The organism is Pseudoxanthomonas sp. X-1 (assembly GCF_020042665.1).
Classification (GTDB): domain Bacteria; phylum Pseudomonadota; class Gammaproteobacteria; order Xanthomonadales; family Xanthomonadaceae; genus Pseudoxanthomonas_A; species Pseudoxanthomonas_A spadix_A.
In genome coordinates, this window is record NZ_CP083376.1 from 1,262,942 (window position 1) to 1,320,612 (window position 57,671).

A 57,671-nucleotide genomic window follows, 5' to 3' on the forward strand; every position below is an offset into this window, starting at 1 on the left:
TGCGGAAGTCGAAACGGAAGCGCTCATGCGGACTCGAAAGGAATGCGCCGCGGCGGGCGGACTTGCGTGGCGGCGGCGGGGAGGGCAGCATGCGACCTCAACCTTGGTTGAGGTCAAGCCATGCAGGAACTGACGGTCGGCGAGGTGGCCCAGCGCAGCGGCATGGCCGTCTCCGCGCTGCACTTCTACGAGAGGAAGGGATTGATCCGCAGCCTGCGCACCGCCGGCAACCAGCGCCGCTACGGGCGCGACGTGCTGCGGCGCCTGGCGGTGATCCGCGTGGCCCAGCGCGTGGGCGTGCCGCTGGAATCGGTGCGGCGCGCGTTCGACCTGCTGCCCGATGCGCGCACGCCGACGCGGGCCGAGTGGGCGCGCATGTCGGCCGCCTGGAAGCACGAGCTGGACCAGCGCATCCTCGCGCTGCACCAGCTGCGCGACCAGCTCACCGACTGCATCGGCTGCGGCTGCCTGTCGTTGCGGCGCTGCCGGCTGAGCAATCCGGGCGATGCGCTGGGCGCCCAGGGCGATGGCCCGCAGCGGTGGCAGGTGGAGTAGGGCCGCTTTCGAGGGCGCCTCAGAAGCTGCGTTCGAAGCGCAGCGGGCCGCCGCCGAGGTCGCTGGCCACGTCCAGTTCGAAGCGCAGCGTGTCGTGCGGGCTGATCTCCACGCTGCCGACCTGATCGACCGCATCGCCCGTGCGCACCGGTTTGAAGGTGATCTGCTGGCGGCGGCCGGACAGGTCCACCGCCACGCCGCGCACGCTGCCCTGGACCGGCACCTCGTCATCGCCCTGCCGCTGCCGCAACGCCACGATCACCAGCGCCCGGCCCGCGCCGCGGTCCAGCCCGTAGGCCTGCGCCGCCGATTCGGGCAGCGCCAGGCTGGGCAGCGCGTTGTAGCGCACCTGCAGCGCGCCCAGCGTCCGCACGCTGTCCACCGGCGCCACCGGCTGCACGCGCTGCGGCGCCTGCCCGCCCGAACAGGCCGCCAGTGCCAGCAGGCTCGCCAGCGGCAGAACCCAGCGCGAGGGCAGACGCACGGTCATCGCGGTCAGTCGTTGGCCGCCGACAGCTCGCCGCCGCGCCGTGCGGCCGCGGCGATGGCCTGCGCGGTCAGCGCCTCGAAGCCGCCGGCCTGGAAGGTCTCGATCGCGGCCTGGGTGGTGCCGTTGGGCGAGGTCACGCGCCGCCGCAGTTCGGCCGGCGGCTCGCCGGCCTCGGTCAGCATGCGCGCCGCGCCGAGGATCGTCTGCAGGGTCAGCGTGCGCGCGGCCTGGGCAGGCAGGCCTTGCGCGATGCCCGCCGCCTCCATCGCCTCGGCCAGCAGGAACACATAGGCCGGGCCGCTGCCGGAGACCGCGGTGACCGCATCCATCTGCGCCTCGGTGTCGATCCACACGGTCGGGCCAGCGCTGGAGAGCAGGGCATCGGTGCGCGCGCGTCCGGCTTCGTCGACCTGCTGCGTGGCGAACAGCCCCGTCACGCCCGCCCCCAGCATCGCCGGGGTGTTGGGCATGGCGCGCACCACCGCGGCCTCGCCACCCAGCCAGCGCGAGAGCTGCGCGGCGGTGATGCCGGCGGCGATCGAGACCACCAGCGGCCTGGCCGACTGCGCCGCACCGGCCAGGCCCTCACACACTCCGCGCATCACCTGCGGCTTGACCGCGAACAGCCACAGCGAGGCGCCCTGCACGGCCTCGCCGGCCTCCGCGAACACCTGCACGCCGAACTGCCGTGCCAGGCCCTCGCGCAGCTCGGCCACCGGCTCGGCCACGCGGATGCTGGCCGCTGCCGTCCCGCGCGCGATCAGTCCTCCGATCAGGCTGCGCGCCATGTTGCCGCCGCCAATGAAGGCAACCGTGTCGGCGGCCGGCGCAGCGGATTCGGAATTCGATACGGTCATGGAGGCCTGATGCTCGGTGCGGTAAGGGATCGCCCGGATTATCGCCGTTCCCGGCGCCCCCATGGGGACGCCGCCTGTTGGCGTCTGTTTCCCTTTCGAAGCCTCTTCCCCCTTCCTGTGGGAGCCGCCACGGCGGCGATGGGGCTTTCCCGGTAGAGCCTCTCGCCGCCATGGCCGCTCCCACCAGGCTTCAGGCCTTGGCCGGCCGCGCGCCGAACAGTGCAGTCCCCACCCGCACCATGGTCGCCCCCTCGGCCACGGCCAGCGCGCAGTCCTCGCTCATCCCCATCGACAGCGTATCCACGTCCGCATGGCGGGCCGCCAGCGCGACGAACAGCGCTTTCATCCGCACGAACGCCGCCCGGCGCAGCGCCGGATCCTCGTGCGGCGCCGGGATCGCCATCAGCCCGCGCAGCGCCAGCCGCGGCTGCGCGGCGACCGCCTCGGCCAGCGCCTCGACCGCCTCCGGCGCGCAGCCATGCTTGCTCGATTCATCGTCGATGTTGACCTGGATCAGCACATTGAGCGGCCCGCGCTGCGGGGCACGCGCCGCCGCCAGGGCCGCGACCAGCTTGGGACGGTCCACCGTCTGCACCCAGTCGAACAGTTCGGCCGCCAGCGCCGCCTTGTTCGACTGCAGATGGCCGATCAGATGCCACTCCAGTGCCAGCGTGGACAGCTCGGCCCGCTTGGCCTGCGCCTCCTGCACATAGTTCTCGCCGAACACGCGCTGGCCCGCGGCGGCCAGCTCGGCCACCGCCTGCGCCGGCTGGAACTTGGACACGGCCACCAGCGTGGGCATGGGCCGCTTGGCCGCGTCGGCCGCGTTCCGCAGCCTGTTCAGGGTGTCGCTCAGACGCTCGGAAAGCACGGTAGACCGGCCCGTTGGCAGTGTCGGGAAGGGCGCTATACTGCCTTTCGGGGATGTAGGGTTCCAGTTCGCGACACTTTTCACAGGGGCAAACCAGACGCATGGATATCGCCGAACTACTGGCCTTCTCGGTCAAGAACAAGGCCTCGGACCTGCATCTGTCCGCCGGGCTGCCGCCGATGATCCGCGTGGATGGCGACGTGCGTCGCATCAACATCCCCGCCCTGGACCACAAGCAGGTCCACGCGCTGGTCTACGACATCATGTCGGACAAGCAGCGCCGCGACTACGAGGAGTTCCTCGAGGTCGACTTCTCCTTCGAGATCCCCTCGCTGGCGCGCTTCCGCGTCAACGCCTTCAACCAGAACCGCGGCGCCGGCGCCGTGTTCCGCACCATCCCGTCCGAGGTGCTGACCCTGGAGGACCTGGCCTGCCCGCCGCTGTTCCGCGAGATGGTGCAGCAGCCGCAGGGCCTGATCCTGGTGACCGGGCCGACCGGCTCGGGCAAGTCGACCACGCTGGCGGCGATGATCGACTACATCAACAAGAGCGAATACGGCCACATCCTCACCGTCGAGGACCCGATCGAATTCGTCCACACCTCGCAGAAATGCCTGATCAACCAGCGCGAGGTGCACCGCGACACGCACGGCTTCAACGAAGCGCTGCGCTCGGCGCTGCGCGAAGACCCCGACTACATCCTGGTCGGCGAGTTGCGCGACCTGGAAACCATCCGCCTGGCGCTGACCGCCGCGGAGACCGGCCACCTGGTGTTCGGCACCCTGCACACCAGCTCGGCGGCCAAGACCATCGACCGCATCATCGACGTGTTCCCCGCCGGCGAGAAGCCGATGGTGCGCTCGATGCTGTCCGAATCGCTGCGCGCGGTGATCAGCCAGGCGCTGCTGAAGAAGGTCGGCGGCGGCCGCACCGCCGCCTGGGAAATCATGGTCGGCACCCCGGCCATCCGCAACCTGATCCGCGAGGACAAGGTCGCGCAGATGTATTCGGCCATCCAGACCGGCCAGCAGTACGGCATGATGACCCTGGACCAGCACCTCCAGGACCTGGTCAAGCGCAGCCAGATCACGCGCCACCAGGCCAAGGAATACGCCAAGGACAAGCGGTTGTTTGAGTAGTGGGGATTGGGGATTCGGGATTGGGGATTCGTAAAAAGCGCTCCTCTTCCCGATCCCGTCGTCCGCTCCTGCCAATCCCGAATCCCCAATCCCGAATCCCAGCTCCGAAGGAGCAAGCATGAGCGCCATCGACTTCACTTCGTTCCTCAAGCTGATGGCGCATCAGAAGGCGTCGGATCTGTTCATCACCTCGGGCATGCCGCCGTCGATCAAGGTCCACGGCAAGCTCACCCCGATCACGCAGACGCCGCTGACGCCGCAGCAGTCGCGCGACCTGGTGCTCAACGTCATGACCCCCGCCCAGCGCGAGGAGTTCGAGAAGACCCACGAGTGCAACTTCGCCATCGGCGTGGCCGGCGTGGGCCGCTTCCGCGTGAGCTGCTTCTATCAGCGCAACCAGGTGGGCATGGTGCTGCGCCGGATCGAGACCAAGATCCCCAGCGTCGATGAGCTCAACCTGCCGCCGGTCATCAAGACCCTGGCGATGACCAAGCGCGGCATCATCATTTTCGTCGGCGCCACCGGCACCGGCAAGTCGACCTCGCTGGCGGCGATGATCGGCTACCGCAACCAGAACTCGACCGGCCACATCATCACCATCGAGGACCCGATCGAATTCGTGCACAAGCACGAGGGCTGCATCATCACCCAGCGCGAGGTCGGCATCGACACCGACAGCTGGGAGAACGCGCTGAAGAACACCCTGCGCCAGGCGCCGGACGTGATCATGATCGGCGAGGTGCGCACCCGCGAGGGCATGGACCACGCCATCTCCTTCGCCGAGACCGGCCACCTGGTGCTGTGCACCCTGCATGCCAACAACGCCAACCAGGCGATGGACCGCATCATCAACTTCTTCCCCGAGGACCGCCGCAGCCAGCTGCTGATGGACCTCTCGCTCAACCTCAAGGGCGTGGTCGCCCAGCAGCTGGTGCCGACCCCGGACGGCAAGGCGCGCCGGGTGGCGATGGAGATCATGCTGGGCACGCCGCTGATCCAGGACTACATCCGCGAGGGCGAGATCCACAAGCTCAAGGAAGTGATGAAGGAGTCCACCAACCTGGGCATGAAGACCTTCGACCAGAGCCTGTTCGAGCTCTACCAGGCCGGCGAGATCTCCTACGAGGACGCCCTGCGCTACGCCGACTCGCAGAACGAGGTGCGCCTGCGCATCAAGCTGGCCCAGGGCGGCGACGCCCGCACCCTGGCCCAGGGGCTGGACGGCGTCGAGGTCGCCGAGGCGCGCTGAGCTATGATTACAGGGAGGTTTTCTGAAGATGGGCTTGAGGATTTTTCTCGGTATCTTGCTCTCGATTCAGTTGTTCGCGGCTAAGACGCAAACGGTCGAGTACATTCACACCGATGCATTGGGTACGCCCGTAGCCGTTACGGATGCGGGTGGCAATGTCGTTGAGCGTAGCGAATATGCGCCGTATGGTGGACTGCTGAACCGTCCAGCGCTCGATGGTCCGGGATTTACCGGGCATGTGCAGGATGCTGTGACTGGCTTGGTCTACATGCAGCAGCGCTACTACGACCCAACGCTGGGAAGAACGCTCAGTGTGGATCCGGTAACGGCGTACAGCAGCAACGACATGCGTCATTTCAATGCCTACGCTTACGCATACAATAATCCTTATCGCTTTATTGACCTGGACGGCCGCAGTGCATGTCCTGGAAGCAGTCGACTCAGTTGCATTCAATCTGACACTTACAATGCCGATAGGTCTACTGGGCAGACCGCTCAAGTGTCCGAACCAGTTGGCAGGACGATGGTTGAGCAAAAGAGTGCTGTTGCCGTCACCGGCGGAACAAAAGAAAAGATCGGCTTTGTAGTGCCAGCCGAGGGGGGTGGCCATATGGTCAAGGTGGCGCAAGACGCGATCACGGGAAGCACGTCGCGGACTGACACCGCGTCGGCCAAAATTCCTTTGGATGCCGAAGCAGTAATTCATGGGCACATCGATGGGCGATCAGATGGCGTTATTAGCCCGGCGGACGCTGCCCCTCTCAGACAGGGGCTTCCTAATGGTGTGGTTAGTGAAGGTCGAGTCGGTGTTACGGAAATTATCAGTGGACGACTTCAATTCCGCATGCTTGATGGGCGAATGACGCAACACGAGTCAAGCATGCTACAGAAGAGCCTGGATCGGCAGCAGCGGCAGCCTGAGTTCATGAAGCCTGAGGTCGTCACACCATGATGGTGAAATCGCTGTGCGTGATCGTGCTCTGTGCTGGGCTTTCGGCTTGCAACTCTCTCGGTGCGGCTGAGGGCGATACTCCGGTAGATGAAACCTTCCTCGAAGTGGCTCGAAACCCAGACAAGTTCGCTGGACAGGTCGTGACGTTGCGTGCCTGGATAAGCGTTCGTCATGAAGACAACAACCTGTGGGCCACGTTAAAGGACCACGAAAATTGGGAAACAAGGCGCTGTATATCTTTGGTGAATTACAGTTCGTTGGAAGGTATGGAGGCGGCCATGGATGGCCACTTTGTCCAGATCACGGGTACCGTGATCGATGATGCATCCAAAAGCGGAACCGTGCTTCGGCTCGGCTCTTGCAGGGATGTGGCCCTGGAAATAGCAGGACCGTCGTCGATTAAGTTGATCGCCCCCCAGTAACTGGAGCTTGGGCCGGATAGCCAAAGGGCATATTGCTTAACTTCGGGGACGTGGGCACGACTCCAAGAGCCCTTTGCGTAACGAAAGTCGCGGCCGGGCCGGTAGACTGCACTGACCCCCATCGCTCGCCGCTGCCGTGACGCCTGCCAAGCCGCCTTCCGACGCTTCTGCCCTCGATACGCTTGCGCAGGAGATCGGCCTGGACGATGGCGGCGCCGATCATTCGCCGCCGGGCGTGGTGGTCACCTCGGGGCCGCTGACGCCGCCGCCGGATTCGGAAGGCACGGTGGTCGATGATCGGGCGTTCCACCACTCGGTGGCCGAGGACGTGCAGGGGATGGTGCTGGCCACGCTGACCGCCTCGCTGGGGCTGGCGGTGTTCGCCAAGGGCGGGCTGATGATCGGCGGCATGGCGGGCGTGGCCTTCCTGGCGCACTACGCCTTCGGCTGGAACTTCGGCCTGCTGTTCGTGCTGGTGAACTTGCCGTTCTACTGGCTCTCGGTGCGGCGCATGGGCTGGGAGTTCACCCTCAAGACCTTCGTGGCGGTCGGCGCCTGCGGCGTGCTCACCGACCTGCTGCCGCACTGGGCGCCGTACGCGCGGATGACGCCGCTGTACTCGGCGCTGGTCGGTGGCGCGCTGGTCGGCATGGGCATCCTGTTCTTCATCCGCCACCACGCCAGCCTGGGCGGTGTGGGCATCCTGGCCGTCTACCTGCAGCGCACGCGCGGCATCAGCGCGGGCAAGGTACAGATGACCTTCGATGCGGTGCTGATGGGCGTCGCCTGCTTCACGCTGGCGCCGTCGAAGGTGCTGTACTCGGCGCTGGGCGCGGTGGTGCTGAGCCTGGTGCTGATGTTCAACCATCGGCCGCATCGGTACATGGGTGTGTGACGTCCCGCGGGCGCCGGGTAGCGGCCGACTGATCTGGTGGAAGGATCCCATTCGTGGGAGCGCCCGTGGGGCGAGGAACTTCGCGGGCATCCATCACGCACCCGCGAGCCCGCTCTTGAAAGCGTGATTGCGATCAGGCTTCGATCCGCCGACGCAGGGACTGCGCATCGAAAGGCGCATGGACCTTGGCGTCGTTGTCGAAGTAGCAGTAGACGTCGCGCGATGACCTGCGCGGAGGCGCCAGTGAAGCGAACTTGCGTGGATCGGCCGCTTCGCCGCCGTTCGCCCAGTGCCGGATCCGGGCCGCCCAGTGGTCGAGCGCGGCATCGCTGTAGCCGCTGGCATACAGCTCCGTGTCGCCGTGCAGGCGGATGTAGACGAAGTCGGCGGTGACATCCTCCGCATAGGGATGACGGCCGGCGGTGTCGGCCACCACCAACGCGACGTTGTGGCGTCGCAGGAGACGGACGAAACGCGGATCGGCGAAGCTGTCATGCCGCACTTCGACCGCGTGGCGCAGCCGGCGCAGCGGTTGCCGGGGAAGGGCGCAGCGGCCGTCCATCCGCGGCTCGCGGCGCCGGGCCAGCGCCAGCGCCGCGTCGGTGTCCCGCGGCAGCACGTCGAAGAACGCAGCGAACAGCGCCTCGTCGAATGCCAGATTCGGCGGGAATTGCCACAGCAGCGGCCCCAGCTTCGTACCCAGGCGCAGCAGGCCGGAGGCGAAGAAGTTCGCCAGCGGCCGGTCGATATCCCGCAGGCGCTTGATGTGGGTGACGAAGCGGGGGCCCTTGACCGCGAACACGAAGTCGTCCGGCGTCTGCTCCGCCCATTGCGCCCAGCTGGACGGAGACTGCAGCGAATAGAAGGAGCCGTTGAGCTCGATGCTGGGAAACGTTGCCGACGCATACTCAAGCTCGCGCCGTTGCACCAGCCCTTCGGGATAGAACCTGCCGCGCCATCCCGCATAGCGCCAGCCGGAAATGCCGATCCTGATCGTCATGCGTGCAGTGTTGCCTGCGCCGGGCGCGGATGAGGTGAAGGGGGGAGGCATCATGAAAAAGCGCAGCGGCGCGGCGAGGCTTTGCCAACAGCGCTTATCGTGGCGACGGGCCGCTCTTTCCACGAGCGGCTTCGCGGCGTAGGGCTTTCCCGGCAAGGGCACATCGCCGCTGAAGTGGCTCGGACCTGCAGGCGGCCTGACTCCTTTGGCCGTCATTTCCGCGTTCGCGGGAATGAAGCAACAGCGCAAACGATGAAGTGCTCGTGTTGGCCGGGATGATGCCTGGAGTGAACGACGAAGCGCTGGCGCTACTTTTTCGTTTTCGCGGACTTCAGCGGCTTGCTCGCCTGCATCCACGCAGGCTTGCGCTCGGCCGCGGCGGCGAACGCCGGGCAGCCTTCGTGGTGCGCGCCTGGCAGGTAGCCCAGGCTCATCAGGAATTCACCGGTGATCTCGCCGCCGGTGAAGCGGAAGGTGCGCTTGAACAGCTTCACCCAGTCCGCCTTCTCCAGCGGGTGGTGGGCGTCCAGCCAGGCGGCGAAGCTGCCGTGCGAGGCGCGCAGGGTCTGGATGACCTGGGCGTTGTGGATCGCGGCCAGCACCTTGAGGCGGTTGCGGATGATGCCGGCGTCGGCGAGCAGCCGCGCGATGTCGGCTTCGCCGTAGGCGGCCACCTGGTCCACGTCGAAGCCGCTGTAGGCGGCCCGGAACGCCGCGCGCTTGCGCAGGATGGTCTCCCAGCTCAGGCCGGCCTGGTTGATCTCCAGCAGCAGGCGTTCGAACAGCACCGACTCGGCGCGCTGCGGGAAGCCGTATTCGGTGTCGTGGTAGTGGCCGTGGATCGGGTGGCCGGGGGCGATGGCGCAGTAGCCGCTCATGCGGGCAGTCCGTGGTCGGGAAAGGGGGAGGGGCGCACGTCAGCCCGCCTCGCGGACCACGTCGATCAGCGCCGGGCCATAGCGGTCCAGCTTGCTGCCGCCTACGCCACCCACGCGCGCCAGGGCGCGCAGGTCGGTCGGGCGCTGCTGGGCGATGTTGCGCAGCGTGGCGTCGTGGAAGATGACGTAGGCCGGCACGTTCTGCTCCTTGGCCAGCTGTGCGCGCAGGCGGCGCAGGGCCTGGAACAGCGGCTGGTCGGTCTCGGGGACCTCGGCCGCGGCCGGGCTGGTGCCGCCGCTGCGCTGGCGCAGCTTGGGCGAGTCCTTGCGCAGCAGCAGGGTCTGCTGGCCCTGCAGGACCGGCTTGGCCGAGGCCGTCAGGCGCAGGCTGCCGTGGCCTTCTGCGTCGACCTCCAGCACGCTGGCGGCCACCAGCTGGCGGAACACGCCACGCCAGGTCGCCGCGTCGAGATCGCTGCCGATGCCATAGGTGGTGAGCTGGTCGTGGCCGAGCTGGCGGATGCGCTCGGTGTCGGCGCCGCGCAGCACGTCGATCAGATGCGCCGCGCCGAAGCGCTGGCCGGTGCGGTAGACGCAGCTCAGCGCCTTGCGCGCGGCCTCGGTGGCGTCCCAGGTCGCGGCCGGCGTCAGGCAGTTGTCGCAGTTGCCGCAGGGCTGCGGATAGGTCTCGCCGAAGCCGGCCAGCAGCACCTGGCGCCGGCACTGCATAGATTCGCAGTAGCCCAGCAGCTGGTCGAGCTTGCGCCGCTCCAGGCGCTTGCGCTCCTCGGCGGCCTCGCCCTGTTCGATCATCTGCTTGAGCAGCACAACATCGCCCAGGCCATAGGCCAGCCAGGCCTGGGCGGGCTCGCCGTCGCGGCCGGCGCGACCGGTTTCCTGGTAATAGCCTTCCAGCGACTTGGGCAGGTCGGTGTGGGCGACGAAGCGCACGTCCGGCTTGTCGATGCCCATGCCGAAGGCGATGGTCGCGCACATGACGATGCCGTCCTCGCGCAGGAAGCGGCGCTGGTTCTCGGCGCGCAGCCGCGCCTCCAGGCCGGCGTGGTAGGGCAGGGCGTCGAAACCCTTCTCGCGCAGGAACTCGGCGGTCTGCTCGACCTTCTTGCGCGACATGCAGTAGACGATGCCGGCCTGGCCCTTGTGGTCCTCCAGGAAGTCCAGCAGCTGGCGGCGGCCGTTGTCCTTCTGCACCACGGTGTAGCGGATGTTGGGCCGGTCGAAGGAGCTGACGAAGCGGCGCGCGTCCTCCAGCTGCAGGCGCTCGGCGATCTCGGCCTGGGTCGGCGGATCGGCCGTAGCGGTCAGCGCGATGCGCGGCACCTGCGGCCAGCGCTCGTGCAGCACGGTGAGCTGGCGGTATTCGGGGCGGAAGTCGTGGCCCCACTGCGACACGCAGTGCGCCTCGTCGATGGCGAACAGGCTCACCCGCGCGCGATCGAGCAGCGAGAGAAAGCGCGGGGTCAGCAGGCGCTCGGGCGCGACGTACAGCAGGTCCAGCTCGCCGGCCAGCAGGTCGCGCTCCACCTGCTGGGCCGCCTGCGCCTCGAGCGAGGAGTTGAGGAACTCGGCCCGCACGCCCAGCTGGCGCAGCGCCTCGACCTGGTCCTGCATCAGCGCGATCAGCGGCGAGACCACGATCGCCGTACCCTCGCGCAGCAGCGCCGGCACCTGGTAGCACAGCGACTTGCCGCCGCCGGTCGGCATCAGCACCAGGGCATCGTGGCCGCTGGCCAGGTGCTCGACGATGGCGGCCTGTTCGCCGCGGAAACCCGGGTGTCCGAACACCCGGTGGAGGATTTCTAGCGCACGTTCCTGCATGCGCACAGGATACCGGGCCGCCGTCTCATCCCCCAGATACGCAATGCCCGGCGCAGGGCCGGGCATCGACGACAAATCACGTAAGAAATCTCCGACGCCTCACCCGGACGCCGCCTTGCTTCAGTGCCCAGCCGACCCCCTGGTGGAGAGCCCCCTTGAGTCAAGGGGGCGCGCCGAAGGCGCGGGGATCTGGCAGACGAGTGAGCAGGGGCCCAAGGTTTCGCCAACGGCGAAACCTTGGGGTAAGCCCGCAGGGACGAAGTCCCGAAGGGATTACTGCAGCAGCGACCGCAGCATCCACGCATACTTCTCGTGGGTGTTCAGGCGCTGGGTCATCAGGTCCACGGTCGGGTCGTCGCTGCCGTTCTCGGCGGTCTTCAGCGTCTGGCGGGCGGTGCGGCAGACGGCCTCGTTGCCGACCACCAGCTGGCGCACCATCTCCTTCCAGTCGGCGCTGTCGGACAGGCCGGGCTCTTCGGGGATGGAGCTGAGCGCGACGAACTCGCGGTACGAACCCGGTGCGTTGTAGCCCAGGGCGCGGATGCGCTCGGCGACTTCGTCCAGCGCGCCCCACTGTTCGGTGTACTGGGTCTCGAACATCAGATGCAGCGAGTTGAACATCGGCCCGGTCACGTTCCAGTGGAAGTTGTGGGTCTTCAGGTACAGCGTGTAGGCATCGGCCAGGTAATGCGACAGGGCGGCGGCGATGTCCTTGCGATCGGCCGGGCTGATCCCGATATCCACACTGGGTGCGCTCGGCGCGGCGGCGGCCAGCGGCGTGCCCTTGTTCTTGGTGGCGGGCTTGGTCTTGGTCTTGGCCATGTGCAACTCCTCGTCAGTGGCGATGCGTCACAATAAACGCCGCAGATGAAGATTGGTAATCAAAAGATTCACGCAGAACGATTCATGGCTTCAATCGCACACCTTCCCACCCAGCCCGACGCCGCGCGGCGCGCCATCGATGGCGCGCTGAGCCGCGACCGTGGCCGCCTGCACGGCCTGTGGTCGCGCTGGAAGGCCGCGCCGGAGGATGCGCAGCTGCGCGCGCGCTTCGGCCAGGCGCTGGCCGAGTCGGTGGCCGCCTGCCAGGCGCGCGCGGCCAACCTGCCGGCGGTGACGCTGGACCAGGCGCTGCCGATCGCGCGCGAGGGCGAGCGGATCGTCGAGCTGATCCGCCAGCACCAGGTGGTGGTGATCGCCGGCGAGACCGGTTCGGGCAAGACCACGCAGCTGCCCAAGCTGTGCCTGGCGGCCGGGCGCGGCGTGGCCGGGATGATCGGCTGCACCCAGCCGCGCCGCATCGCCGCGCGCGCGGTGGCCCGGCGCGTGGCCGAGGAGCTGCAGGTGCCCATGGGCGGCGCGGTCGGCTACCAGGTGCGCTTCAACGACAACGTCGGCGACGACACGCGCATCAAGTTCATGACCGACGGCATCCTGCTGGCGGAGATCGCCAGCGACCGCTGGCTGTCGCACTACGACACGATCATCGTCGACGAGGCGCACGAGCGCAGCCTCAACATCGACTTCCTGCTGGGCTACCTGAAGCAGCTGCTGCGCAAGCGCCGCGACCTGAAGGTCATCGTCACCTCGGCGACCATCGACACGGCGCGCTTCGCCGCGCACTTCGACGATGCGCCGGTGGTCAGCGTGGAAGGCCGCACCTTCCCGGTGGAGGTGCGCTATCGACCGCTCGACGAGGCCGCGTCCGGCGGCGAGGACGAGGAGGCGAGCGAAGGCGGCACCGAGCGCAGCGTCAACGAGGCCATCGTGGCCGCCGTCGACGAGATCACCCGCGAGGTCGGCTCCGAAGGAGCCGGGCGCGGCGACGTGCTGGTCTTCCTGCCGGGCGAGCGCGAGATCCGCGATGCGCACCAGGCGCTGGAACGGCGCAAGTACCGCCACACCGAGGTGCTGCCGCTGTACGCGCGGCTGTCGGCCAAGGACCAGGACGCGGTGTTCAATCCCGGCCCGCAGCGCCGCATCGTGCTGGCCACCAACGTGGCCGAGACCTCGCTGACCGTGCCGCGCATCCGATACGTGGTCGATCCTGGCCTGGCGCGGGTCAAGCGCTACAGCCCGCGGCAGAAGCTGGACCGCCTGCACATCGAGCCGGTCAGCCAGGCCAGCGCCAACCAGCGCATGGGCCGCTGCGGCCGCGTGGCCGAAGGCATCTGCGTGCGTTTGTACGCGCAGGCCGATTTCGAGGCGCGCCCGCGTTACACCGACCCGGAGATCCGGCGCTCATCGCTGGCCGGGGTGATCCTGCGCATGCTGCAGCTGGGGCTGGGCAGGATCGAGGATTTCCCGTTCCTGGAGGCGCCGGACGAGCGCGCCATCGCCGACGGCTGGCAGCAGCTGGTCGAGCTGGGCGCGGTCACCGAGGCCGACCGCCACGGCCTGCGCAAGCTGACCGAGGTCGGCCGGCGCATGGCGCGCCTGCCGGTGGACGTGAAGCTGGCGCGCATGCTGGTCGCCGCGCAGGCGCACGGTTGCCTGCGGCCGATGCTGGTGATCGCCGCATTCTTAGGGCTCCAGGATCCGCGCGAACGCCCGCCCGAAGCGCGCGAGGCGGCCGACAACGCGCACGCGAAGTTCGCCGATGCGCGCTCGGAGTTCGTCGGCATCCTGCGGCTGTGGGACGGCTACGCGCAGGCGCACGAGGAGCTGACCCAGTCCAAGCTGCGCGACTGGTGCGGGCGCCACTTCCTGGGCTTCCTGCGCATGCGCGAGTGGCGCGAACTGCATCGCCAGTTGCGCGTGCTGTGCGAGGAGCTTGGTTGGACCGAGGAACCTGCCGCCGCCGCGATGGCGCCGCTGCTGGCCGGCTCGCCCGCCGCGCCGTTGGGGCAGGACGGCAAGCCCGCTTCGCGCCCCACCCGCGGCGAACTGCATCGCGCCGCGCGCCTGGCGCGCGAGGGCAAGGCCTCGCCGCCGAGCGCCGCGTCGGCCCAGGCCGCGCCTGCGCCCGCGGCCCAGGAAGGCAGCGCGCCGCGGATCAGCGAGCGCGAGCGCAGCGCGGCCTACCAGTCGCTGCATCGCGCGCTGATCGCCGGCCTGCCGACCCAGGTCGGGCATCGCACCGAGAAGGGCGATTTCCTGGCTCCGCGCCAGCGCCGGTTCCATCTGTTCCCCGGCTCGGCCCTGGCCAGGAAGCCGCCGGCCTGGGTGCTGACCGCCACGCTGCTGGACACCCAGCGCGTGTGGGGCCTGACCAATGCGGCGATCGAGCCGGACTGGGTGATCGCCGAGGTGCCGCAGCTGCTGGCGCGCAAGCATTTCGACCCGCACTGGTCGCGCGCGCAGGGGCAGGTGCTGGCCTCCGAGCAGATCAGCCTGTTCGGCCTGGTGCTGGCGCCGAAGAAGCCGGTGCACTACGGCCGCATCGCGCCACAGGAGGCGCATGAGCTGTTCGTGCGCCAGGGGCTGGTGCCGGGCGAGATCAACACCCGCGCCTCGTTCGTCGCCGACAACGGCAAGGTGCTGGCCGCCGCGCACGAGGAAGAGGCCAAGCTGCGCCGGGCCGGCATCGTGGCCGACGAGGACTGGCAGGCGCGCTGGTATCTGGACCGCATCCCGGGCGAGGTGCACTCGGCCGCCGGGCTGGACGCGTGGTGGAAGACGCTGGCCGACGACAAGCGCGGCGGCCTGCGCTGGTCGCTGGCCGACCTGCTGCCGGGCGAGGGCAGCGAGGCCGACCGCTATCCGAAGTATTTCGCGCTGGGCGACGCGCGCCTGCCGCTGCACTACACCTTCGAGCCGGGCGCCGAGGACGATGGCGTCACCCTCGAGGTGCCGCTGCACCTGCTCAATGCCCTGGATGCGGCGCGGCTGTCGTGGCTGGCGCCGGGCTTCGTCGCGGAGAAGGCCGCCGCGCTGATCCGCACGCTGCCCAAGGCGCTGCGGCGCAACTTCGTGCCGGCGCCGGACTTCGGCCGCGCGTTCTTCGAGGCGCATCGCAAGCCCTCCGGCGACGACCTGCCCGGCGAGCTGGCGCGCTTCCTGGCCAAGGCCACCGGTGTGGCGGTCAGCGCGCTGGACTTCGACGAGGCCGCGCTGGAGCCGCATCTGCGCATGCACCTGCGCCTGCGCGACGAGCAGGGCAAGGTGCTGGCGTCCTCGCGCGATCTGGAGGCGCTGCGCGAGCGCTTCGGCGCGCAGGCCGGCCATGCCTTCGCCGCGCGTGCCGGGCGTGCGCTGGCCAGCGAAGGCCTGCATGCCTTCCCGCACGACCCGATCCCGCTGCAGGTGCCCGGCGAAGCCGGCGTGCCGGCGTACCCGGCGCTGGTGGACGAGGGCGACAGCGCCGCGCTGCGCATCTTCGCCGATCGCGCGCAGGCGCTGGCCGCGCATCCCGGCGGCGTGCGGCGCCTGATGGAGCTGGTGCTGGCCGACAAGATCAAGCAGGCGCGCAAGCAGCTGCCGGTGTCGCCCAAGACCGGGCTGCTGTATGCGGCGATCGAATCCCAGGAGCGCCTGCGCGGCGATCTCGTCGACGCGGCGTTGAACGCGGTGCTGGCCGAGGGCCTGGGCGAGATCCGCGATCCGGGCAGCTTCGCCCAGCGCCGCGATGCGGCCGGCAAGGCGCTGTTCGGCGAGGCGATGGAGCGGCTCAAGCTGGCCGAGGCGATCCTGGCCGGCGTGGCCGAGCTCAAGCCCGAGCTGGAGGCGCCGCTGATGGGCTGGGCGCGCGGCAACCTGGACGATCTGACCGCGCAGCTGGCCGCGCTGGTGCATCCGGGCTTCCTGCGCGACACGCCGGCGCCGGCGCTGGCGCAGTTCCCGCGCTACCTCAAGGCGATGAAGCTGCGCGCCGAGCGCGCCAAGCGCGATCCCACCCGCGACCAGCAGCGCATGCTGGAGCTGGTGCCGTTCGTGCAGGCGCTGGAGGACGCCGCCGCGCTGGGCCGCGCCGGGTCCGACGACTGGCAGGCGCTGCGCTGGGACCTGGAGGAACTGCGCGTGTCGCTGTTCGCCCAGGAGCTGGGCGCCCGCAGCGGCGTCAGCCCGAAGAAGCTGGCCCAGCGCGTGGCTGCCCTCCAGGGGCGCTGACTCGCTCCCTCCCTTTCGCGTAGCGAAGGGGAGGGCTGGGGAGGGGTGCTGTTGCTTTGGCTTTTCAGGCGCTCCGCGAAAGGCACCCCCTCCCAGCCTCCCCCTGCCCGCTGCGCGGGCAAGGGGAGGGGCAGAGGCGCGTCAGCGCCCAGGGATCACTCATCTCCGCTGACGCGCTCGCCCATCAGCTCACGCTGCCGCTTCTCCAGTTCCTCGGCGTAGCGCTTGCGCACGAAGTTTTCCGACAGCACGCCGAGGACCTTGCGCTCGTCGTCGACCACGGCCAGTTCGTCGGCCTGGGTGGCGTCGAAGACCTTCATGATCGCCACGATGTCGGTGTCGGCGGTCAGCGGCGTGTCGCGATGCTGGGCGTACTGCGCCACGGTCGCGTCCTCGCGCACGCGGTCGGCGTAGACCGACGACAGGGGCACCAGCCCGGCGTAGTGGCCGCGCTCGTCCTCCAGCACCACGCGCTGGGTCGAACCCAGCGGGAAGCGGCGGCGGAACTCGGCCACGCTGGTGTCCTGCAGGGTGTGGTTGGCGTCCTTGCGCATCATCTTGCCGGCCGACAGGTTGCGCACCCAGCCCACGTCGCGCGCGCTGCGGATGCTTTCCCCGCGCAGGTGCAGGCGCCAGGTCGAGAACGAATAGCCGAAGGCCTGGCGCACCACCGTGTTGGCCACCAGCACCGCTACCATCACCGCGGTGGTCAGCACGAAATCGTGGGTGCCTTCCAGGATCAGCATGGCCATGGTCATTGGCGCGCCGACGATGGCCGCGGCCAGCGCCGCCATGCCCACCAGCGCGGCGCCGGTGACGTCCACCACCGAGGCCTGGACCAGCTGGTTCATGCCCACCGCGAAGAACGCGCCGACCAGCGAGCCCATGAACAGCGAGGCGAAGAACAGGCCGCCGCGGAAGCCGAAGCCCAGCGAGATGCCCGAGGCCAGGCACTTGAGCACCAGCAGCGTGGCCAGCAGCTGCAAGGTGTTGTCGCCGCCGATGTCCAGGTGCAGCGCGCCGTGGCCGGAGGACAGCACCTGGGGCGAGATCAGCGCCAGCGGAATCAGCAGCAGGCCGCCGATCACCGGCCGGCCCCAGACCGGCAGCTGGATCCTGCCGACGCCGCGTTCGATCCCGGCCACCAGCCGCATCACCGCGATGCCGATCAGCGCGCAGGTCAGCCCCAGGGCGATGTAGATCGCATAGTCGCGTGGTTCGAGTTGGTAGGCGGCGGCCGCCGGCAGCGTGTAGGCCGTCGCGCCCAGGGTGTCGGCCATGAACGCCCCGCCCAGCGCGGCGGCGGCCACCGGCGCCAGCGCCGAGGGCACGTAGGCACCGATGACGATCTCGAAGGCATAGAACGCCCCGGCCAGCGGCGCGCCGAAGGCCGCGGCGATCGCCCCGGCCGCGCCGGCGCCGACCAGGGTGCGCATGTCGGTGCGGCGCACGCGCAGGATGCGGCCCAGCTGCGAACCGGCGCCCGAGCCCATCTGGGTGTAGGTGGCCTCCAGCCCGACCGAGGCGCCGAAGCCGTTGGACAGCAGCGTCTGTGCGGCGACGATCAGGTTGTCGCGCATCGACATGCGCCCGCCGTGCAGGGCGTTGGCCTCGACCGAGTCGATCAGCGCGCGCTTGCGCCGCCGCGCGATGAGCGTCACCAGCCCGACCAGCAGGCCACCCAGCGGCAGCACCAGCAGCTGGTTGAGGCTGACATGGTCGAGCATGCTCAGGCGCTCATCCGGCGCCAGGCCGTACAGCCAGGCCTGCAGGCGATGGGCCATGCCGCTCTGCAGGACGGTCAGGGCCGCGGCGATCAGTCCGACCAGCGCGGCCAGGCCGATGAACCACAGGTCGCTGGCGCGGAACTGCCGGCGCAGCCAGTCCAGCGGCCGGTGCGCCTGCACCCCGCACCAGTGCGCGAACGACTGGACCTTACCGGCGAGGTCTTGCATCGGCACGGGCGCGAACGGTGGCCGCCATGCACGCACAGGCCGGCCCGACGCACGGATGCGCGGTGCGCCGGCGGCGGATCGCACGGTGTGTGCGTGGCATGGGTGTTCTTCGAGACGGGGCTGGCCGTTAGTGTAGTCGTACCCTCCGATGCCCACCGTGTCATGGTGCACGCCTGATGTCCGCTCCATCGCCGCAGCCGCTGTCCGCCTCCGACGCCGCCCTGTCCGTGCTGCCCGCCGGCCTGCGCGCCCAGGTCGAGCCCGCCCTGGCCCAGCCCGGCGCGCAGGACGGCATGCCCGATCCCTGGCCGGTGCTGGCCAACGCCCTGGCCACGCTGGCCGGCCTGTCTGCCGATGCAGAAGTGCTCGGCGCGGCCCTGCTGTTCGGCCTGCCCGGCCTGCAGCCGGCCCTGCTGGGGACCCTGCGCGCCACTCACCCCGGATTGCCGGCGCTGCTGGACGGCCAGGCCGCCGCCGCGCAGGTCTGGGCGCTGCACGCCGAACCGGCCTCGGCGCGCAACACCGAGGGCCTGCGCCGGCTGCTGCTGGCCATGGTCCACGACCTGCGCGTGGTGCCGATCCTGCTGGCGCGGCAGCTGGCGCGGATGCGCGCGGCCGCGGCGCTGCCCGCCGACCAGCGTCGCGAGCTGGCGCTGCTGACCCGCGATATCCACGCGCCGCTGGCCAACCGGCTGGGCATCTGGCAGCTGAAGTGGGAGCTGGAAGACCTCTCCTTCCGCTACCTGCAGCCGGACACCTACCGCTCCATCGCCGCGCAGCTGGACGACAAGCGCGGCGGGCGCGAGCGCTACATCGAGCAGGTCAAGGCGACCCTGCGCGACACCCTGGCCGCGCACCACATCGCCGCCGAGGTCAGCGGCCGGCCCAAGCACATCTACAGCATCTGGAAGAAGATGCAGCGCAAGCAGGTGGCGCTGGACGAGCTGTTCGACCTGCGCGCCGTGCGCATCGCCGTGAGCGACGTGGCCCAGTGCTACGCGGCCCTGGGCGTGGTGCACGCGCTGTGGACGCCGATCCCGTCGGAGTTCGACGACTACATCGCCCGGCCCAAGGCCAACGACTACCGCTCGCTGCACACCGCCGTGATCGGCCCGGAAGGGCGTGCGCTGGAGGTGCAGATCCGCACCCACGAGATGCACGCCCAGGCCGAGCTGGGCGTGGCCGCGCACTGGCGCTACAAGGAGGGCGGCGGCGATGCCGCCTTCGACCGCAAGATCGCCTGGATGCGGCGGCTGCTGGAGCATGCCGGCGATGGCGAAGGCGGCGATGCCAAGGCCGAGGCCGCGCTGGGCGGCGAGTTCGCCGCCGAGCTGGCCGAGGACCGCATCTACACGCTCACGCCGAAGGGCGAGGTGATCGACCTGCCGCGCGGCGGCACGGTGCTGGACTTCGCCTACCACGTGCACACCATGGTCGGGCACCGCACGCGCGGGGCCAAGGTCAACGGCCGCATCGTGCCGCTGGGCCACGTGCTGCGCAGCGGCGATCGCGTGGAGATCATGACCGCCAAGACCGGCGAGCCCAAGCGCGACTGGCTGCTGCCGGCCAACGGCTTCCTGGCCAGCGCGCGCTCGCGCGACAAGGTGCGCGCGTACTTCCACAAGCTCGACCGCGCCGGCAACATCGCCGCCGGCAAGGAGCTGCTGGAGCGCGAACTCAAGCGCCTGCACCTGCACCAGCTGGACCTGGCGCCGGCGCTGCGCAAGTTCCGCGCCGAGACCGCCGAGGAGCTGTACATCCAGGTGGCGCTGGGTGACACCGGCCCCAGCCAGGTCGCCCGCGCGCTGCAGGAAGAGCAGCGTGCGCAGGCCGGCGATGGCCCGCTGCCGCCGCAGAACCCGGTCCGCCGCCCCGTGCAGCGCGCCCCCGGCGCGGACAAGTCGCGCTTCACCGTGCAGGGCGTGGGCAACCTGCTGGTGCAACTGGCCAAGTGCTGCCAGCCGGTGGCCGGCGAGCCCATCGTCGGCTACCTCACCCGCGGCCGCGGCGTCACGGTGCACCGGCGCGACTGCGCCGCGCTGCGCCGGCTGGCCGCCCAGCATCCGCAGCGCGTGCTGCCGGTGGAGTGGGGCGTGGCCGGCGGCGGCTACGAGGTCGATGCGCTGATCAGCGCCATCGACCGCAAGTGGCTGCTCAAGGACATCACCACGCTGATCGCGCAGGAGGATGCGCACGTGCTGGATATCCACAGCGACAGCGCCGGCGGCGCCGGCAAGATCCGCTTCCGGCTGAGGCTGAAGGTCTCCGACTACGGCCAGCTGTCCACGCTGCTGGGCAAACTGGACGCGCTGCCTGGCGTGCAGGACGCGCGCCGCGCCGGCTGAGCGCGGCTTTCAAAGCGCGTTCCTGCCACACAGCGAGCGCGCCTTCGGTTGCCTGCGCAGCGCCGTCGCCCCCCCCCCCGTGGCTCTTGGCCCCCTCCCTTTCATGCGCAGCACGAGGGGGAGCTCGAAGTCGCGGCTAGCGACTGAAGGGGAGGGGCGTTGTTGCTTGGACGCTTCAGGCATGGCACAAGAAGCGCCCCATCTCAACCTCTCCCTGCCCGCCGCGCGGGCAAGGGGAGGGGCAGATGACGCTTCCCTTGCCCGCGAACGCGGGAACCCGGCGACTTGTGCATGCCATGCCACAGACGCTGGCCCGTCAGCATGCGTCTCCCAAGAAGCACCTCCCGCGTTCGCGAGAATGACGGTAAGTCGTAGTGCCCGGTCTCTCGCAGCCGGCCGTTCAGCATAGGGAACGGCTTGTCACGTTGGCTGGCGGATACTGCCGCGCGTGATGGAGCCGCAAGACCGATTGCCTGACGGCAGGATCGAACCGCGCATCGACTGGCAGGCCACGCCAGGCGAGCCGGAACGCGTGCGCCCGCTGCCGGTGCGGCGCCAGACGCGGCGCTGGCCCTGGGTCGCCGGCACGGTCGCGCTCGTGCTGCTGGCCACGGCGGTGGCGCTGCGCCAGCCGATCGCCGACTGGCTGTGGCAGGGCACGCGCGTGCAGGCCCTGCTCGATCAGGGCGAAGCCGCGCTGAAGCAGGGCCGGCTGAGCGCCGCCGACGGCAGTGGTGCGCGCCAGCGCTTCGAGGCGGCCCTGGCGCTGGACAACGACCGCACCGCGGCGCGCGACGGCCTGGCCCGCGTCGGTCGTGCGGCGGTCGAGCAGGCGCGCGCCGCGCTGGCCGCCGGCGACCTCGCGGGCGCAAGCGCCGCGCTGGACCTCGCCCGCCAGCTGCAGGTGCCGCGCGCCGATGCGGATGCCGTCGCCGCCGAGCTGCGCCAGCGCGAGGCCCGCGCCGCGGGCATCGGCACGCTGCTGGCGCAGGCCGTGGCCGCGCGCGGCGCCGGGCGCATCGTCGGTGGCGACGATGCCGCGCTGCCACTGTTCCAGCGCGTGCTGGCCCTGCAGCCGGACAACACCACCGCGCTGGAGGGCCGCGAGGACCTGCTGTCCGACCAGTTGCAGCAGGCGCGCCGCGCGCTTTCGGCCGGGGAACTGGCGAAAGGTGCGCAGCTGATCGAGCAGGTGAGGGGCTTCGACGCCGGCCACTTCGACCTGCCGGCCGCACGCGCGCAGCTGGCGCGGGCGCTGGACGATCAGCGCCGCCTGGCCGAGGCCGACCTGCGCCGTGGCCGGCTGGAGGCGGCGCTCGAACGCTACCGCGCCATCCTTGCCGCCGCGCCCGGCGATGCCGCCGCCGCGGGCGGTGTGCAGCAAGTGGCCCGGGCCTATGCGGAAGATGCGCAGCGGCGCGCGGCGGATTTCGATTTCGAACAGGCGCGCGCTGCGCTGGCCCAGGCCCGCGCGCTGGCGCCGCAGTCGGCCGCCGTGGCCGAGGCCACCCGTGCGATCGAGCGCGCCCAGCGCAGCCAGTCGCGCCTGGAGCAGGCCGCGCCGCCCTCGCCGCAGCGCCAGCGCCGGGTGATCGCCCTGCTGGAAGCGGCCGAGCGCGCCCAGACGCGCGGCGACTGGGTCGAGCCGCCGGGCGAAAGCGCCTACGACAAGCTGCGCGCCGCCCAGGCGCTGGCCCCGGACGATGCGGCCGTGCGCCGCGCCGCGCAGCGCCTGCTGCCCAACGTGCAGGGCTGCGTGAGCCGCGCGCTGGCCGCCAACCGCGTGCGCGCCGCGCAGACCTGCCTGGATGCTTGGCAGGCGATGGCGCCGGGCGACGCCAGCCTGACGGCGGCGCGCCGGCAGCTGGCGATGCGCTGGATCGATATCGGCAGCGAGCGCCTGGGCGCCGGCGAGCTCGGCGTCGCCAGCGAGGCCCTGCAGCGCGCGCGCGGCTTGGACCGCAGCGCGCCGGGGCTGGCCGACTTCGCCGCGCGCATCGCCCACGCCCGCGCCGGAGGCGGTTGAGCATGGCCCGCGCACAGCCGCTGGTCGGCGAACTCATCCCGGCGGGCCAGGCGGGCACGCTCGGCCCGCACGAGCTCGAACAGCTGCGCCAGGCCGTGCGCAGGCTGGAACACCCCAGCTTCGGCGCGCGCGTGGCCAATCTGGTCGGCGCACCGGTGGAGCGGCTGGTCGGCTTCCTGCCGCGCCGCGCCCATGCGCTGATCGCCGCGGCCACGCGCAAGGCCATCGGCGCGGCCCTGCGCCTGTCGTTGACCACGCTGGACACGCGCGTGCCGGCCGAAGGCGCGCGCAAGTCCTCGGACTGGTGGCATCTGGGCGCGACCTCGGCCACCGGCGCCTTCGGCGGCGCGTTCGGCCTGACCGCGCTGGCGATCGAACTGCCGCTGACCACCACGATCATGCTGCGCTCCATCGCCGACATCGCCCGCAGCGAGGGTGCCGACCTCAACGACCCGGCCGTGCGCCTGGAATGCGTGCGCGTGCTGGCGATGGGCGGGCCATCGTCGGCCGACGACGCGGCCGAGGTCGGCTATTACGCCGCGCGCGAGGCGATGAGCCGCATGGTCGCCGACGCGGCCACGCACGTGGCGCGCCACGGCCTGCAGAAGGAAGGCGCGCCGGTGCTGGTCGGGCTGGTCAAGGCCATCGCCGAGCGCTACTCGATCCAGGTCAGCGAGAAGGCCGCCGCGCAGTGGATGCCGGTGCTCGGCGCGCTGGGCGGGGCGACGGTCAATGCCGTGTTCACCGACCACTTCCAGAGCATGGCCCGCGGCCACTTCGTCGTCCGCCGCCTCGAACGCCTGCACGGCCCGGAGACGGTGCGCGTGGCGTATGAGGCGCTGGCGCGGCTGATGGAGGAGTAGGGGGAGCAAGGAGGGAGTTCAGAGGAACGAGGAAAAAGCGAAGGCGGTAGCGCCGGCTCTGTCAGCCACTCGTTCCCCGTTCCTCTTCACGCGTTCCCGCTTCAAAGAACAGTCGCCTTACCGTCGCGCGCGCCGCGTCCAGCGAGAAGTGCCGACGCACATTGTCCAGGCCGTTGCCGGACAGCTGGCGCCACAGCGCGGCGTCGCCGTCCAGGCGCAGCACGGCATCGGCGAAGGCCTGGGGCGTGTCGGCCACCAGCACGTCCAGCCCGTCGCGCAGGTGCATGCCTTCGACCGCGATCGAGGTCGCCACCACCGGCAGGCCGTGGGCCATGGCCTGGTTGACCTTGCCCTTGACCCCGGCGCCGAAACGCAGCGGCGCCAGCGCGATGCGGCTGGCGTCCAGCAGCGGCTGCAGGTCGGGCACGTGGCCGTGGACGATGAGATGGGCGCCGGCCAGGCGCCGCACCTGCGGCGGCGGGTCCATGCCCACCACGTGCAGGCGCAGGCGCGGGGCGCGGGCCAGGATCAGCGGCAGCACCTGCTCGCCGAACCACACCACCGCATCGACATTGGGCGGGTGGTGGAAGCCGCCGACGAACAGCAGGTCGGCGCGGTCCTCGAACGCACCGCCGGGCGTGGCCGGGCGATGCAGGTTGGACAGGATCTCCACGCGCACCTGCGGCGCCACGCGCGCCAGTTCCCCGGCCTCGACCGGGCTGACCACCACGGTGGTGTCGGCCGCCGCCATCACCGCCAGTTCGCGCGCCTGGGTGGCCTGCGCCTGGCGCAGCATGGCCGCATCGCCGCCGGTCTGTGCGCCGCGCTGTTCGCGCAGGTAGTGCAGGTCCACGGTGTCGAACACCACCCTGGCCTGCGGCGCATGCGTGCGCAGCAGCGGCACCACCGCGTCGGCCACGTAGTGGCGGCAGACCATCGCCGTGGCGAAGCGCGCGCCGTGCTGGCGCAGGAAACGCGGCAGGGCCGTGGCGAACGGTGCGTACCAGACCTCCACGCCCATGGCCTGCAGCGCCTCGGTGTAGCCGGGCACGTGCGCCAGGTCGGCGGCGACGAACACCACGTGCGCGCCTTCCTCCTGGAGCAGCGCGATCAGGTTGACCAGCCGCAGCGAGGCCGAGTCGCGGTCCGGCCGCGGCGTCATCGAGTCGATCAGCAGCACCTGGCGCTGGTGCGCATGCAGGCTGGCCGGCGAGGGTTCGCTGCGCTGGGTCGGATGGGCCTGCAGCGTGGCCTGCCACTTGTCGGCGAAGACGGCGGCATTGCGCACCTGGTAGGCCTTGATGCCGCTGCCGGTGTCGTTGCCGGCGGTGGCACCTTCACGGTGCACCACCACCGAGGCCGGCTGGTACAGCACGCGCTGGCCGGCCGCGCGCACGGCGAAGGCCAGGTCGGTGTCCTCGTAATAGGCCGGGGCGTAGCGGGTGTCGAAGCCGCCGACCTGTTCGAACAGCGCGCGCGGGATCGCCACCGCGGCGCCGGACAGGTAATCGGCCTCCCGAACATAGCCATAGCGCGGGTCGTCGGGCGAGTCGAAGCGGCCGTAGTTCCAGGCAGAGCCATCGGCGAACACCACGCCGCCGGCCTCCTGCAGGCGGCCGTCCGGATAGACCAGCTTCGCCCCGGCCAGCCCGGTGCCGGGGTGGGTGTCGAAGGTGCCCAGCAGCGCCTCCAGCCAGCCGGGCTGGGGCAGGGTGTCGTTGTTGAGGAACACCAGGTAGCGCCCGCGCGCCAGCGCCGCGCCATCGTTGCAGGCGGCGATGAAGCCGCCGTTGCGCGGGCGCAGGTGGTAGCGCAGGCCCTGCACCTGCGGCAGGCAGGCGGCGGTGGCGTCGGGCGAGCCGTCGTCGACCACGATGATCTCCACCGGCAGCGCCGGCGGCCGGGCGGCCAGCGCGCGCAGGCAGTCCACGGTCATCTGCAGCTGGCCGTAGACCGGGATGACCAGGCTGGCCAGCGGCGCCTCGGCGGCCGGCACGGCGAAGGGCGAGAACGGCTGCGAGGCCGGCAGCCACAGCGGCCGGGCGGGAGCGGGGCGGGTCAGGGCACCGGCCAGGCGCTGCCAGGCGCGGCGGGCGGTCGCGGCCAGGCCGCGGCTGCGCGCGCTGGCGATGACGCGCCGCAGGGTGGAGGACGCCCGCGTCCAGGCGAAGCGCGCCTCATCCCACAACATCCTCATCAGAACTCAACTCCGGCTGATCGGGCGGAAGGCCCCGCGGCCGGCCGCGTGCGGGGCTGCGCTAGACTCTCCTGTCCTTTTCATTGTCGCATCACCTGTGGCCCGCAACGATTACGACGCCGACGAGGCGTACGACGACGAGCACGACGAGGCCACAACGGCCCCCCCGGCCTGGCGCAACCGCCTGATCACCGCCGTGTTGGCGCTGCTGGGCTTGGGGCTGGGCTTCATGATTCCGTACGTGGCCTACCTGAACCACCAGGTCAGCCAGCGCTTCGGCGCGCTGCAGTGGCAGATCCCCACCCGCGTCTACGCCCGCCCGCTGCCGCTGGCCGAGGGCGAGGCGCTGGATGCGGCCACGCTGAAGACCGAGCTGGATGCGGCCTCCTACCAGGACGACGGCAAGGGCCAGCTGCCCGGCACCTACGCGCGCGACGGCAACCGCTTCACCATCGCCAGCCGCGGCTTCACCGACGTGGACTACATCATCCCGGCCACGCGCATCCAGGTGACCCTGGCGGCCGGCGAGGTGCAGGGCCTGCGCGACCTGGCCCGCGGCCGCAACATCCGCTCGGCGCGGCTGGACCCGGCGCGCATCGCCACCCTCTACGGGCAGCAGCAGGAAGAGCGCCGGCTGGTGCGGCTGGAGGACGTGCCCGAACTGCTGGTCACCGGCCTGCAGGCGGTGGAGGACCGCGACTTCGCCACCCACCACGGCATCGACCTGTCCGGCATCGCGCGCGCCGGCTGGGAGTTCGTCAGCAGCGGCGGCCAGGTGCGCCAGGGCGCCAGCACGCTGACCCAGCAGCTGGCCCGCAGCGGCCTGCTCGGGATCGGCCGCGAGCAGACCGTGGGCCGCAAGTTCAACGAGATCCTGTACGCGCTGATCCTGGAGGCGCGCTACGACAAGCGCACCATCCTGGAGGCCTACTTCAACCAGGTGTACTGGGGCCAGCGCGGCAGCCAGGCCATCCATGGCGTGTCGGCGGCGTCCGAGTTCTGGTTCGGCCGCGACCTGGACAGCCTGTCAACCGAGCAGATGGCGCTGCTGATCGGCATCGTCAAAGGCCCGTCCTACTACGATCCGCGCCGCCATCCCGAGCGCGCCCGCGAGCGCCGCGACCTGGCCCTGCGCCGGATGCTGGCGACCAGGCTGATCGACCAGAAGGAGTTCGACCGCGCGGTGAAGGCCCCGCTGGGCGTGACCGCCGACCCGGGCATCACCGCGGCCAACCGCTTCCCGGCCTACGTGGACCTGGTGCGCCGCCAGCTGGCCCACGACTACCCGGCCGATGCCCTGCAGGGCGCTGGCCTGACCGTGATGACCGGCATGTCGCCCTCGGCCCAGGCCTATGCCGAAGGCGCGGTCAAGCGCACCATCGACCAGCTGCAGAAGGGCAAGCGCCCGCCGCTGCAGGCCGGCCTGGTGCTGACCGACACCCACAACGGCGACGTGCTGGCGGTGATCGGCAACCGCGACGTGGCCGTGCCCGGCTTCAACCGCGCGGTCGAGGCCCAGCGCCAGGTCGGCTCGATCATCAAGCCCTTCGTCTACCTGCTGGCGCTGTCGCAGCCCGATACCTGGTCGCTGGCCAGCTGGGTGGACGATGAGCCGATCACCGTGCCCCTGGGCCGCGGCAGGAGCTGGAGCCCGTCCAACTCCGACAACCGCAGCCACGGCCGGGTGCGGGTGATCGACGCGCTGGCCCATTCCTACAACCAGGCCACGGTGCGGGTGGGCCTGAAGGTCGATCCGCAGCGCGTGGCCGACCTGCTCAAGGTGCTGGCCGGCGTCGAGGCCGAGGTCAATCCCTCGCTGATCCTGGGCGCGACCGAACAGAGCCCGTACGCGATGGCGCAGGCCTACCAGTTCCTGGCGTCGGGCGGGCAGATCCAGCCGCTGCACGCCGTGCGCGGGGTGATCGACGCGCAGGGCCGGGTGCTCAACCGCTACGACAAGACGCCGGCCAAGGCGCAGGAGGGCGATTCGATCGCCGCCCACCTGGTCACCGTGGCGCTGCAGGCGGTGGTCACCGACGGCACCGGCCGCCAGCTGCTCAGCGACGGCCTGGGACGGCTGTCCCCGGCCGGCAAGACCGGCACCAGCAACGACGGCCGCGACAGCTGGTTCGCCGGCTACACCGGCGATCATCTGGCCGTGGTGTGGATGGGCAACGACGAGAACCTGGAGACCGGCCTGTACGGCGCCACCGGCGCGATGAAGGTCTGGTCGGGCATCTTCTCGCGCCTGCCCAGCGCGCCGCTGCAGGTCTCTAGCCAGGGCCTGGACTGGCAGTGGGTCGCCGAGTCGGCCGCCACCGACGCCAGCTGCCCGGGCGCGCGCCGGTTCCCGTTCGTGGCCGGCCACGCGCCGCCGTACCAGCCCTGCCAGCAGTTCACCGCGCCCGAGGAGCAGTCCGGCGGCTGGCGTCGCTGGTTCGGCCTGCCGCCCAAGGACGAGCCGGAAGCCCCGGCCCGCGAACTGCCGACCCCGACCCCGCCGCCGCCGTCCACGAGCCCGCTATGACCCGCCCCTGCCGCCTTGCCCTGGCCTGCGCGCTGCTGCTGCCGCTGGCCGCCTGCGTGACCGAACCGCCGCCGCCGCCGGCCGCCCCGGCGCCGCCGCGCCTGACCCCGACCCAGGCGCTGAACGCCGTGCTGGCCGTGGCCAAGACCGACGACCGCGAACTGGACGTGCAGCCGATCCGCGACCCGCAGGTCGAGGACCTGCGCGAGGCCTCGGTGGCCGCCCAGCGCCGCCGCGATTGGCAGGCCTCGGCCGACGCTCTCAACCAGGCCCTGCTGATCAGCCCGGACGATCCGGCCGTGCTGCAGGAGCGGGCCGAGGTCGCCCTGGCCCTGGGCGACTGGGAGCGCGCCGAGACGCTGGCGCGCAAGGCGCTGTCGCTGGGCTCGAAGACCGGCCCGCTGTGCCGGCGCCACTGGTCGACCATCGAGCAGTCGCAGATCGCCCGCGGCGAGACGCAGAACGCGGCCTCGGCGCACGTCCAGATCGCGGCCTGCACTGTGGCCGGCTTCGACCGGATGTGAGCGGCGCCGGTCGCCGCCGCGCGGCGCGCTGATGGCGCAGCTGTCGCAGGCCAGCTGCGAGGCGCTGGGTGAGGGCGGCGCCCTGGCCCAGCGCCTGGAGAACTTCGTCCCGCGCCAGGCGCAGCTGGCCCTCACCGGGGCCATCGCTGATGCGCTGGATGCGCGCGAGACCCTGCTGGCCGAGGCCGGCACCGGCACCGGCAAGACCTACGCCTACCTGGTGCCGGTGCTGCTGTCCGGGCTGAAGGCGATCCTGTCCACCGGCACCCGCGCCCTGCAGGACCAGCTGTTCCACCGCGACCTGCCGCGCGTGCGCGCCGCGCTCGGCGTGGGCCACAGCGCCGCGCTGCTCAAGGGGCGGGCGAACTATCTGTGCCGCTACCGGTTGGCGCAGGCGCGCGGCGAGCCGCGCTTCGTCTCGCGCGAGCAGGCCGACCAGTTCCAGCGCATCGTGGTGTGGAGCGGGCGCACCCGCTACGGCGACATGGCCGAGCTCGACTCCCTGCCCGAGGACTCGCCGCTGCTGCCCATGGTCACCTCGACCGTGGACAACTGCCTGGGCACCGAATGCCCGTTCTGGGACGACTGCTTCGTGGTCCAGGCGCGCCAGCGCGCCCAGGCCGCCGACGTGGTGGTGGTCAACCATCACCTGCTGCTGGCCGACCTGGCGCTCAAGCAGGAGGGCTTCGGCGAGATCCTGCCGGGCGCGCAGGCGTTCGTGATCGACGAGGCGCACCAGCTGCCGGAGCTGGCGGCGAACTTCTTCGGCGAAGGCTTCGGCCTGCGCCCGCTGCAGGAGCTGCTGCGCGATGTCCTGGTCGAGGCGCGCCAGGCGCCCGGCGCGCTGGCGCCGCTGCAGCCGCCGGTGGCCGCGGCGGAGCAGACCCTGCGCGAACTGCGCGCGGCGATGGAGTTCCTGCCGCCGCGCGGCACGCGCGAGCGCGCGCTGGGCAGCGCGCCGGTGCGCGAGGGCTTCGACGCCTTGGTCGTGGCGCTGGAAGACCTGGCCCGCGCGCTGGCGCCGCTGGCCGACACCACGCCGGGCCTGGACGCCTGCAACGCGCGCTGCCGCGATATCACCGGCCGCCTGCTGCGCTGGCTGGGGGAGGACAGCGCGGAGGGGCCGCAGGCCCTGCTGCGCCATGCGGATGTGCCCCCGGCGGATCTCGACGACCTGCCGCTGGCGCCGGAAGGCGCGCCGCACGACGCCTCGACCGACGTCTTCTGGTACGAGCTGACCCCGCGCGGCTTCCGCTGCCAGCGCACCCCGCTGGATGTCTCCGGGCCGCTGCGCCAGCACCGGCAGGCCTCGCATGCGGCGTGGGTGTTCACCTCGGCCACGCTGACCGTGGGCGGTGGCTTCGACCACATCGCCCAGCGCCTGGGCCTGGACGACCCGCACACGCTGCTGCAGCCCAGCCCGTTCGACTGGCCGCGCCAGGCGCTGTGCTATCAGCCGCCGGGGCTGCCCGATCCCAATGCGCGCGGCTACGGCACGGCACTGGTCGCCGCGCTGTTGCCGGTGCTGCACGCCTCGGATGGGCGCGCGTTCCTGCTGTTCGCCTCGCACCGCGCACTGCGCGAGGCCGCCGAGGCGCTGCGCGACGCGCCCTGGCCGCTGTTCGTGCAGGGCCAGGCGCCGCGCGCCACGCTGCTGCAGCGCTTCCGCGAATCGGGCAACGGCGTGCTGCTGGGCTCGGCCAGTTTCCGCGAGGGCGTGGACGTGGTCGGCGAGGCGCTGAGCGTGGTGGCGATCGACAAGCTGCCCTTCGCCGCGCCGGACGACCCGGTGTTCGAGGCACGGCTGGAGGCGATCCGCAACGCCGGCGGCAACCCGTTCCGCGACGAACAGCTGCCGCAGGCGGTGATCGCGCTCAAGCAGGGCGTGGGCCGGCTGATCCGCAGCGAGACCGACCGCGGCGTGCTGGTGCTGTGCGACCCGCGCCTGTCGGGCAAGGCTTACGGCCGGGTGTTCATGCAGTCGCTGCCGCCGTTCGCGCGGACCCGCGAAGTGGCCGATGTGGCGGCGTTCTTCGGCAAGTGAGCGAAGCGCTGGTTGGGGAGCCGGTGCGGAAAGGGGAGGGCAGGACACTCGGGAAAGCCCCATCGCCGCCATGGCGGCTCCCACCCAGCCCGCTTCCTCCGCCTCTGCCTTTTGCCTTTGATTGGTGGGAGCCGGCATGCCGGCGAGAGGCTTGACCGACAAGGTCCGACTTCACCGACGGTCGCGCCCGGCGCGTCGTTCGCACAGGCCGAGCGGGCGCTTCTGAAATAATGCGCGGGTCTGTCCCGCATCGCATCAGGTGACCCATGTCCGCAACGCTTCGCATCGCCATGGCCCAGTTCGACTATCCGGTCGGCGACGTGGCGGGCAACACCCGGCGCATCATCGAACAGATCGCCCTGGCCCGGGACGAATACGGCGCCGACGTGGTGCTGTTCCCCGAGCTGGCGCTGAGCGGCTATCCGCCGGAGGACCTGCTGATGCGGCCCTCGTTCCTGGCCGACTGCCATCGCGCGCTGGCCCAGGTCGCCCAGGCCGCCACCGGCATCGTCGCGGTCGTGGGCTGGCCCGAGAGCGCCGGCAGCGTGCTCTACAACGCCGCCAGCGTGCTGCGCGACGGGCGCATCGAGGCGACGTACCGCAAGCGCGAGCTGCCCAACTACAACGTGTTCGACGAACGTCGCTACTTCCACGTCGATCCCGACGGCGGCAGCTGCGTGTTCCAGGTCAAGGGCGTGCCGGTCGGCGTGGTGATCTGCGAGGATCTGTGGTTCGCCGAACCGCTGGCCGACACCGCGCGCGCCGGCGCGCAGCTGGTGCTGGTGCCCAACGCCTCGCCGTTCGAACACGGCAAGCACGCCCAGCGCGATGCGCTGCTGGCCCAGCGCGTGGCCGAGACCGGCGTGGCGCTGGCCTATCTCAACGTGGTCGGGGGCCAGGACGCGCTGGTGTTCGACGGCGCCTCGGTGGTGGCCAGTGGCAACGGCGAGATCTCGCCGGCGGCGGTGGCCTTCGCCGAGCAGTGGCTGGTGGCGGACTACGACGCCGCCTCGCGCGTGTTCTCGCCGGTGCTGTGGCGCGACGAGGGCGACGAGAGCCGCGACGGACTGGCCTGGCGCGCGGTGGTGCGCGGCATCGCCGACTACTGCGGCAAGAACGGCTTCAGCAAGGTCTGGGTCGGCCTGTCCGGCGGCATCGACTCGGCGATGGTGCTGGCGCTGGCGGTCGATGCGCTGGGCGCCGACAACGTCACCGCCGTGCGCATGCCCTCGCGCTACACCGCCGGGCTGTCCAACTCGCTGGCCGAGGAGCAGTGCCGCGCGCTGGGCGTGCGCATGGAGACCGTGGCGATCGAGGCGCCGTTCAAGGGCTATCTGGAGGCGCTGGGGCCGCTGTTCGAGGGCCACCCGGTCGACACCGCCGAGGAGAACCTGCAGTCGCGCGCGCGCGGGGCGATCATGATGGCCCTGTCCAACAAGTTCGGCGGGCTGCTGCTGACCACCGGCAACAAGAGCGAGTACGCGGTCGGCTACGCCACCATCTACGGCGACATGTGCGGCGGCTACGCGCCGATCAAGGACCTGTACAAGACCGAGGTGTTTGCGCTGTCGCGCTGGCGCAATACCGTCGGCGGCGCGCCGGTGATCCCGCCGGCGGTGATCGACCGCCCGCCGTCGGCCGAACTGCGCGAGAACCAGCTCGACCAGGACTCGCTGCCACCCTACGACGTGCTCGACGCGATCCTGCAGCGCTACGTCGACCTGGAGCAGTCGCGCGAGGAGATCATCGCCGCCGGCTTCGACGCGGACGTGGTCCACCGCATGGTGCGCCTGGTGCGCGTCAACGAATGGAAGCGCCAGCAGGCCGCGCCCGGTCCTAAGGTCTCCCTGCGCGCCTTCGGCCGCGAGCGCCGCTACCCGATCAGCAACCGCTATCCGGCCTGAGCGGGCCGGCCCGGGAAGGGGGCGGGCCCTAGCCGTCCGCCGCCGGGATTGGCACCGCGCGGCCGCTGACCAGGATCGGACCCGCGTCGGGGACGTGCACCCGCAGCTGGCTCGGTCGGCCCATGTCCTCGCCCTGCACGATGCGGAGATCGGCCGGCGCCCGCACCGCGCCGAGCGCGCGCAGATAGGCGCCGAACGCCGCCGCCGCCGCGCCGGTGGCCGGATCCTCGACCACGCCGCCGATGGGGAAAGGATTGCGCGCGGCGAATTCGCGGTCCGACACGCGCCAGACCAGCGCCAGCGTGGTCAGGTCGTGGGCCTGCATCAGCGCCTTGAGCCCGGCGAAGTCGTAGTCCAGCCGCGCCAGCCGCTCGCGTGTGCCCGCGGCCAGGATGAGGTGGCGCGCGCCGGCGTAGGCGACGGCCGGCGGCAGCGCCGGGTCCAGCTCGTCGGCGTTCCAGCGTAGTCGGGCCAGGGCCTGGTCGAGCAGGCCCGGCGGCAGCGTCGGTAACACGTGCGGGGCGACGCTGGTCAGGGTCGCGCCGATGCCGGCGTCCTCGCGTGCGGTGGCTACTTCGACCAGGCCGGCGCGGGTGCGGAAGCGCAGCGTGCCCGGGCCATCGCGCTCGGCCAGCGCGACCGCGCCGGCGATGGTGGCGTGGCCGCAGAACGGCACCTCGTCCAGCGGACTGAAGTAGCGCACGTCGAACGTGCCCGCCTCGCCCGGCTGGACGAAGATCGATTCGGAATATCCAAGCCGCGTGGCCAGCGCCTGCATGTCCGCCGCCGACATGCCCGAGGCATCGAGCACGACACCGGCAGGATTGCCGCCCTCGGGCCGATCGGTGAACGCGCTGTAGTGCAGGACATCGGGTGAGGACATGCACGGACCTCGGGAGCAGGAGAGTCGCCCCAGCTTAGGGCGTGGCGCGCACGCGGCCCACCACCGCGACGCGATGCTGGATTCCACCCGCGGCCGTGGCTTCTGGCTACGAGCGCGCATCGTCGCTCCGCCAGAAACCTCCGATCGTCGTTCCCGCGAAGGCGGGAATCCGGTGGCTTTACCGCGGGGAACCAATATGCCGGGCTTTGCACCTCCGCGGTCGCCTTCGCCACTCGCCCCTGGCGCGCCCTATTGCCTCTTCCCGGCACGAAGCTCCTGAAGCTGCGTGGTCATCTGCGCCTGCCGCGGATCGGACCCCTGCGGCAGGGAAAAGAAGCGCTGCGCCGCCGCTTCGGCACCGGGATCATGCTGCTGGGTCAGGACCCATGCCCGCATGAAGTTCGCCATCGGGTCGTCCGGAAGAGCCGCGACCAGCTCCCGCGTACAGGCCAGCGCACCGGAGGGATTGTGTTCCCGACGCACGACGATGTCGCACAGGCAGGTCTGCGCCCACTGCCGGTGGCGTGGTTCCTGCAGCAGCACCGTGTAGGCCTGCTTCGCTGTGGCGTAGTCGCCAAGCTTTTCCGCGGAGACAGCCAGCTTGGTGTAGGTGCCCGGACTTGCCAGTCCGCGGTCGACGGTGTCCTGCAGGATGCGGACCGCCTGCGCGTGGTCGCCGTGCTTCTGGTACATCTCGCCGAGTTCATTGAGCACGGCGACGTTGCGCGGCTCAAAGCGGACCGCCTGAGTCATGTAGACCATGGCGTCATCAAACTGCCCGGCTTCCAGCAGGGCGCGTGCGGCACCGGCCAGCGCTGCGCCGTGCGGGGCGTCGGTGGCGACCGCGATCATCAGCGGCAAGGCCGCGGCGCGCTGCTTGTCGCGCTGTAACGCCATGCCTTGCTCCAGGAGCGTGGTATGGCGCATGTAGGCCAATGCCGGATTCTGTTGCGCCGGGGCTTCGATGAAGGCATCGAAGGAGGCCAGTGCCTGCCAGCTCCCGCCCCAGCGCGGCATAGCCGCCAGACGCATGGAGCTGAGATAACCCGGCAGGTAGGGCTCGGCCCGCGCGCAGCGTTCGACGGTGTCCTGCCCGAGCGGCGGGCCGCTGCCCATCCGCACGATATCCAACAGGCCCGCGCAGGCATAGCCCTGGCGGGGATCGGTCGCCACGGCCTCCTGCAGCACCGGACGTGCCCGGTCCAGCCAGCGTTGCATGGCGTTGAGCTGCTGCCGCGAGGTCTCGGAGACGAAGCCACCGCCCCGTTGCCTCCAGGCGTTGTTCAGATAGGCCAGGCCTACCGCCGTCATCGCGTAGACGCTCTGTGGCGACTGCGAAAGCCAGGCCTCCGCGGTCTTGCTGACATCGGGCAGGTCTCTTGACTCGTTCTCGAAGGCCTCGAAGGCGCGCTCCCACTCCGGATGCTGACGAGGCGCCTGTGCATAGGCGGCCTGTGCGCTGCTGAACGCCTGGTCGAGCTGTTTCCCGCCGTCCGGCTCGCTCAACAGCGCCTCGATGCGGTCAATGGGCCAGGGCCCCTCCAGAAGCGCGTCGCAGCGGGAGCGGGCGGCCCCGGATGGCCAGCGGTTGCCGGGCAGGTCAGGAGCGGCGATGCAGCGCGCGTGCGCATCCGGAATTGCGGCGACCTCAGTGATCTTTGCCAGATAGGCCGCCGCTTCATCCTTGGACCAAGGGGGAACCGACGCGGCGTTGGCTGTCTGAAGAGCGGGTGGGGTGGATCCGGCCTGGCAACCGCCCAACCCGGCGAACGCGGCCCACGACACCGCGGCCCACAGCAAAGACGGCAGCCGGCTTGCTTCCATGCGTCATCCCCGTTGAAAACGAAAAAGGAGCCTTGCGGCTCCTTTTACGCTTTTCCTCGCAGGAAAGTCAGTGCGCGTCTTCGCGCTCGTTGTCCAGCGCCGACTTCTCGCCGGCGAAGGGGTTTAGCTTGCGGATGGAGGTCGGGAAGTCCGGCCACTTGCCGGCCAGCCAGGGGTGCTGCGGGTCGTTCATCTGCAGCACGCGGCGGGCGTCGTCGGCCAGGGTCTTGTTGCCCAGGCGGGTGTAGGCCTCGCCGAGCAGGGCGACGGCGTCGTACTGGTACTCGCTCTGCGGCAGGGTCTCCAGGATGTACTTGGCGCGGCCCACGGCGGCGGTGTAGGCGCCGCGGTGCAGGTAGTACAGCGCGGCATCCATCTCGTGGCGGGCGAAGGTGTTGCGCAGCTGGACCATGCGCACGCGCGCGTCGGCGGCGTAGCGGCTGTTGGGGTAGCGCTCGGAGACGGTATTGAAGTCGCTGTAGCCCTGCATCGGGGTGGACAGGTCGCGGCGGCTGGAATCCAGGCGCCAGACCTTCTGCAGGAACACCGTGTCGCGGTTGGAATTGGCCAGGCCGCGCAGGTAGTACATGTAGGGCACGTTGCGCTGGGTCGGGTAGGTGCGCAGGAAGCGGTCGATGCTCGACACGGCCTCCTCCAGCTTGCCCGACTTGTACTGCGCATAGGCCAGTTCCATCTGCGCCTGCTCGGTGTACGGGCCGTACGGGTACTGGGCGATCAGCGACTGGAACTGCTTCTCCGCACCGGACCAGTTGCCGCGTGTCATGTCGGTGTGGGCTTCGGTGTAGATGGCCTCGACCGGGCGCGAATCGGTGGCCTTGTCCTTCTTGTTGCGGCCGCAGCCTGTGGCCGTGAGGGCCACCACCAGGAGCAGGAGCAGGACGCGGACGGTGGCGCGGGCGGACGGGGCTGCGAAACGCTGGGACATGGGCTGGCGGACAGGCCGCATCGGGGAAACGAGGGGGCGATGATAGCCTAGGCGGCTGCCGGGCCATGAATTCCGGCCAACTTCTTCACTGGAACCGCTTGCCCGGATGACTGCCGCAGCCGACGACGACGCCCCCCTGGACGCCCCCGACCCGCAGGGCCCGCGCAGCGCCCAGGTGCCCACGCACGCGGCCGGGCGCCGCTTCGACGCGGTGCTGGCCGAGCTGTTCCCCGAATTCTCCCGCTCGCGCCTGTCCGAATGGATCAAGTCCGGCGACGCGCGCCTGGATGGGGAGGTGGTGCGCCCGCGCGACCCGGTCACCCCCGGCCAGGTCGCCACGCTGGACGCCGTGCTGGACACCCAGACCCACGCCCAGCCCGAGGACATCCCCCTGCAGGTGCTGTACGAGGACAGCGAAGTCCTGGTGCTGGACAAGCCGGCCGGGCTGGTGGTCCACCCCGGTGCCGGCAACCCGACCGGCACCCTGGTCAACGCGCTGCTGTTCCGCGACCCGTCGCTGTCCGCGCTGCCGCGCGCCGGCATCGTCCACCGCCTGGACAAGGACACTTCCGGGGTCATGGTCGTGGCCAGGACCCTGCCGGCGCACACCTCGCTGGTGGCGCAGCTCTCCGCGCGGCAGGTGCATCGGCAGTACCTGGCGGTGGTGGTCGGCGCCATGGTGTCCGGCGCGACCGTCGATGCGCCGATCGACCGCCATCCGCGCGACCGGCTGAAGATGGCCGTGCGCGAGGACGGGCGCGATGCGGTCACCCACGTGCGCCTGCGCGAGCGTTTCCGCGGCCATACCGCGGTCGAGTGCCGGCTGGAAACCGGCCGCACCCACCAGATCCGCGTGCACATGGCGCACCTGCGCTTCCCCATCGTCGGCGATCCGCTCTACGGCGGCCCCCTGCGCCTGCCGCGCGGGGCGAGCGAGGAGCTCAACACCCAGCTGCGCGGCTTCCGCCGCCAGGCGCTGCACGCCGAGACGCTGGAGTTCAGTCATCCGACCACCGGCGAGCCGGTGCGCACCAGCGCGCCGGTCCCGGCCGACATGCTGGCGCTGATGGCGGCCCTGCGCGACGACGCGGCCGCGCACAAGGGCAGGTGAGCGCCCTGCTGCCCGCGCACTGGCCCGCGCCGCCCGGCGTGCGTGCGCTGGTGACGCTGCGCTTCGGCGCCGGCGGCTCGGCTGCGCCGTTTGACACCTTCAACCTGGGCAACCGCAGCGCCGCGGCGGGCGATGACCCCGCGCAGGTGGAGGCCAACCGCGCCGAGCTGGCCGCGCTGGCCGGGCTGCCGTCGCTGCCGCACTGGCTGCGCCAGGTGCACGGGACCGGCGTGGCGCGCTTCGAGACACCGCTCGGCGCGCCGCGCGCGCAGGGCGATGAACCGGAAGGCGACGCCGCCGTCACCGATGCCCCGGGCGTCGTACTGGCCATCCTCACCGCCGACTGCCTGCCGGTGGTGTTCGCCGCCGCCGACGGCAGCGAGGTGGCCGCCGCCCACGCCGGCTGGCGCGGGCTGGCCGACGGGGTGCTGGAGCGCACCGTCGCCGCGATGCGCACGCCGGCCGCGCACGTGCGCGCCTGGCTGGGCCCGGCGGCGGGACCGGACGCCTACGAGATCGGCCAGGACGTGTTCGACGCCTTCACCGCGAACGACCCCGGCGCCGCCGCGGCCTTCGTCGCGACCCGCCCCGGCCACTGGCGCGTGGACCTGTACGCGCTGGCGCGCCGGCGCTTGGCCGCGGTCGGCGTGACCGATGTGCACGGCGGCACGCTGTGCACGATCAGCGACCCGCAGCGCTTCTTCTCGCATCGCCGCGACCGCCGCAGCGGCCGCATGGCCACCCTGGTGTGGCGGGCGCCGACATGAGCGCCGCCGCGCCCTCCGGCGGCAATCCCGCCGCGGAGACGTGGGGCGCGGCGATCATCGTGTTCGACGGCGCATGCGCGATGTGCAACGGCTGGGTGCGCTTCCTGCTGCGCCACGACCGCGCCGCGCGCTATCGCTTCGCCGCCATGCAGGGCCGCACCGGCGCGGCCCTGCTGGCCGAGCACGGCCTCGACCCGCGCGATCCTTCCTCGTTCCTGCTGATCGACCGCGACGGCGCCCACGTCGAAACCGACGCCATCGGGCGTGTGCTGGCCGGCCTGGGCGGCGGCTGGCCGGTCCTGGCCACCGCCGCGCGCGCCGTACCGCGCGGCGCACGCGACCGCGTCTACCGCTGGGTCGCGCGCAACCGCCGGCGCTGGGCCGGCACCACCTGCACCGTGCCCAGCCCCGAGCAGCGCGACCGCTTCCTGGACTGAGGGCGGCTTCAGAAGGTGAAGCGCACCCGCCCGTAGTAGTACGCGCCGTTGCTGCCGATCGGCGAGAGCACGTCGTAGGGCAGGTTGCCGAAGTAGGCGATATCCGGGATCGAGCGATCCGGATACTGGTCGAGCAGGTTCTGCCCGCCCAGGGCGATGCTCCACTGCGGCGTGATGCGGTATTCGACTTCCGCGTCGAGCTGGTACTCGGCGCTGTAGGTCTGGCGCGGGACGAAGCCGTCGCCGAAGTCGAACACGCGCGTGGCCTTGCCGTAACGGCTCAGGCGCGAGGTCAGCGACCACGTGTCGTCGTTCCAGCTGGCTGCCAGGGCGGCGCGCGTGCGCGGCGTGGCCTCGGTCAGCGTGTTGCTCTCCTCCACGCCGAACAGCACGTAGTCGGGGTCCAGCGCGAGCAGCTGGCCCGGGGTGGCGACCAGGTGCTTCAACTCGGTCTTGGCGTAGCTCCAGGTGCCGGTCAGCAGCAGCTGGCCATCGCCGACGGACTGGCGCCAGTTGCTGACCAGTTCCGCGCCGCGGGTGCGGGTGTCGGCGGCGTTGACGAAGAAGCTGGCGCTCTGCACGCCGCCCACGCCGAAGCGGTCCTGCACGAAGTCGGTCAGCGCATCGCCGGTGATGTCCTCGGACAGCGCGACGCGGTCGTCGATGTCGATCTGGAAGAAGTCCAGCGACACGTCGAACTGGCTGCCGATGCGGCTGGTGAAGCCCAGGCTGACGTTGTGCGACTTCTCCGGCTTGAGCGGCTGGGCGCCCAGCGCCTGGGCGATGGGGTTGTTGACCGAAAGCAGCCGGCCCTGCACGAGGCGGCCGGAGGCGTCGTAGCCGGTGGAGGTGGCCTCGTAGCCGATCTGGCTCAGCGAGGGCGCGCGGAAGTTGTTGGACACCGCCGCGCGCACGGCGAAGGCGGGCACGAACTCGTAGCGCGCGGCCAGCTTGCCGGTCCACTGGCCGCCGAAGTCCTGGTAGTGCTCGTAGCGTCCGGCGATGTCGGTGGAGAAGTGCTCGCCGAACTGGCTGGACAGCGAGGCATAGGCGCTGGCGACGTTGCGCGACAGGTCGGCCACGTCCTGCGGGGTCAGGCCGCCGCCGGCCTGCGAGCCGGTCGGGCGGTCGGTGTAGGGGCCGGCCGCGTAGCTGGCCGGGTCGCCGGCGCCGGTCTCGTAGCGCTCGCGGCGGAACTCCACGCCCGTGCCGAGCGTATGCGTGGCCGTGCCGGCCTCGAACACCCGGCTCAGGTCCAGGTTGGCCACGGTCTGGTCGAAGGCGTAGTCGCCGGTCTTGAAGCGCGTGGGGCTGCCCGGGCCGAGCGAGGCGTTGAGCGAATCCTTCAGCCGGTAGGTGAAGTCGTTGTGCCCGTAGTCCAGGCTGGCATCGTAGGCCCATGCGCCCCACTGGCCGCGCGCGCCGGCCACGGCCTGCGCGTCGCGGTTCTCGCCCAGCGACACCGGCCGGTAGCCGCGCGGGTAGACCTGCTTCCAGTTGGCCACGCCGTCGGGATAGCGGAAGTAGTTGGCGCCCTGCGTGTCACGCTGGTTGAAGGTGCCGAAGGCGTAGAACTCCGAGGTGGCGCCGAACGGCACCGCCGCGTTGATCCAGGCGTTGAGGTCCTTGGACTTGCCGTCGCCCAGCACGTAGTTGCGCTTGCCGGCCAGGGCCAGGTTGTCCGGCGTCTGGTCCTCGAAGAAGGGAATCTGGTCGAAGCCGGCGCGGTTGGTGCCTTCGCGGTTCTTCAGCTCCACGCCCAGCTTGAAGAAGCCGTCCTCGCCGATGCGGTCGCCGACCTTGGCGCTGAAGAAGCTGGTCTGGCCGTCGGTGATCTCGCGGTGGATCGGTGCGACATCGGTGTGGTTGGCGCCGAAGCTGGCCTCGATCGCACCGGCGTCCGGATCATCGTCCAGGATCACGTTGATCACCCCGGCCACCGCGTCCGAGCCGTACTGCGCGCCGGCACCGTCGCGCAGCACCTCGATGCGCTTGATCGCGCTGATCGGGATGGCATTGAAATCCACCGGCGTGGTGCCCTTGCCGATCTTGCTGTCGGTGTTGACCAGGGCCGAGGTGTGGCGACGCTTGCCGTTGACCAGCACCAGCACCTGGTCGGGCGAGAGCCCGCGCAGCTGCGCGGCGCGCACGTGGTCGGCGCCGCCGGAGTTGGACTGGCGCGGGAAGTTGAAGGAGGGCAGCAGCGCCTGCAGTGCGCTGCCCAGCTCGCCATTGACCACGCCGGCCTTGCGGATGTCCTCGGCGGTGAGCACGTCCACCGGCGCGGTGGATTCGAGCACCGTGCGGTTGCTGGCGCGGGTGCCGGTGACGATCACCGTGTCCAGGTTGGTGGCGGTGGCCGGCGTGGCGTCCTGGGCGAAGGCGGGGGCCGCCAGGGCCAGGGCGATGGCCAGGCTCAGCGGCCTGACGAAGGGGGACGACATGGCGATTCTCTCCTGAAGCGATAACGGTCGCGACCGGCCGCGCCGGCCATGGCGGCGACCGAGGTCGGCAAGGGTTGCTGCATCCATCCGGATGAAGCGATATATTAACTTGACGTCAATGCGATGCGCGAGGCGTGCGTCGGTGCGGTCGGGCATGAGCTCATGCCCGCGGGTTATCCGGAACCGTGCCGCACCGGTCCAGGATCGTGTTCTCCTGTCGCGTTTCCTCCACTCCAATCGAGACCCTTGCCGATGTCGTTGCGCGCCCCGTTGATCGCCGTTCTCCTGACCTTGAGCGCCTGCGCCAGCGTCGCGCCCAAGGCGCCCAGCACACCGGCCGCGGTCAGCGCCACGCTGCAGGGCGATGCCGCGCGTCCGGCGCAGGCCAGTGGCTGGGTGCGCAGCGAGCTGTACTTCGGCGTGGGCGTGGAGGAAGGGCCGGGCGGTCGCCATGAGGACCAGCCGATCAGCGAGGCGCAGTGGCGTGCTTTTCTCGACAAGGAAGTCACCGCGCGCTTCCCGGATGGCCTGACCGTGCTCGACGGCTACGGCCAGTGGCTGTTCCGCGGCGCAGCGGCGCCGGAGCGGTTGAAGACCAAGGTGCTGGTGATCCTGCACGAGGACACGCCGCAGCGCCGCGCCGACATCGAGGCCATCCGTCTGGCGTGGAAGCAGGCCACCGGCCACCAGTCGGTGCTGTGGTCGCGCCAGCCGGTGGAGGTGTCGTTCTGAGTCCGGCTTGATGTTGCCGCGCCCGCCTCGGTGCCGTGCCGGCATTCGGCGCTTCGGCCACTAGCCTGCGTCGCGCACCGGGGCCGGACACGGAGCCGCCGCGCAGAGGCACAATCGGATGCTCCAGGGTTCGGGAGCATTCGGCCATCATGACCATCGCTGCTGCGCGTGACGTGGACGATCCGCCTCCCGGCCCGGTCACGCCGTTGCAACCCCGCTCACCGTCCGACGGACGACCGGACGCACCACGCACGCCGATGGGCCAAACGCAGCCGGTCACGGGACGCGAGCGCCTGCATCTGCTGGATGCGCTGCGCGGATTCGCGCTCGCGGGCGTGCTGCTGGCCAATCTGCGTGAGTTCAGCCTGTTCTCGCTGATCGACGACGCGCAGCGCCAGGCGCTGCCGACCGCGGCGGTGGATCGCTGGCTCGGCCCGTTGATCGAGGCGCTGGTGGGCGGCAAGGCGATGACGCTGTTCGCGCTGCTGTTCGGCGTGGGCTTCTCCCTGCAGCTGCAGCGCGGCGGCGGCGCCGAGGCGCAGGCGCGATTCGCGCGGCGCATGGGGGTGCTGCTGGCGATCGGCCTGCTGCACGCCTACCTGCTGTGGTGGGGCGACATCCTCAGGTACTACGCCGTGCTGGGGCTGCTGCTGCTCATCTGCCGGCGCTGGTCCGCGCGGCGCCTGATCCTCGCCGGCCTGTTCGTGACCCTGCTGGCCACGCCGCTGCTGCAGCCGCTGGTCGGCGGATGGCCGGCGCGCCTGGGCGATGGCGAGGCGCTGCGCGCGCGGGCCGTCGCGGCCTTTTCCGGAAGCGACTGGCCGGCGTTGCTGCGCGCGAACTTCGCCTATGACGTGCATCTGCACGTGACCGCCTGGTCGCTGGTGTTCTTCACGCTGGGGCGGCTGTTGCTGGGGGCCGGCTTCGGCCGCGGCGGCTGGCTGCTGCGGCCTGAGGCGCATCGTCGGCAGTGGTGGTGGTTGCTGGTCGCCTGCCTGCCGGCGGGCCTGCTGCTGACCGGGTTCTATCTGGCGCTGGATGAAGGGCTGATGCCGTTCTGGATGTTCGGCCTGGAAGGCATGCCGGCGCGGATGCTGTCGCGGTTCCTGCGCAACGCCGCCTACCTGCTGACCGGGCTCGGTTATCTGTCGGCCTTCGTGCTCGTCTGGCTGCGGCCGCGCTGGCAGCGCCGCCTCGCGATGCTCGCGCCCGTCGGGCGCATGGCGTTGACGCACTATGTCGCGCAGACCCTGGTGGGCGTCGCGCTGTTCTACGGCGTGGGGATGGGCCTGGGCCCGCGCTGGGGCATGCCGGGCATCCTGTTGGTGTTCGCGGTGCTCTACAGCCTGCAGGTCGTGGCCAGCCACTGGTGGCTGGCGCGCTACCGTTTCGGGCCGCTGGAATGGCTGTGGCGCTGCCTCACCTATGGCCGCCTGCAGCCGTGGCGGAAGGTGCCGGTGTGAGCGCCCCGGGGCCTGGCCGCACCGCTGGATGCGGAGCCGGGTTCGCGCTCAGGGCAAAGCCAGGCGGCCCTCACGCAGCCGGGACAATCGGAGGCAATGACGCGATGATGGGCGCTGACCCAACTCCCGCTCCACGCGCCCGACCGCCATGCCTTCCACCGCTGTCCCTGCTCGATTCGACCTGCGCGTCGACGATCTTTCCGGCGCGCAGATCCGCGCGCTGCTCGAGTACCACCTGCGGCAGATGCACGCCAACTCGCCGCCCGGCAGCGTGTTCGCGCTGGACCTGAGCGGGCTGCAGGCGCCGGGCATGACAGTGTGGAGCGCCTGGCGCGGCGAGACGCTGGTCGCCATCGGCGCACTCAAGGACTGGGGCGAGGGCACCGGCGAGCTCAAGTCCATGCGCACCCATCCGGACCATCTGCGCCAGGGCGCGGCGGCGGCCGTGCTGGACCACATCATCCAGGAGGCGCGCGCCCGCGGCCTGCGCCGCCTGAGTCTGGAGACCGGTTCGGGCGAGGCCTTCGAACCGGCGCTGGCGCTGTACCGCAAGCGCGGTTTCAGCAGTGGGCCGGCCTTCGGCGATTACGTCGCCAGCGACTTCAACCAGTTCCTGCACCTGCCGCTTTGAAGTGTCCGTGCAGGCGGGCGAGGGCATCGCCCACCTGCACGGGAACCCGATCAGAAGTCGTAGGACACCGACAGCCGGATCGAACGCGGTGGCTGGCGGATGGTGACGGTCTGGTACAGCGGGTTGTTGGGGCTGGCGTCGGAGCTCGGCGTGGTCTGGGCGAAGGCGTAGCGCTGCAGGGCCACCTGGCTGTCCAGCAGGTTGAACACGCTGCCGGTGAAGGCCAGGCGGTGATCGGCAAAATCCGGCGTCCAGGTCACGCCCATGTCGAGCTGGGTCATCCACGGCATGCGGCCCTGCTTGCCCGGAGGCGAGGGCTCGCCATTGCAGAAGTGGTAGACGCTGCCATAGCCCAGCGGATCGAGCTGCTGCTGACCGTAGAAGCTCAGGCAGTGGCGCGGTGTGCCCGACACGGCCGCGAAGTTGGCCGAGACCAGCCATTCCGGCGAGAAGGTGTAATAGCCGTAGAGCTTGAGCTGATGGGTGTGGTCGTTGTTCTGCGGCCCGTTGGCGTTCTCCATGATCGTCCAGTTGTCCCAGTCGTAGCTGGTGGACGTGCCGCCCTGGCTCGCATCCGAGCGCACCTGGCCCTCGGTGTTGCCGTAGCTGCGCGAGAAGACGTAGCTGGCCTTGCCGTACCAGTTGTCGGCGACCGGATGCTCGAGCACCGCTTCCAGGCCGTAGTACTTGCGGATCAGCTTCTGCTTGAAGCCCAGGTCCTGCATGCTCATCGGGAAGTCGAAGTACGAGCCGTCGCCATCGATCATGGTGAACACGTTGGTGCGGCCCGGGTTGATCAGGTAGCAGGTGTTGAAGTTGGCCACGTCATGCCCGGCGGCGTTGGCCGCGGCGGCCACCTGCGACATCGAACAGAAATCGTCGATCGCGTTGCGCAGGTTGCGGTAGGTGCCTTTCAGGCCCCAGACCCAGGCATCGCCCAGCGTGTGCTCGAAGCCGAGGATGTACTCATCCTGGTACTCCGGTTCCAGCGTGCGCGCGGTGGCGGTCTTGGGATCGGGCGCCTGGCCGAACTGGTTGAGCGCCGAGTACTCGCCGGAGATGTCGGTCAACCCGGTCGGCGAACCGTCGGCGGCGATGCCGGAGTAGGTGTACAGGTGGGTGGTGTTGTAGAAGCCGGCGGCGACGATCAGGCCGGGGTTGAGCGGCAGGCCCAGGTAGTAGCGTCCGGCGTTGGCGTAGACCTTGAAGCTGGAATCGCCATGCACGTCCCAGGCCGCGCCCAGGCGCGGCGCCCACTGCGGCTTGGTCTGGCGGATGTAGGGCACGCCGTCGGAGTTGAAGTTGGTGAACTGATCGTTGCGCAGGCCGATGCTCAGCAGCAGGTTGTCGGCCACCTGCCACTTGTCCTCCAGGTACTGGGCCTTCTGCGAGGAGCTGATGCTGGTGATGCCGCTCCAGGTGTTGCGCTGGACGTAGTAGCCGTCGGCGCCGTTGGGAAAGCCGGCCACCGGGCCGATGCCGTGCGAGGCGTCCAGCGGCAGGCTGGGATCGTCCGCGCGCTGGTAGGACCAGACATAGCCCGGGCCCGGCGCATGACCGCCCTGGTCGATCGCCTGCGAACGGATGTTGTCGATGCCGGCGCTCAGGGTGTGGTTGCCCAGGGTCCAGCTCAGGTCCACGCGCAGGTTGCTGGAGTGGTTGCCGCGGTCCGGTTCGCTGAGGTCGCCCTGCACCTGGTTGTTGTAGCGCGGGGTGCCGCCGTTGAGCGCCGGGTTCTGGTAGGTCCAGTTGTCCACGCGCACCAGCGTCGGGTCGTAGTTGGGCGGCTCGGCGCTGTACATCTTGGTGTCCATCTCGCCGTAGGTGGCCGAGAGGGTGAGCGTGTCCGTGAGATAGCCGGTGTAGCGGGCCACCCACATGTCGCCGCCGGTCTGGGTGTCGCCGTTGGCGTACAGGAAGCCGCTGCGCTCGAAGGCGCGGTAGTCGTAGGCGTAGACGTTGCTGGAGGAATCGAGCCGGTCGCGCACGCCGGTCAGCTCCAGCAGGTTGTCGTCGTTGATGTTCCAGTTGAGCTTGACGTAGGCGCGCGGCATCTTGCTGGTCTGGCTGATGTAGTTGCCGCCGCTGTCCAGCGTGTTGGTGGAATCGGTCCAGTCGCGCTGGAACTCGCCGGCGGCGAAGAAGAACAGCCGGTCGCGGATGATCGGGCCGCCGGCGTAGGCCGAGACGGTGTAGCTGTCGGTGCGGTTGGCGCCGTTGTAGTGGTACAGATCGCCGGCCAGCGGCGAATCCGGCAGGCCGTTGGCGTAGTGGGAGTTCTTGGCCCCGGCCCGGCCCCAGTCCGGCTGCCACAGCACCTGCGCGCCGTAGTGCCACTGGTTGGTGCCGTGCTTGCCCACCGCGTTGATCACGCCGCCGTCGGAGCGGCCGAACTGCGCGCTGTAGCCGCCGGTATAGATCTCCTGCTGGTCAATGGCGCCGTAGGGCAGGGTCAGGCCGCCCGCGGTGTTGAGCGGGTCGGTCGTGTTGAAGCCGTTGATGTAGTAAGCGTTCTCGGTCGGCGAGGAGCCGCCGAAGCTCACCAGCTCCTTGCCCGTATCGCTATGGAAACCGCCGCTGTTGGCGACCACGCCCGGCGCCAGCTTGGCGATGTCCTCGGCGTTGCGGGCCAGCGGCAGCCGCGCCAGCTGGCTGGCGGTGATGACCGTGCGCGAGTCCACCGCCGAGGCGTCGATGCTGGGCACCGCCGAGGCCGACACCTTGACCGCGCCCAGGTTGGTGGCGCCTGCCGACGCGGCGGCGGGTGCGGCGAAGGACACTTCCGAGGCCACCCCGACCTTCACCAGCACATGCGCGTCGGCGCCGACCGGCTGGCCGTCGTGGATCGCGCTGAGGGTGTACTCGCCCACTGGCAGGGCGGGGCTGCGGTACTGCCCATCGGCACCGACCTGGATCTCGCGGGTGGTGCCGGTGGCGCTCTGGATGCGGATGGTGCTGCCGGCCTCGGCCTGGCCGTACAGCGTGCCGGTGGTGGACTGGGCGAAGGCCGCCGGGCTGGCCGACAACGCCAGCCCGGCCGCAAGGGCGTGGAACAGCAGGGAACGGGAAAACGACATGGATCGGATCTCCGGGCATGGGGTGAGCGCGCCCGCACCGGTCCGGAAGGACCAATGACAATGCGGATCGCGGATGGCAAGGCACTGGACTGCGGCCACGGCAACGCGTCCTGTGCGGACGTGGCGGAACGGGCACTGCGACTACGAGGGATCCCCTGGCGGAGCGTGTCCGCCGAGCGTTTTTTACCATTCTGTAATCGGTTTCACAACTGCCTGACAAAACGGACAGAAGTCCCGCCCCGCCTACGTTTCAGCGCGAACTAAGGTGGTTGCGACCGAAACCTTTGGCGCGGTCTGCCGAAGCCGGTGTGCGCGGCGCGGTGGCGCGATATGCGCTGCATCAGACGGTGCTGCCGGAAGGTGGGTCGCGCGTGCTGGCCTGTCGCTTCTGCGCAGGGCTTGGCTGCATCGGGTGATGCACGTCGTGCCGCAACGCGCTGCCTGCATGAAAGTCCAGGGATTCCCTGTGCGCGGGGATGACGCTTTGCATCCGCAGCGCGAAGCGGCGGCAGACCTCCCATCGTCGTTCCCGCGAACGCGGGACGCCCAGCGTCTTTCACGCGAAAGCCAATCCAGGGCCCCTCTGTGTCGATCACCAACGCGCCCCAACGCGCGCGACAGGCGGCCGCGGCGCGTGGCGCCACGCTGCAATCGAATGTCGCACGAAGCCCACGTGGGCCTCACCACGCGCTGGCTAGCCTCAAAGACCCCACTTTCGAAGGTCATCCCCATGAGCAAGCGCGTTGCAGAGATCGTCGTCGAAACCCTCGAAGCGGCGGGCGTGCGGCATTGCTACGGCATCGTCGGCGACACCCTCAACCACGTCACCGACGCCATCCACCGCAGTTCGATCCAGTGGGTGCACATGCGCCACGAGGAAGCGGGCGCGTTCGCCGCGGGGGCCGACTCGCTGATCAGCGGCCAGCTGACCGCCTGTGCGGGCTCGTGCGGGCCAGGCAGCCTGCACTTCATCAACGGCGTGTTCGAGAGCAACCGCAACCGCGCGCCGATGGTGCTGATCGCCAGCCAGATCGTCACGCCCGAGCTGGGCATGGAGTTCCCGCAGGAGGTGGACTTCAAGGCGGTCTACGGCAGCTGCAGCGTGTTCTGCGAACAGGTCCACAGCCCCGAGCAGGCACGGCGCGTGGTCGCGCTGGCCTGCCAGGCGGCGATCAGCCGGCGCGGCGTGGCGGTGGTGATCCTGCCGGCCGACATCAGCCAGGCGCAGGTCAAGCACGACCTGCCGTTCGCCGTGCATCGCACCGCGCCGGTGCTGCGGCCCAACGAGGGCGAACTGCAGCGCATGGCCGAACTGCTCAATCGCGGCACCAAGATCGGCATCTACGCCGGCGCCGGCTGCGAGGGCGCGCACGATGCCCTGGTGGCGCTGGGCGCGCGGCTCAAGGCGCCGATCGCGCACACCTCGCGGGCCAAGGACTTCGTCGAGTACGACAACCCCTACAACATGGGCATGACCGGCATCTTCGGCATCGAGTCCGGTTACCACACGCTGATGGCCTGCGACACGCTGCTGCTGCTCGGCGCGGACTTCGCATGGGGCCAGTTCTATCCGGCCAAGGCCACCATCGTGCAGGTGGACCGGGACGGCAGCCATCTGGGCCGGCGCCACCCGGTCGACCTGGGCTTGGTCGGCGACATCGGCCCCACCCTGGAGGCGCTGCTGCCGTTGCTGGACCCGCGCGAGGACAGCGGCTTCCTGGACGAGTGCATCGCGCACCGCGACAAGGCCATGGCCAAGCGCGCTGAGGAGGAGCAGCCGGGCGAGGGCGAGCTCATCCATCCCCAGCACCTGACCGCGCTGCTGGACCGCTACGCCGACGACGATGCGCTGTTCACCGCCGACGGCGGCTCGCCGATGGTGTGGGTGCTGCGCCACATCCGCGTCAACGGCCGCCGCCGCACGCTGCCCAGCCTGCTGCACGGCACGATGGCCAATGCCATGCCGCAGGCGCTGGGCCTGCAGAAGGCTTTCCCGCAGCGGCAGGTGATCTCGCTGTCCGGCGATGGCGGGATCGCGATGCTGCTGGGTGATCTGCTCACCGCCATCCAGGAAGACCTGCCGATCAAGGTCGTGGTCTACAACAACAGCTCGCTCAACTTCGTCGAGCTGGAACAGAAGGTCGAAGGCCTGCTGGACAACTACACCGACCTGAAGAACCCGGACTTCGGCCGCCTGGCGGAGGTGATCGGCTATTACGGCCGCACCGTGACCCGCAGCGCCGACCTGGAGCAGGCGGTACGCGACTTCCTGGCCCATCCCGGTCCGGCGCTGCTGGACGTGCACACCAGCCCGACCGAACTGGTCATGCCGCCGCAGATCGAGGCCGGGCAGGTCGCCGGCACCGCGCTGTACGCGGCCAAGGCCGTGCTCAGCGGCCGCCTGGGCGACGTCAAGGAACTGCTGACCACCAACTTCCTCAACAAGAAGTAGGCGCGCGGCGACCGCTTTGCGGGTTGGGTGGTCTGGTGGTTGGTTGGGTGGTTTGGGGTTTGGGTGGGAGCCGCCATGGCGGCGATGAGGCTGTACCGGTAAAGCCCTTGCCGCCATGGCGGCTCCCACAGGAGGCTGGCGCAGGACGCTTTGTGCATGGCATCGCGCTGTCAGGGTGGCGTGGGCGTCGTACCATCGCGCGGTCCCCACGCCTGGCCCTCCCGCATGTCCTCATCCGCTTCGCCGGCGCTGGTGCGCCCGCGCTGGTTCGTCGCCGGCGATCTCAACGGCTTCTTCGGCCTGGTGGTCGACAACCTGTCGATCCTGGGCTTCATCGCGATGGCGCTGGTCGGGATCTACCAGTTCCCGGCCGAGGTGGTGTTCGGGCGCATGTTTCCCGGCACCGCCTTCGGCGTACTGGTCGGCAACCTGGCCTATACGGTGATGGCGCGGCGGCTGGCGCGGCGCAGCGGGCGCGAGGACGTCACCGCCATGCCGCTGGGCCTGGATGCGCCGACCAGCATCGGCATGGCGCTGCTGGTGCTGGGCCCGTCCTTCGTCGGCTTCAAGGCCGGCGGCATGGCGCCGGAGGCGGCGGCCATCGCCACCTGGCAGCTGGGCATGGGGGCGCTGGTGGTGATGGGGCTGTTCAAGCTGGTGCTGTCCTTCTTCGGCGAGGCGGTCACGCGCGCGCTGCCGCGCGCGGCGCTGCTGGGGTCGATCGCCGGCATCGCGCTGGTGCTGATGGGCCTGCTGCCGCTGCTGGAAACGCTCAAGTCGCCGGTGGTCGGCCTGCTCACGCTGGGGCTGCTGCTGTACGTGCTGATCGCCAAGGGACGTCTGCCGATCCGGATGCCGGGCGTGCTGCTGGCCTTTGTCGTCGGCACGGTGCTGTATTACGCGCTCGGCCTGGCGGGGCTGGGGGCGCCGGGCTTCGCGCTGCCGGCGCTGGTGGCCCCGCATGTCGCGCTGCCGTGGCCGTCGCTGGGCTTCGTGCAGGGACTCTCGTATGCCGTGCCGTACCTGCCGCTGCTGCTGCCGTTCGGCCTGCTGATGGTGGTCGGCGGCATCAACGTGTCCGAGAGCGCGCGCGCGGCCGGCGACGACTACCGCACCCGCGACATCCTGCTGGTCGAGGCCATCGCCACGCTGGTGGCCGGCGTGTGCGGCGGTGTGGCGCAGACCACGCCCTACATCGGCCAGCCGGCGTACAAGCACATGGGCGCGCGCAGCGGCTACACGCTGCTCACCGGGCTGTTCATCGGCATCGGCGGCATGCTGGGCATCGTCTCGATGCTGGTGCAGTGGCTGCCGCTGGCGGTGCTCTCGCCGATCATCGTCTACGTGGCCATCGACATCACCACCCAGGCCTTCCAGGCCACGCCGCAGAAGCATGCCGGCGCGATGGTGCTGGGCTTCCTGCCGTCGGTGGCCTATCTGTTGCTGATCAAGGCGCACGGCTGGATCGCACCGGACGCCTTCGCCGCCATGGCCAGCACCCTCGATGGCCATGGCCTGCCGGAGATGGCGGTGATCGCGGTGCTGGGCAACGGCTTCATCATCACCGCGATGCTGTGGACCGGCGCGGTGGTGGCGATGATCGACGGCGTGCTGCGGCGCGCGGCGGCGTTCTGGCTGGTGGCGGCGGTGTTCACGCTGTTCGGCGTGATCCATTCGGTGATTCCCAGCGGCGGGATCTACTTCCCCTGGCAGCTTCAGGGCCTGGCCGCGACGATCTGCTGGCAGTTCACCGGCGCCTATCTGGCGCTGGCGGTCCTGATGGCGCTGCTGGCGCTGCAGAAGCAGCCCGCGCGCTGACCCGCAGGCGCACGGCGGCGCTTGACCTGCTTCCGCTGCGCCTTCGACCATCGCCGCTTCCCCCACCGCGAGATCCCGATGATGCCCGCTCCCCTGATGGCCCGCCGCCTGCGCAGCGTGGTCGTGGTCGTCCTGCTGTGCCTGGCCACCGTCGCGAACGCGCAGGCCAGGTCGCCCGAACCGGCGCCCTGGTGGACCGGCCTGCCGCCCATGAAGAGCACCACGGTCTATGGCCAGACCCTCCGTTACTACGACGTGGGCAGCGGCCCGACCCTGGTGCTGCTGCACGGGCTGGGCAGCAACGCCGGCTTCGACTGGGGCGCGGTGATCCCCGAACTGGCCAAGCACTACCGCGTGCTGGCGCCGGACCAACTCGGCTTCGGCCAGTCCGCCAAGCCGACGATCGCCTACGGGGTGACCACCTGGGTGGACATGCTGGGCGGGTTCCTGCGCGACCGCGACGTGCGGGAATTTTCCCTGGCCGGCGAATCGCTGGGCGGCTGGATCGCCGGCCTCTACACCGTGCGCGCCGGTGAGGCCGGCCTGCCCCTGCCTTCGCGCCTGATCCTGGTCGACGCCGGCGGCCATCCCTCGATGAAGCCCGTCCCGGGCAAGTCCGGCGGGCCGGCGTCATGGCCGCCGCTGTCCATCGCCGGCACGCGCGAGGGCCTGGCGCGCTTCGTCTTCCACGACCCGGCCAAGGTCACCGCGCAGATCGCCGAGCGGGCCTTCGCCATGCGCCTGGCCGAGGGCAGCCAGTACACCCAGGACAGCTTCCGCCAGGGCCTGGGCGCCGATGACAGCGTGTTCCTCGACCAGGCCGCGCTGGCGCGGCTCGACCTGCCGGTGCTGGTGGTCTGGGGTGCGCAGGATCGGCTGGTGCCTCCGGCCAACGGCAAGGACTTCGCCGCCTGGATTCCGCATGCGCGCCTGGTGGCGATCGATCAGGCCGGCCACGCGCCGGCGGTCGAACAGCCGCAGCGCTTCCTCGAGGCGGCGTTGCCGTTCCTGCAGGGGCGTTGAGCTTCCAAAAGACGGGGGCTGGCGCGGGACGCATGGTCCGTGCCGGCCATCTCCACTTCCGGCAAGGGCAGGCTTACACTTCGACCGCTACGGCAGCCGCCGCCACCGTAGCGCCCCGGGAGAGGACTGGCGGCCGTCTTCATTGCGGGATCAGCGATGTTGAAGCGACTTGCGTTGGGTGTGCTGGGACTGCTGGTTCTGGCGGTGGTCGGCCTGTGGCTGCTGGCCTGGCGACCTTCCATCGATCCCATCGCGCCGCCGGCCGCGGCCAGCTTCCCCGCGGAGCTGGTGCAGCGCGGCCAGGTCCTGGCCGGCGCCGGCTACTGCGCCACCTGCCATACCGCCAAGGGTGGCGCGCCCTACGCGGGCAACTATCCGATGGAGACCGCGTTCGGCACGCTGTACGCCAGCAACATCACGCCCGATCCGGACACCGGCATCGGGCGCTGGTCGCAGGAGGCCTTCGTGCGGGCCATGCGTCAGGGCGTGGCACGGGATGGCACGCAGCTGTTCCCGGCCTTCCCCTATCAGCATTTCGAGTTGGTCAGCGACGAGGACCTGCATGCGCTGTATGCCTTCCTGATGACCCGGCCGGCCGTGCATCAGGAGAAGCGCGAGAACGAACTGCCGTTCCCGTTGAACTGGCGCGCGCTGCAGGCCGGATGGAAGCTGCTGTTCTTCCGCCACGGCCAGTACGGCCCGCTCACCGGCAAGGATGCGCAGTGGAATCGCGGCGCCTATCTGGCCGAGGGCCTGGCGCATTGCTCGGCCTGCCACAGCCCGCGCAACGTGCTGGGTGCGGAGAAGACCGGCGCTGCGCGCTACGACGGCGCGCGCATCGACGGCTGGTACGCACCGCCGCTCAACGCGACCAACCACGCGCCGGTGCCCTGGACGCAGGACGAGCTGTACGCCTACCTGCGCACCGGCGCCACCGCGCTGCACGGCAGCGCCGCCGGGCCGATGTCGCCGGTCGTGCATCAAGGCCTGTCGGCGCTGTCGGACGAGGACGTGCAGGCCATCGCCGCCTACTACGCCGAGCATTTCGGCACCCGGGGCCAGACGGCCGCGCCGTCCGCGGACGTGCTGGCGAAGGCCATGGCCGGCGACGCGCTCAGCCCGGCGCACCAGCTGGACCAGGCCGCCAACCTGTACAACGCCGCCTGCGCCTCGTGTCATTACAACATCGCGCCGCATCCGCAGCTGGCACGCCCCGAGCTGGGCCTCAACAACGCGTTCACCGCCGACGAGCCCGACACCCTGATCCAGGTGCTGCTGCACGGCATCGGCACGCAGGAGGGGCAGGCCGGCGTGCTGATGCCCGGCTTCGCGCACAGCTTCAGCGATACGCAGATCGTCGCGCTGGCGGCGTGGCTGCGCCGCACCCGCACGGACCGCCCGCCCTGGCCGGACCTGGAGCAGCGCGTCGCCGAACTGCACGCCCAGATACGCCCCGGCCCGCAGGCCGGCACCACCGGAGGCCAGTGAGATGACCCAGCTCTTCGTCAACGGCGCGCCGGTCGAAGTGGATGCCCAGGACGACACCCCACTGCTGTGGGTGATCCGCGACCAGCTGCACCTGACGGGTGCCAAGTTCGGCTGCGGCATCGGCATGTGCGGGGCCTGCACGGTGCACGTCAACGGCCGCGCCATCCGCTCGTGCATCACCCCGGTCGGCGCGGTCGCCGGACAGCAGGTGACCACCATCGAGGGCCTGTCACCGGACGGCCAGCACGTGCTGCAGCAGGCCTGGGTGGAGGCGCAGGCGCCACAGTGCGGCTACTGCCAGCCCGGCCAGATCATGCAGGCCGCGACCCTGCTGGCCGACTTCCCCAATCCCACCGATGCGGAAATCAACGCGGTGATGGGCGGCAGCCTGTGCCGGTGCATGGCCTATGTGCGCATCCGCAAGGCGATCAAGCTGGCCGCCGGCCACATGCAGGCCGCGCCGGCCCAGACCGCTCCCGCCAGCGAGGCCGGCCATGAATGAGATGACCCCGCCGCGCGGGCTGCGCCTGAGCCGCCGCGGCTTCCTGATCGGCGCGGCCGGCACCGGCTTTGTCATGGCCTTCGCGCGCGCCGCGGTGTTCCTGCCGGAGCAGGCGCAGCAGGTGGTCGCCGAAGGCGGCTACGACCCGGACCTGTGGTTCCACCTGGCGCCCGACGGCACGGTGACGGTGAACGTGATCCGCGCCGAGATGGGGCAGCACGTCGGCACCGCGCTGGCCCGCATCCTGGCCGACGAGCTGGAGGCGGACTGGTCCAAGGTCCAGGTCAAGCACGTGGACAGCGATCCCAAGTGGGGCCTGATGGTCACCGGCGGCAGCTGGTCGGTGTGGCAGAGCTTTCCCCAGCTCAGCCAGGCCGGCGCGGCCGGGCGCATCGCCCTGATCGAGGAGGCGTCCAAGCTGCTGCATGTGCCCGTGGCGCAGCTGAGCGCGCGCAACAGCGTGGTCAGCGGCGGCGGGCGCTCGATCGGCTATGCCGAGATCGTCCAGCGTGGCGACCTGCGCCGCAGCTGGAGCGCGGAGGAACTCAAGGCCCTGCCGGTCAAGTCGCCGGACGAGCGGCGGCTGGTGGGCCTGGAGACCCAGGCCCTGGACATTCCCGGCAAGACCGACGGCAAGGGCGTGTACGGCATCGACGCGCGGATCGAGGGCATGGTCCATGCCGCGCCGGTCGTGCCGCCCACGCGTAACGGGTCCAAGGTCGTCTCGGTGGACGAGTCGGCCGCCAAGCAGCTCAAGGGCTACCAGGGCCACCTGGTCCTGGACGATCCCTCGGGCACGGTGCCGGGCTGGGTGCTGGCGCTGGCCGATTCCACCTGGGCCGCGTTCCAGGCCGCGGCGCTGCTGAAGGTGCAGTGGGCCAGCGACGACACCGCCAAGGTCTCCGAGAAAGACCTGCAGGCGCATGCCGTCGGCCTGATCGACGACGCCAAGGCCGGCGCGCGGGTCGTGGAAGGGCCGGTCGAGGACGCCTTCGCCAAGGCCGCGCGGACGGTCCAGGCCGACTACACCACCGCCAGCGTGCTGCATTTCCAGCTCGAACCGCTCAATGCCACGGCCCTGCTCAAGGACGGCGTGTGGGAGATCCACACCGGCAACCAGTGGCAGTCGCTGATCCTGCCCACCCTGGCCAAGGCGTTGGGCGTGGGCGAGGACAAGGTGGTCCTGCGCACGTATCTGCTCGGCGGCGGCTTCGGCCGTCGCCTCAACGGCGACTACGCGGTGCCCGCGGCGCTGGCGGCCAAGGCGCTGGGCAAGCCGGTCAAGCTGACCTTCGCCCGGCCCGACGATGCGCGCTTCGATTCGTTCCGCTCGCCCTCGCTGCAGCGCCTGCGCATGGGCTTCGACGCGCAGGGCAAGGTGCTGGCGATGCAGCACGACGCCTGCGCCGGCTGGCCCACCCAGGTCATGGCGCCGGCGCTGATGCCCAAGGCCAAGAACGGCGTGGCCTACGATCCCTTCGCCATCTCCGGGGCCGACCATTGGTACACGGTCGGCGCGCATCGGGTGCGGGCGATCTCCAACGATCTGGCCAACCGCGCCTTCCGCCCGGGCTGGCTGCGTTCGGTCGGGCCGGGTTGGACCAACTGGGCGCTGGAGAGCTTCATGGACGAGGCGGCGCACGCGCTGGGCAAGGACCCGCTGCAGTTCCGCCTGGAGCTGCTCGACGGCGCGGGCGACAACGCCGGCAGCGCGCCCAACGCGGTCGGCGGCGCCAACCGCCAGGCCGGCGTGCTGCATCGCCTGGCCGATCTGTGCGGCTGGGGACAGGCGCTGCCGGCCGACACCGCGCTCGGCCTGGCCACCTCGTTCGGCCAGGAGCGCGACATGCCCACCTGGGTCGCATGCGCGGCGCGGGTGCGCGTCGACCGCGCCAGCGGCGAGGTCAAGGTGGAGAAGCTGTGGGTGGTGACCGATTGCGGCACCGTGGTCCATCCGGACGGCGCGCTGGCGCAGACCGAGGGTGCGTGCCTGTGGGGCCTGAGCATGGCGCTGTACGAGGGCACCACCTTCGAGGGCGGCCAGGTGCGCGACCACAACCTCAACGCGTACACGCCGCTGCGCATGGCGGACGTGCCGGAGCTGCAGATCGAGTTCATCGCCAGCACGCAGGCCGCCGTCGGGCTGGGCGAGCCGGCCACCACGGTGGTGGCGCCGGCGATCGGCAACGCCATCTTCCGTGCGGTCGGCGCGCGGGTGCGCCATCTGCCAATCACGCCGGCGCAGGTGCAAGCGGCGTTGCCGGCGGCCCAGGCCAAGGCGCCGGCCTGACCTGGCGCCTGCCGCGGGGCGGGCCATCCCGCGAGGCCTGGACCTGACTCGTGGCCAAGCGGCAGATGCCGATGGGGAACCGCTTCCGCAGGCAGGCGGTCACACCGGTCACCCTTCGCAACAGAGGCGTCGTGCCTGATGCCGTCATCTCCTTCTTCGACGCCGCGCTGGCCCTGGGTCATCGTCGTGATCTTGGTCGCCGCCGCGGGCTGGTGGCTGTTCGGCCAGCGCGACGCGCCGCAGTCAGCCCCTGACACCGACGCGGCGACCGCAGCGCAGCCGCAAGGCCCGGCCGCCTCGACGCCGCCCGCCGGGTCGCAGCCCCAGGCCGCCCCGGCCATCCAGCATCCGGTGCCCGGCGATGCGGCCGACGCCGCGCTGCCGGCGCTGGCCGCCAGTGACGACGCAGCTTGGCAGGCCTTGTCCGGCGCGTTCGGCAACGACGCGGCGCTCGGCATCGTGCTGCGCGAGCATCTGATCCAGCGCCTGGTGGTGATGATCGACAACCTCACCCAGCCCAGCCTCACGCGCAATGCGCTGGCGGTGAAGCCGGTCGAAGGCACACTGCAGGTCAGGGAAGGCGAGACGGCGATGGAGATCGATCCGGCCAATGCGCAGCGCTATGCGCCGTATGTCGCGGCCTTCACCCATGCCGACCCCGCCACGCTGGTGCAGGCGTATCGGCGCTTCTATCCGCTGTTCCAGCAGGCCTACCTGGAACTGGGCAAACCCAATGCTTACTTCAACGACCGTCTGGTGGAGGTGATCGACCATCTGCTGCAGGCGCCGGATCCCGGCGGGCCGCTGCGCGTCGAACCCGACGGCAAGGGCCGCCTGCGCTTCACCGATCCGGCGCTGGAGCGTCTGTCGGTGGGGCAGAAGGCGCTGGTGCGTCTGGGCCCGCAGCAGGAGGCCGCGGTGAAGCAACAGCTGCGCGCCATCCGCACCGCGCTGACGCGCATGGACTAGGCCTGCCCGAAAACGAAGGGCAGGGCGCCTCAGGCCGCGTCCAGCTCCGGGTAGTGGCGGAAGATGCCGTTGGTGTTGAACGGCAGCCGCCGCTCGGAGGCCAGATAGGCCGCGATGCGCGGGCGCTGCGCCACGCGCTCCTGCAGGCCGTGCAGCAGCGGCAGTTCCGGCGCCAGCGCGGCCATGCGCCGCGGGAACATGTACTGCAGCCCGCTCATCAGCTGGAACAGCGA

At 70.6% G+C, this 57,671-nt stretch carries 43 protein-coding genes (2 of these 43 running past the window's edge); 27 read left to right on the forward strand and 16 right to left on the reverse strand.

What is annotated here, in order from left to right; all coding sequences use genetic code 11:
• Positions 1-27: the 5' portion of an MFS transporter gene (locus LAJ50_RS05580; protein ID WP_224096489.1), read on the reverse strand. The gene continues 1,344 nt to the left of window position 1, outside the view; 27 of the gene's 1,371 nt are visible here — the first part of the coding sequence; the start codon lies at positions 25-27; its stop codon lies off the left edge, out of view.
• Positions 28-120: 93 nt separating this feature from the next.
• On the opposite strand from LAJ50_RS05580, the gene soxR reads away from it, so the two are divergent.
• Complete coding sequence (gene soxR, locus LAJ50_RS05585; protein ID WP_138654985.1) at positions 121-555, forward strand: redox-sensitive transcriptional activator SoxR; 435 nt, start codon at positions 121-123, stop codon at positions 553-555.
• Between the two features lie 19 nt (positions 556-574).
• Here the strand turns inward: soxR and LAJ50_RS05590 are convergent, their stop codons facing one another.
• The 3 genes from LAJ50_RS05590 to LAJ50_RS05600 all read right to left on the reverse strand — a co-directional run bounded on the left by LAJ50_RS05590 (position 575) and on the right by LAJ50_RS05600 (position 2,737).
• Positions 575-1,045 (reverse strand): DUF4426 domain-containing protein, encoded by a 471-nt coding sequence (locus LAJ50_RS05590; protein ID WP_138654987.1) that lies wholly within the window; start codon positions 1,043-1,045, stop codon positions 575-577.
• A gap of 5 nt (positions 1,046-1,050) precedes the next feature.
• The gene (gene proC, locus LAJ50_RS05595) at positions 1,051-1,902 is read right to left on the reverse strand and encodes a pyrroline-5-carboxylate reductase (protein WP_138654989.1); all 852 of its coding nucleotides are present in this window, start codon (positions 1,900-1,902) and stop codon (positions 1,051-1,053) included.
• 190 nt (positions 1,903-2,092) lie between these two features.
• Entirely contained in the window at positions 2,093-2,737 is a 645-nt protein-coding gene (locus LAJ50_RS05600) for a YggS family pyridoxal phosphate-dependent enzyme (protein WP_138655004.1), read from the reverse strand.
• A gap of 137 nt (positions 2,738-2,874) precedes the next feature.
• On the opposite strand from LAJ50_RS05600, the gene LAJ50_RS05605 reads away from it, so the two are divergent.
• From LAJ50_RS05605 to LAJ50_RS05625, 5 genes are all read left to right on the forward strand, one after another.
• The gene (locus LAJ50_RS05605) at positions 2,875-3,912 is read left to right on the forward strand and encodes a type IV pilus twitching motility protein PilT (protein ID WP_130517185.1); all 1,038 of its coding nucleotides are present in this window, start codon (positions 2,875-2,877) and stop codon (positions 3,910-3,912) included.
• 118 nt (positions 3,913-4,030) lie between these two features.
• A complete protein-coding gene (locus LAJ50_RS05610) occupies positions 4,031-5,161 on the forward strand; it encodes a PilT/PilU family type 4a pilus ATPase (protein ID WP_130550926.1) in 1,131 nt (376 codons plus the stop codon).
• A 34-nt stretch (positions 5,162-5,195) separates the two neighbouring features.
• Complete coding sequence (locus tag LAJ50_RS05615; RefSeq protein ID WP_224096490.1) at positions 5,196-6,113, forward strand: RHS repeat-associated core domain-containing protein; 918 nt, start codon at positions 5,196-5,198, stop codon at positions 6,111-6,113.
• Positions 6,110-6,535: a hypothetical protein gene (locus LAJ50_RS05620; RefSeq protein WP_138654993.1), complete on the forward strand. Its 426-nt coding sequence runs from the start codon at positions 6,110-6,112 to the stop codon at positions 6,533-6,535. Before LAJ50_RS05615 ends, LAJ50_RS05620 begins: the two co-directional genes overlap by 4 nt.
• Positions 6,536-6,734: 199 nt before the next feature.
• On the forward strand, positions 6,735-7,430 hold the full coding sequence (locus LAJ50_RS05625) for a YitT family protein (protein ID WP_171044675.1): 696 nt from the start codon (positions 6,735-6,737) through the stop codon (positions 7,428-7,430).
• 133 nt (positions 7,431-7,563) lie between these two features.
• On the opposite strand, the gene LAJ50_RS05630 is transcribed toward LAJ50_RS05625, so the two are convergent.
• From LAJ50_RS05630 to LAJ50_RS05645, 4 genes are all read right to left on the reverse strand, one after another.
• Positions 7,564-8,430 carry a DUF72 domain-containing protein gene (locus LAJ50_RS05630; protein ID WP_138654995.1) on the reverse strand — a complete coding sequence of 289 codons (867 nt, stop codon included), beginning with the start codon at positions 8,428-8,430 and terminating at the stop codon, positions 7,564-7,566.
• Positions 8,431-8,738: 308 nt separating this feature from the next.
• Positions 8,739-9,308 (reverse strand): DNA-3-methyladenine glycosylase I, encoded by a 570-nt coding sequence (locus LAJ50_RS05635; RefSeq protein ID WP_138654997.1) that lies wholly within the window; start codon positions 9,306-9,308, stop codon positions 8,739-8,741.
• 39 nt (positions 9,309-9,347) lie between these two features.
• Positions 9,348-11,147 carry a DNA helicase RecQ gene (recQ, locus tag LAJ50_RS05640; protein ID WP_130550930.1) on the reverse strand — a complete coding sequence of 600 codons (1,800 nt, stop codon included), beginning with the start codon at positions 11,145-11,147 and terminating at the stop codon, positions 9,348-9,350.
• Positions 11,148-11,420: 273 nt separating this feature from the next.
• On the reverse strand, positions 11,421-11,969 hold the full coding sequence (locus LAJ50_RS05645; RefSeq protein ID WP_130550931.1) for a Dps family protein: 549 nt from the start codon (positions 11,967-11,969) through the stop codon (positions 11,421-11,423).
• Positions 11,970-12,053: 84 nt separating this feature from the next.
• Here LAJ50_RS05645 and hrpA point away from each other — a divergent pair, with 84 nt between their 5' ends.
• Entirely contained in the window at positions 12,054-16,196 is a 4,143-nt protein-coding gene (gene hrpA / locus LAJ50_RS05650) for an ATP-dependent RNA helicase HrpA (protein ID WP_138654999.1), read from the forward strand.
• A gap of 155 nt (positions 16,197-16,351) precedes the next feature.
• Here hrpA and LAJ50_RS05655 read toward each other — a convergent pair whose 3' ends face one another.
• Positions 16,352-18,151, reverse strand: a complete 1,800-nt coding sequence (locus LAJ50_RS05655; protein ID WP_138655002.1) for a chloride channel protein — start codon at positions 18,149-18,151, stop codon at positions 16,352-16,354.
• Between the two features lie 293 nt (positions 18,152-18,444).
• On the opposite strand from LAJ50_RS05655, the gene LAJ50_RS05660 reads away from it, so the two are divergent.
• From LAJ50_RS05660 to LAJ50_RS05670, 3 genes are all read left to right on the forward strand, one after another.
• Complete coding sequence (locus LAJ50_RS05660) at positions 18,445-20,496, forward strand: bifunctional (p)ppGpp synthetase/guanosine-3',5'-bis(diphosphate) 3'-pyrophosphohydrolase (RefSeq protein ID WP_130551021.1); 2,052 nt, start codon at positions 18,445-18,447, stop codon at positions 20,494-20,496.
• A 451-nt stretch (positions 20,497-20,947) separates the two neighbouring features.
• Complete coding sequence (locus LAJ50_RS05665; RefSeq protein ID WP_224096545.1) at positions 20,948-22,522, forward strand: hypothetical protein; 1,575 nt, start codon at positions 20,948-20,950, stop codon at positions 22,520-22,522.
• A gap of 2 nt (positions 22,523-22,524) precedes the next feature.
• A complete protein-coding gene (locus tag LAJ50_RS05670; RefSeq protein WP_130524947.1) occupies positions 22,525-23,385 on the forward strand; it encodes an EcsC family protein in 861 nt (286 codons plus the stop codon).
• Positions 23,386-23,446: 61 nt separating this feature from the next.
• Here the strand turns inward: LAJ50_RS05670 and LAJ50_RS05675 are convergent, their stop codons facing one another.
• A complete protein-coding gene (locus LAJ50_RS05675) occupies positions 23,447-25,582 on the reverse strand; it encodes a glycosyltransferase (RefSeq protein ID WP_138655258.1) in 2,136 nt (711 codons plus the stop codon).
• A gap of 97 nt (positions 25,583-25,679) precedes the next feature.
• On the opposite strand from LAJ50_RS05675, the gene mrcB reads away from it, so the two are divergent.
• From mrcB to LAJ50_RS05695, 4 genes are all read left to right on the forward strand, one after another.
• Positions 25,680-28,109: a penicillin-binding protein 1B gene (mrcB, locus tag LAJ50_RS05680; RefSeq protein ID WP_224096491.1), complete on the forward strand. Its 2,430-nt coding sequence runs from the start codon at positions 25,680-25,682 to the stop codon at positions 28,107-28,109.
• Positions 28,106-28,633: a tetratricopeptide repeat protein gene (locus tag LAJ50_RS05685; protein WP_138655254.1), complete on the forward strand. Its 528-nt coding sequence runs from the start codon at positions 28,106-28,108 to the stop codon at positions 28,631-28,633. Before mrcB ends, LAJ50_RS05685 begins: the two co-directional genes overlap by 4 nt.
• A gap of 31 nt (positions 28,634-28,664) precedes the next feature.
• Positions 28,665-30,677 (forward strand): ATP-dependent DNA helicase, encoded by a 2,013-nt coding sequence (locus tag LAJ50_RS05690; RefSeq protein ID WP_138655252.1) that lies wholly within the window; start codon positions 28,665-28,667, stop codon positions 30,675-30,677.
• A 266-nt stretch (positions 30,678-30,943) separates the two neighbouring features.
• Positions 30,944-32,581, forward strand: coding sequence for an NAD+ synthase (locus LAJ50_RS05695; RefSeq protein ID WP_138655250.1), 1,638 nt, complete (start codon positions 30,944-30,946; stop codon positions 32,579-32,581).
• A 28-nt stretch (positions 32,582-32,609) separates the two neighbouring features.
• Here the strand turns inward: LAJ50_RS05695 and LAJ50_RS05700 are convergent, their stop codons facing one another.
• The 3 genes from LAJ50_RS05700 to LAJ50_RS05710 form a co-directional block, all read right to left on the reverse strand.
• A complete protein-coding gene (locus tag LAJ50_RS05700) occupies positions 32,610-33,464 on the reverse strand; it encodes a PhzF family phenazine biosynthesis isomerase (RefSeq protein ID WP_138655248.1) in 855 nt (284 codons plus the stop codon).
• 249 nt (positions 33,465-33,713) lie between these two features.
• On the reverse strand, positions 33,714-35,288 hold the full coding sequence (locus LAJ50_RS05705; RefSeq protein ID WP_138655246.1) for a tetratricopeptide repeat protein: 1,575 nt from the start codon (positions 35,286-35,288) through the stop codon (positions 33,714-33,716).
• A 67-nt stretch (positions 35,289-35,355) separates the two neighbouring features.
• Complete coding sequence (locus tag LAJ50_RS05710; RefSeq protein WP_138655244.1) at positions 35,356-36,234, reverse strand: outer membrane protein assembly factor BamD; 879 nt, start codon at positions 36,232-36,234, stop codon at positions 35,356-35,358.
• Positions 36,235-36,340: 106 nt separating this feature from the next.
• Between LAJ50_RS05710 and rluD the strand changes: the two genes are divergently transcribed.
• Genes rluD through LAJ50_RS05725 form a run of 3 tightly spaced genes read left to right on the forward strand, consistent with a single transcriptional unit; the run spans position 36,341 to position 38,549 of the window.
• Positions 36,341-37,345: a 23S rRNA pseudouridine(1911/1915/1917) synthase RluD gene (gene rluD / locus LAJ50_RS05715; protein ID WP_130550942.1), complete on the forward strand. Its 1,005-nt coding sequence runs from the start codon at positions 36,341-36,343 to the stop codon at positions 37,343-37,345.
• On the forward strand, positions 37,342-38,112 hold the full coding sequence (gene pgeF, locus LAJ50_RS05720) for a peptidoglycan editing factor PgeF (RefSeq protein ID WP_130550943.1): 771 nt from the start codon (positions 37,342-37,344) through the stop codon (positions 38,110-38,112). The genes rluD and pgeF overlap by 4 nt, the downstream gene beginning before the upstream one ends.
• Positions 38,109-38,549, forward strand: coding sequence for a thiol-disulfide oxidoreductase DCC family protein (locus LAJ50_RS05725; RefSeq protein ID WP_138652327.1), 441 nt, complete (start codon positions 38,109-38,111; stop codon positions 38,547-38,549). The genes pgeF and LAJ50_RS05725 overlap by 4 nt, the downstream gene beginning before the upstream one ends.
• Positions 38,550-38,557: 8 nt before the next feature.
• Here LAJ50_RS05725 and LAJ50_RS05730 read toward each other — a convergent pair whose 3' ends face one another.
• On the reverse strand, positions 38,558-40,993 hold the full coding sequence (locus LAJ50_RS05730; RefSeq protein WP_138652325.1) for a TonB-dependent receptor: 2,436 nt from the start codon (positions 40,991-40,993) through the stop codon (positions 38,558-38,560).
• Between the two features lie 252 nt (positions 40,994-41,245).
• Here LAJ50_RS05730 and LAJ50_RS05735 point away from each other — a divergent pair, with 252 nt between their 5' ends.
• The 3 genes from LAJ50_RS05735 to LAJ50_RS05745 all read left to right on the forward strand — a co-directional run bounded on the left by LAJ50_RS05735 (position 41,246) and on the right by LAJ50_RS05745 (position 43,819).
• A complete protein-coding gene (locus tag LAJ50_RS05735) occupies positions 41,246-41,725 on the forward strand; it encodes a DUF3574 domain-containing protein (RefSeq protein WP_130550946.1) in 480 nt (159 codons plus the stop codon).
• Between the two features lie 149 nt (positions 41,726-41,874).
• Positions 41,875-43,188, forward strand: a complete 1,314-nt coding sequence (locus LAJ50_RS05740; protein WP_130550947.1) for a DUF418 domain-containing protein — start codon at positions 41,875-41,877, stop codon at positions 43,186-43,188.
• Between the two features lie 148 nt (positions 43,189-43,336).
• Positions 43,337-43,819, forward strand: a complete 483-nt coding sequence (locus LAJ50_RS05745; protein ID WP_130550948.1) for a GNAT family N-acetyltransferase — start codon at positions 43,337-43,339, stop codon at positions 43,817-43,819.
• A 50-nt stretch (positions 43,820-43,869) separates the two neighbouring features.
• Here LAJ50_RS05745 and LAJ50_RS05750 read toward each other — a convergent pair whose 3' ends face one another.
• Positions 43,870-46,896 carry a TonB-dependent receptor gene (locus tag LAJ50_RS05750; protein WP_130550949.1) on the reverse strand — a complete coding sequence of 1,009 codons (3,027 nt, stop codon included), beginning with the start codon at positions 46,894-46,896 and terminating at the stop codon, positions 43,870-43,872.
• A 730-nt stretch (positions 46,897-47,626) separates the two neighbouring features.
• On the opposite strand from LAJ50_RS05750, the gene LAJ50_RS05755 reads away from it, so the two are divergent.
• The 7 genes from LAJ50_RS05755 to LAJ50_RS05785 all read left to right on the forward strand — a co-directional run bounded on the left by LAJ50_RS05755 (position 47,627) and on the right by LAJ50_RS05785 (position 57,438).
• The gene (locus LAJ50_RS05755) at positions 47,627-49,348 is read left to right on the forward strand and encodes a thiamine pyrophosphate-dependent enzyme (protein ID WP_138652323.1); all 1,722 of its coding nucleotides are present in this window, start codon (positions 47,627-47,629) and stop codon (positions 49,346-49,348) included.
• 225 nt (positions 49,349-49,573) lie between these two features.
• The gene (locus LAJ50_RS05760) at positions 49,574-51,166 is read left to right on the forward strand and encodes a hypothetical protein (RefSeq protein WP_138652321.1); all 1,593 of its coding nucleotides are present in this window, start codon (positions 49,574-49,576) and stop codon (positions 51,164-51,166) included.
• Positions 51,167-51,247: 81 nt separating this feature from the next.
• Positions 51,248-52,189: an alpha/beta hydrolase gene (locus tag LAJ50_RS05765; protein WP_171044564.1), complete on the forward strand. Its 942-nt coding sequence runs from the start codon at positions 51,248-51,250 to the stop codon at positions 52,187-52,189.
• A gap of 156 nt (positions 52,190-52,345) precedes the next feature.
• Positions 52,346-53,677, forward strand: a complete 1,332-nt coding sequence (locus LAJ50_RS05770; protein WP_138652317.1) for a cytochrome c — start codon at positions 52,346-52,348, stop codon at positions 53,675-53,677.
• Position 53,678: 1 nt separating this feature from the next.
• Positions 53,679-54,179, forward strand: a complete 501-nt coding sequence (locus LAJ50_RS05775; protein WP_138652315.1) for a (2Fe-2S)-binding protein — start codon at positions 53,679-53,681, stop codon at positions 54,177-54,179.
• Positions 54,172-56,469, forward strand: coding sequence for a molybdopterin cofactor-binding domain-containing protein (locus LAJ50_RS05780; RefSeq protein ID WP_138652313.1), 2,298 nt, complete (start codon positions 54,172-54,174; stop codon positions 56,467-56,469). The genes LAJ50_RS05775 and LAJ50_RS05780 overlap by 8 nt, the downstream gene beginning before the upstream one ends.
• A 138-nt stretch (positions 56,470-56,607) precedes the next feature.
• The gene (locus tag LAJ50_RS05785) at positions 56,608-57,438 is read left to right on the forward strand and encodes a DUF3014 domain-containing protein (protein ID WP_138652311.1); all 831 of its coding nucleotides are present in this window, start codon (positions 56,608-56,610) and stop codon (positions 57,436-57,438) included.
• 29 nt (positions 57,439-57,467) lie between these two features.
• Here LAJ50_RS05785 and LAJ50_RS05790 read toward each other — a convergent pair whose 3' ends face one another.
• Positions 57,468-57,671, reverse strand: the final stretch of a protein-coding gene (locus LAJ50_RS05790; protein WP_138652309.1) for a glutathione S-transferase. It continues 504 nt past the right edge of the window; 204 of the gene's 708 nt are visible here — the last part of the coding sequence; its start codon lies beyond the right edge, outside the window — the gene reads right to left on this strand; its stop codon occupies positions 57,468-57,470.

Excerpts from the sequence above, each read along its gene's own strand:
- LAJ50_RS05710 (WP_138655244.1), bottom strand. The coding sequence starts at position 36,234 with ATGTCCCAGCGTTTCGCAGCCCCGTCCGCCCGCGCCACCGTCCGCGTC.
- LAJ50_RS05740 (WP_130550947.1), top strand. The coding sequence starts at position 41,875 with ATGACCATCGCTGCTGCGCGTGACGTGGACGATCCGCCTCCCGGCCCG.
- LAJ50_RS05675 (WP_138655258.1), bottom strand. The coding sequence starts at position 25,582 with ATGAGGATGTTGTGGGATGAGGCGCGCTTCGCCTGGACGCGGGCGTCC.
- LAJ50_RS05655 (WP_138655002.1), bottom strand. The coding sequence starts at position 18,151 with ATGCAAGACCTCGCCGGTAAGGTCCAGTCGTTCGCGCACTGGTGCGGG.
- LAJ50_RS05700 (WP_138655248.1), bottom strand. The coding sequence starts at position 33,464 with ATGTCCTCACCCGATGTCCTGCACTACAGCGCGTTCACCGATCGGCCC.
- LAJ50_RS05645 (WP_130550931.1), bottom strand. The coding sequence starts at position 11,969 with ATGGCCAAGACCAAGACCAAGCCCGCCACCAAGAACAAGGGCACGCCG.
- LAJ50_RS05730 (WP_138652325.1), bottom strand. The coding sequence starts at position 40,993 with ATGTCGTCCCCCTTCGTCAGGCCGCTGAGCCTGGCCATCGCCCTGGCC.
- LAJ50_RS05610 (WP_130550926.1), top strand. The coding sequence starts at position 4,031 with ATGAGCGCCATCGACTTCACTTCGTTCCTCAAGCTGATGGCGCATCAG.
- recQ (WP_130550930.1), bottom strand. The coding sequence starts at position 11,147 with ATGCAGGAACGTGCGCTAGAAATCCTCCACCGGGTGTTCGGACACCCG.
- hrpA (WP_138654999.1), top strand. The coding sequence starts at position 12,054 with ATGGCTTCAATCGCACACCTTCCCACCCAGCCCGACGCCGCGCGGCGC.
- LAJ50_RS05780 (WP_138652313.1), top strand. The coding sequence starts at position 54,172 with ATGAATGAGATGACCCCGCCGCGCGGGCTGCGCCTGAGCCGCCGCGGC.
- LAJ50_RS05630 (WP_138654995.1), bottom strand. The coding sequence starts at position 8,430 with ATGACGATCAGGATCGGCATTTCCGGCTGGCGCTATGCGGGATGGCGC.
- rluD (WP_130550942.1), top strand. The coding sequence starts at position 36,341 with ATGACTGCCGCAGCCGACGACGACGCCCCCCTGGACGCCCCCGACCCG.
- LAJ50_RS05785 (WP_138652311.1), top strand. The coding sequence starts at position 56,608 with ATGCCGTCATCTCCTTCTTCGACGCCGCGCTGGCCCTGGGTCATCGTC.
- LAJ50_RS05745 (WP_130550948.1), top strand. The coding sequence starts at position 43,337 with ATGCCTTCCACCGCTGTCCCTGCTCGATTCGACCTGCGCGTCGACGAT.
- LAJ50_RS05685 (WP_138655254.1), top strand. The coding sequence starts at position 28,106 with ATGACCCGCCCCTGCCGCCTTGCCCTGGCCTGCGCGCTGCTGCTGCCG.
- LAJ50_RS05665 (WP_224096545.1), top strand. The coding sequence starts at position 20,948 with ATGGAGCCGCAAGACCGATTGCCTGACGGCAGGATCGAACCGCGCATC.
- LAJ50_RS05635 (WP_138654997.1), bottom strand. The coding sequence starts at position 9,308 with ATGAGCGGCTACTGCGCCATCGCCCCCGGCCACCCGATCCACGGCCAC.
- LAJ50_RS05755 (WP_138652323.1), top strand. The coding sequence starts at position 47,627 with ATGAGCAAGCGCGTTGCAGAGATCGTCGTCGAAACCCTCGAAGCGGCG.
- LAJ50_RS05760 (WP_138652321.1), top strand. The coding sequence starts at position 49,574 with ATGTCCTCATCCGCTTCGCCGGCGCTGGTGCGCCCGCGCTGGTTCGTC.
- LAJ50_RS05620 (WP_138654993.1), top strand. The coding sequence starts at position 6,110 with ATGATGGTGAAATCGCTGTGCGTGATCGTGCTCTGTGCTGGGCTTTCG.
- LAJ50_RS05670 (WP_130524947.1), top strand. The coding sequence starts at position 22,525 with ATGGCCCGCGCACAGCCGCTGGTCGGCGAACTCATCCCGGCGGGCCAG.
- LAJ50_RS05695 (WP_138655250.1), top strand. The coding sequence starts at position 30,944 with ATGTCCGCAACGCTTCGCATCGCCATGGCCCAGTTCGACTATCCGGTC.
- LAJ50_RS05605 (WP_130517185.1), top strand. The coding sequence starts at position 2,875 with ATGGATATCGCCGAACTACTGGCCTTCTCGGTCAAGAACAAGGCCTCG.
- LAJ50_RS05705 (WP_138655246.1), bottom strand. The coding sequence starts at position 35,288 with ATGGAAGCAAGCCGGCTGCCGTCTTTGCTGTGGGCCGCGGTGTCGTGG.
- LAJ50_RS05775 (WP_138652315.1), top strand. The coding sequence starts at position 53,679 with ATGACCCAGCTCTTCGTCAACGGCGCGCCGGTCGAAGTGGATGCCCAG.
- LAJ50_RS05750 (WP_130550949.1), bottom strand. The coding sequence starts at position 46,896 with ATGTCGTTTTCCCGTTCCCTGCTGTTCCACGCCCTTGCGGCCGGGCTG.
- LAJ50_RS05690 (WP_138655252.1), top strand. The coding sequence starts at position 28,665 with ATGGCGCAGCTGTCGCAGGCCAGCTGCGAGGCGCTGGGTGAGGGCGGC.
- LAJ50_RS05725 (WP_138652327.1), top strand. The coding sequence starts at position 38,109 with ATGAGCGCCGCCGCGCCCTCCGGCGGCAATCCCGCCGCGGAGACGTGG.
- LAJ50_RS05770 (WP_138652317.1), top strand. The coding sequence starts at position 52,346 with ATGTTGAAGCGACTTGCGTTGGGTGTGCTGGGACTGCTGGTTCTGGCG.
- LAJ50_RS05735 (WP_130550946.1), top strand. The coding sequence starts at position 41,246 with ATGTCGTTGCGCGCCCCGTTGATCGCCGTTCTCCTGACCTTGAGCGCC.
- proC (WP_138654989.1), bottom strand. The coding sequence starts at position 1,902 with ATGACCGTATCGAATTCCGAATCCGCTGCGCCGGCCGCCGACACGGTT.
- LAJ50_RS05590 (WP_138654987.1), bottom strand. The coding sequence starts at position 1,045 with ATGACCGTGCGTCTGCCCTCGCGCTGGGTTCTGCCGCTGGCGAGCCTG.
- LAJ50_RS05660 (WP_130551021.1), top strand. The coding sequence starts at position 18,445 with ATGCCCGATCCCTGGCCGGTGCTGGCCAACGCCCTGGCCACGCTGGCC.
- soxR (WP_138654985.1), top strand. The coding sequence starts at position 121 with ATGCAGGAACTGACGGTCGGCGAGGTGGCCCAGCGCAGCGGCATGGCC.
- LAJ50_RS05765 (WP_171044564.1), top strand. The coding sequence starts at position 51,248 with ATGCCCGCTCCCCTGATGGCCCGCCGCCTGCGCAGCGTGGTCGTGGTC.